The organism is Novosphingobium sp. 11B (assembly GCF_054589055.1).
This window is the reverse complement of the sequence record NZ_BAAILP010000247.1, coordinates 12,176-61,974: the sequence shown is the minus strand read 5'-3', so window position 1 is coordinate 61,974 and position 49,799 is coordinate 12,176. Positions and strand designations below refer to the sequence as shown.

The 49,799-nt window shown below is 66.6% G+C and carries 44 protein-coding genes; 18 read left to right on the top strand and 26 right to left on the bottom strand.

Annotated features, from left to right (window positions below; translation table 11 throughout):
* Positions 1–26: 26 nt before the first annotated feature.
* Positions 27–2,906 (top strand): error-prone DNA polymerase, encoded by a 2,880-nt coding sequence (locus ACYPYD_RS22220; protein WP_459665570.1) that lies wholly within the window; start codon positions 27–29, stop codon positions 2,904–2,906.
* A 3-nt stretch (positions 2,907–2,909) separates the two neighbouring features.
* Here ACYPYD_RS22220 and ACYPYD_RS22215 read toward each other — a convergent pair whose 3' ends face one another.
* From ACYPYD_RS22215 to ACYPYD_RS22160, 12 genes are all read right to left on the bottom strand, one after another.
* The gene (locus ACYPYD_RS22215) at positions 2,910–5,441 is read right to left on the bottom strand and encodes a PepSY domain-containing protein (protein WP_459665567.1); all 2,532 of its coding nucleotides are present in this window, start codon (positions 5,439–5,441) and stop codon (positions 2,910–2,912) included.
* Between the two features lie 142 nt (positions 5,442–5,583).
* A complete protein-coding gene (locus ACYPYD_RS22210; RefSeq protein WP_036525952.1) occupies positions 5,584–6,009 on the bottom strand; it encodes a hypothetical protein in 426 nt (141 codons plus the stop codon).
* 138 nt (positions 6,010–6,147) lie between these two features.
* Complete coding sequence (locus tag ACYPYD_RS22205) at positions 6,148–7,347, bottom strand: nucleotidyltransferase family protein (protein WP_459665565.1); 1,200 nt, start codon at positions 7,345–7,347, stop codon at positions 6,148–6,150.
* Positions 7,302–7,796, bottom strand: a complete 495-nt coding sequence (locus tag ACYPYD_RS22200; RefSeq protein WP_459665563.1) for a lasso peptide biosynthesis B2 protein — start codon at positions 7,794–7,796, stop codon at positions 7,302–7,304. The genes ACYPYD_RS22205 and ACYPYD_RS22200 overlap by 46 nt, the downstream gene beginning before the upstream one ends.
* On the bottom strand, positions 7,793–8,857 hold the full coding sequence (locus tag ACYPYD_RS22195) for a 50S ribosomal protein L11 methyltransferase (RefSeq protein ID WP_459665561.1): 1,065 nt from the start codon (positions 8,855–8,857) through the stop codon (positions 7,793–7,795). Before ACYPYD_RS22195 ends, ACYPYD_RS22200 begins: the two co-directional genes overlap by 4 nt.
* Positions 8,854–10,821 carry an asparagine synthase-related protein gene (locus tag ACYPYD_RS22190; protein WP_459665560.1) on the bottom strand — a complete coding sequence of 656 codons (1,968 nt, stop codon included), beginning with the start codon at positions 10,819–10,821 and terminating at the stop codon, positions 8,854–8,856. The genes ACYPYD_RS22195 and ACYPYD_RS22190 overlap by 4 nt, the downstream gene beginning before the upstream one ends.
* A 37-nt stretch (positions 10,822–10,858) precedes the next feature.
* Positions 10,859–11,137 (bottom strand): PqqD family protein, encoded by a 279-nt coding sequence (locus ACYPYD_RS22185; protein WP_459665558.1) that lies wholly within the window; start codon positions 11,135–11,137, stop codon positions 10,859–10,861.
* Between the two features lie 88 nt (positions 11,138–11,225).
* Positions 11,226–11,450 carry a hypothetical protein gene (locus ACYPYD_RS22180; protein ID WP_459665556.1) on the bottom strand — a complete coding sequence of 75 codons (225 nt, stop codon included), beginning with the start codon at positions 11,448–11,450 and terminating at the stop codon, positions 11,226–11,228.
* A gap of 68 nt (positions 11,451–11,518) precedes the next feature.
* Positions 11,519–12,439 carry a hypothetical protein gene (locus ACYPYD_RS22175; protein ID WP_459665554.1) on the bottom strand — a complete coding sequence of 307 codons (921 nt, stop codon included), beginning with the start codon at positions 12,437–12,439 and terminating at the stop codon, positions 11,519–11,521.
* A 17-nt stretch (positions 12,440–12,456) separates the two neighbouring features.
* Positions 12,457–13,296, bottom strand: a complete 840-nt coding sequence (locus ACYPYD_RS22170; RefSeq protein WP_459665553.1) for a hypothetical protein — start codon at positions 13,294–13,296, stop codon at positions 12,457–12,459.
* A 78-nt stretch (positions 13,297–13,374) separates the two neighbouring features.
* Positions 13,375–14,811 (bottom strand): glycosyltransferase family 4 protein, encoded by a 1,437-nt coding sequence (locus tag ACYPYD_RS22165; protein WP_459665551.1) that lies wholly within the window; start codon positions 14,809–14,811, stop codon positions 13,375–13,377.
* A complete protein-coding gene (locus ACYPYD_RS22160; RefSeq protein ID WP_459665550.1) occupies positions 14,808–16,082 on the bottom strand; it encodes a polysaccharide pyruvyl transferase family protein in 1,275 nt (424 codons plus the stop codon). Before ACYPYD_RS22160 ends, ACYPYD_RS22165 begins: the two co-directional genes overlap by 4 nt.
* Before the next feature lie 227 nt (positions 16,083–16,309).
* On the opposite strand from ACYPYD_RS22160, the gene ACYPYD_RS22155 reads away from it, so the two are divergent.
* From ACYPYD_RS22155 to ACYPYD_RS22140, 4 genes are all read left to right on the top strand, one after another.
* On the top strand, positions 16,310–17,176 hold the full coding sequence (locus tag ACYPYD_RS22155) for a glycosyltransferase family 2 protein (protein ID WP_069708917.1): 867 nt from the start codon (positions 16,310–16,312) through the stop codon (positions 17,174–17,176).
* Complete coding sequence (locus tag ACYPYD_RS22150) at positions 17,068–18,264, top strand: polysaccharide pyruvyl transferase family protein (RefSeq protein ID WP_459665548.1); 1,197 nt, start codon at positions 17,068–17,070, stop codon at positions 18,262–18,264. The genes ACYPYD_RS22155 and ACYPYD_RS22150 overlap by 109 nt, the downstream gene beginning before the upstream one ends.
* A 111-nt stretch (positions 18,265–18,375) precedes the next feature.
* Positions 18,376–18,642, top strand: coding sequence for a spike base protein, RCAP_Rcc01079 family (locus tag ACYPYD_RS22145; protein ID WP_459665546.1), 267 nt, complete (start codon positions 18,376–18,378; stop codon positions 18,640–18,642).
* A 2-nt stretch (positions 18,643–18,644) separates the two neighbouring features.
* Positions 18,645–21,266 carry a putative Ig domain-containing protein gene (locus ACYPYD_RS22140; RefSeq protein ID WP_459665544.1) on the top strand — a complete coding sequence of 874 codons (2,622 nt, stop codon included), beginning with the start codon at positions 18,645–18,647 and terminating at the stop codon, positions 21,264–21,266.
* A gap of 16 nt (positions 21,267–21,282) precedes the next feature.
* Here ACYPYD_RS22140 and ACYPYD_RS22135 read toward each other — a convergent pair whose 3' ends face one another.
* Positions 21,283–22,209 carry a glycosyltransferase family 2 protein gene (locus ACYPYD_RS22135; RefSeq protein ID WP_459665542.1) on the bottom strand — a complete coding sequence of 309 codons (927 nt, stop codon included), beginning with the start codon at positions 22,207–22,209 and terminating at the stop codon, positions 21,283–21,285.
* Positions 22,206–23,306, bottom strand: coding sequence for a glycosyltransferase family 4 protein (locus ACYPYD_RS22130; protein ID WP_459665540.1), 1,101 nt, complete (start codon positions 23,304–23,306; stop codon positions 22,206–22,208). The genes ACYPYD_RS22135 and ACYPYD_RS22130 overlap by 4 nt, the downstream gene beginning before the upstream one ends.
* A gap of 157 nt (positions 23,307–23,463) precedes the next feature.
* On the opposite strand from ACYPYD_RS22130, the gene ACYPYD_RS22125 reads away from it, so the two are divergent.
* Positions 23,464–24,555 (top strand): glycosyltransferase family 4 protein, encoded by a 1,092-nt coding sequence (locus ACYPYD_RS22125; RefSeq protein WP_289357517.1) that lies wholly within the window; start codon positions 23,464–23,466, stop codon positions 24,553–24,555.
* A 36-nt stretch (positions 24,556–24,591) separates the two neighbouring features.
* Positions 24,592–25,731 carry an acyltransferase family protein gene (locus tag ACYPYD_RS22120; RefSeq protein ID WP_459665538.1) on the top strand — a complete coding sequence of 380 codons (1,140 nt, stop codon included), beginning with the start codon at positions 24,592–24,594 and terminating at the stop codon, positions 25,729–25,731.
* Between the two features lie 8 nt (positions 25,732–25,739).
* On the opposite strand, the gene ACYPYD_RS22115 is transcribed toward ACYPYD_RS22120, so the two are convergent.
* On the bottom strand, positions 25,740–26,738 hold the full coding sequence (locus tag ACYPYD_RS22115; protein ID WP_459665602.1) for a polysaccharide pyruvyl transferase family protein: 999 nt from the start codon (positions 26,736–26,738) through the stop codon (positions 25,740–25,742).
* 105 nt (positions 26,739–26,843) lie between these two features.
* On the opposite strand from ACYPYD_RS22115, the gene ACYPYD_RS22110 reads away from it, so the two are divergent.
* Entirely contained in the window at positions 26,844–28,313 is a 1,470-nt protein-coding gene (locus ACYPYD_RS22110; protein WP_459665536.1) for a lipopolysaccharide biosynthesis protein, read from the top strand.
* A gap of 5 nt (positions 28,314–28,318) precedes the next feature.
* Here the strand turns inward: ACYPYD_RS22110 and ACYPYD_RS22105 are convergent, their stop codons facing one another.
* From ACYPYD_RS22105 to ACYPYD_RS22095, 3 genes are read right to left on the bottom strand one after another with little or no spacing between them, the layout of a single operon-like run.
* On the bottom strand, positions 28,319–29,773 hold the full coding sequence (locus tag ACYPYD_RS22105) for a hypothetical protein (RefSeq protein WP_459665534.1): 1,455 nt from the start codon (positions 29,771–29,773) through the stop codon (positions 28,319–28,321).
* A 13-nt stretch (positions 29,774–29,786) separates the two neighbouring features.
* On the bottom strand, positions 29,787–30,929 hold the full coding sequence (locus ACYPYD_RS22100) for a glycosyltransferase (protein WP_459665532.1): 1,143 nt from the start codon (positions 30,927–30,929) through the stop codon (positions 29,787–29,789).
* Positions 30,922–32,934, bottom strand: coding sequence for a GumC family protein (locus ACYPYD_RS22095; protein ID WP_459665530.1), 2,013 nt, complete (start codon positions 32,932–32,934; stop codon positions 30,922–30,924). Before ACYPYD_RS22095 ends, ACYPYD_RS22100 begins: the two co-directional genes overlap by 8 nt.
* Before the next feature lie 401 nt (positions 32,935–33,335).
* On the opposite strand from ACYPYD_RS22095, the gene ACYPYD_RS22090 reads away from it, so the two are divergent.
* A complete protein-coding gene (locus tag ACYPYD_RS22090) occupies positions 33,336–33,929 on the top strand; it encodes a polysaccharide biosynthesis/export family protein (protein WP_248005737.1) in 594 nt (197 codons plus the stop codon).
* 103 nt (positions 33,930–34,032) lie between these two features.
* Here the strand turns inward: ACYPYD_RS22090 and ACYPYD_RS22085 are convergent, their stop codons facing one another.
* The 4 genes from ACYPYD_RS22085 to ACYPYD_RS22070 all read right to left on the bottom strand — a co-directional run bounded on the left by ACYPYD_RS22085 (position 34,033) and on the right by ACYPYD_RS22070 (position 39,129).
* Positions 34,033–35,715, bottom strand: coding sequence for an ABC transporter ATP-binding protein (locus tag ACYPYD_RS22085; protein WP_459665529.1), 1,683 nt, complete (start codon positions 35,713–35,715; stop codon positions 34,033–34,035).
* 5 nt (positions 35,716–35,720) lie between these two features.
* On the bottom strand, positions 35,721–36,830 hold the full coding sequence (locus ACYPYD_RS22080; protein WP_459665527.1) for a cell wall hydrolase: 1,110 nt from the start codon (positions 36,828–36,830) through the stop codon (positions 35,721–35,723).
* The gene (locus ACYPYD_RS22075; protein WP_459665526.1) at positions 36,827–38,092 is read right to left on the bottom strand and encodes an outer membrane beta-barrel protein; all 1,266 of its coding nucleotides are present in this window, start codon (positions 38,090–38,092) and stop codon (positions 36,827–36,829) included. The genes ACYPYD_RS22080 and ACYPYD_RS22075 overlap by 4 nt, the downstream gene beginning before the upstream one ends.
* 164 nt (positions 38,093–38,256) lie before the next feature.
* On the bottom strand, positions 38,257–39,129 hold the full coding sequence (locus ACYPYD_RS22070; RefSeq protein WP_459665525.1) for a zinc-ribbon domain-containing protein: 873 nt from the start codon (positions 39,127–39,129) through the stop codon (positions 38,257–38,259).
* A gap of 150 nt (positions 39,130–39,279) precedes the next feature.
* Here ACYPYD_RS22070 and ftsE point away from each other — a divergent pair, with 150 nt between their 5' ends.
* From ftsE to ACYPYD_RS22050, 4 genes are read left to right on the top strand one after another with little or no spacing between them, the layout of a single operon-like run.
* Positions 39,280–39,993, top strand: coding sequence for a cell division ATP-binding protein FtsE (gene ftsE / locus ACYPYD_RS22065; RefSeq protein ID WP_211149623.1), 714 nt, complete (start codon positions 39,280–39,282; stop codon positions 39,991–39,993).
* On the top strand, positions 39,990–40,910 hold the full coding sequence (locus ACYPYD_RS22060; RefSeq protein WP_036525963.1) for a cell division protein FtsX: 921 nt from the start codon (positions 39,990–39,992) through the stop codon (positions 40,908–40,910). Before ftsE ends, ACYPYD_RS22060 begins: the two co-directional genes overlap by 4 nt.
* Positions 40,911–40,941: 31 nt before the next feature.
* Positions 40,942–41,481 (top strand): YdcF family protein, encoded by a 540-nt coding sequence (locus tag ACYPYD_RS22055; RefSeq protein ID WP_008829997.1) that lies wholly within the window; start codon positions 40,942–40,944, stop codon positions 41,479–41,481.
* Positions 41,478–42,182: a lysophospholipid acyltransferase family protein gene (locus ACYPYD_RS22050; protein ID WP_008829996.1), complete on the top strand. Its 705-nt coding sequence runs from the start codon at positions 41,478–41,480 to the stop codon at positions 42,180–42,182. The genes ACYPYD_RS22055 and ACYPYD_RS22050 overlap by 4 nt, the downstream gene beginning before the upstream one ends.
* Here the strand turns inward: ACYPYD_RS22050 and ACYPYD_RS22045 are convergent.
* The 3 genes from ACYPYD_RS22045 to ACYPYD_RS22035 form a co-directional block, all read right to left on the bottom strand.
* A complete protein-coding gene (locus ACYPYD_RS22045) occupies positions 42,179–42,958 on the bottom strand; it encodes a transglutaminase-like domain-containing protein (protein ID WP_459665523.1) in 780 nt (259 codons plus the stop codon). The genes ACYPYD_RS22050 and ACYPYD_RS22045 overlap by 4 nt on opposite strands.
* Positions 42,959–43,072: 114 nt before the next feature.
* The gene (locus tag ACYPYD_RS22040) at positions 43,073–43,987 is read right to left on the bottom strand and encodes a prephenate/arogenate dehydrogenase family protein (RefSeq protein ID WP_459665521.1); all 915 of its coding nucleotides are present in this window, start codon (positions 43,985–43,987) and stop codon (positions 43,073–43,075) included.
* Positions 43,984–45,111: a pyridoxal phosphate-dependent aminotransferase gene (locus ACYPYD_RS22035; RefSeq protein WP_459665519.1), complete on the bottom strand. Its 1,128-nt coding sequence runs from the start codon at positions 45,109–45,111 to the stop codon at positions 43,984–43,986. Before ACYPYD_RS22035 ends, ACYPYD_RS22040 begins: the two co-directional genes overlap by 4 nt.
* Positions 45,112–45,168: 57 nt before the next feature.
* Here ACYPYD_RS22035 and metX point away from each other — a divergent pair, with 57 nt between their 5' ends.
* From metX to ACYPYD_RS22015, 4 genes are all read left to right on the top strand, one after another.
* The gene (gene metX / locus ACYPYD_RS22030; RefSeq protein WP_459665517.1) at positions 45,169–46,278 is read left to right on the top strand and encodes a homoserine O-acetyltransferase MetX; all 1,110 of its coding nucleotides are present in this window, start codon (positions 45,169–45,171) and stop codon (positions 46,276–46,278) included.
* Positions 46,275–46,709, top strand: a complete 435-nt coding sequence (locus ACYPYD_RS22025) for a GNAT family N-acetyltransferase (protein ID WP_459665515.1) — start codon at positions 46,275–46,277, stop codon at positions 46,707–46,709. Before metX ends, ACYPYD_RS22025 begins: the two co-directional genes overlap by 4 nt.
* Complete coding sequence (gene metW, locus ACYPYD_RS22020) at positions 46,706–47,317, top strand: methionine biosynthesis protein MetW (protein ID WP_008829326.1); 612 nt, start codon at positions 46,706–46,708, stop codon at positions 47,315–47,317. Before ACYPYD_RS22025 ends, metW begins: the two co-directional genes overlap by 4 nt.
* Before the next feature lie 87 nt (positions 47,318–47,404).
* Complete coding sequence (locus ACYPYD_RS22015) at positions 47,405–48,094, top strand: hypothetical protein (protein WP_459665513.1); 690 nt, start codon at positions 47,405–47,407, stop codon at positions 48,092–48,094.
* 3 nt (positions 48,095–48,097) lie between these two features.
* Here ACYPYD_RS22015 and ACYPYD_RS22010 read toward each other — a convergent pair whose 3' ends face one another.
* Entirely contained in the window at positions 48,098–48,727 is a 630-nt protein-coding gene (locus tag ACYPYD_RS22010; RefSeq protein ID WP_008829328.1) for a LysE family translocator, read from the bottom strand.
* Between the two features lie 132 nt (positions 48,728–48,859).
* Between ACYPYD_RS22010 and ACYPYD_RS22005 the strand changes: the two genes are divergently transcribed.
* On the top strand, positions 48,860–49,799 hold a 940-nt coding region (locus ACYPYD_RS22005; RefSeq protein ID WP_459665510.1), incomplete at its 3' end, for an acyl-CoA thioesterase.

The window sequence follows — 49,799 nt, the reverse complement described above, 5'->3', positions numbered from 1 at the left end:
TCCAGGGCGGTTTAAGCGGCCCTGGATTGCTTCGCTGCGCTCGCAATGACGAAGGAGGGGGGCAGGACGAGGGCCTGAATGCAGGCGATCATGAGGTAAAGCGCGGCGGTAAGGTCAAGCTCTGGCTCGCCGCCACGATGCCGCGCGCGGGCCGCGATGCGCGTCGGCTGGCGCAGCGCATGGCGCTGGCCGCCCGCGCGGGCGTGCCGCTGATCGCCACCAACGACGTGCTTTACGCTAGCCCGGAGGACCGCCCGATGCAGGACGTGCTCACCTGTATCCGCGAGGGGCTCACCGTCCAGACCGCCGGCCGTCGCCTCGCCGCCAATGCCGAGCGCCACCTCAAGTTTCCCGCCGAGATGGCCCGCCTGTTCCGCGCCTGCCCCGATGCCTTGACGGCGACGCAGGACCTGATGGCCTGCGTGCAATTCACCCTCGACGATCTGCGGTATGAATACCCGCACGAACCGGTGCCCGAAGGCTGGGAGCCACAGCCGTGGCTAGAACACCTTACTGTGGAAGGAGCGAAAAAACGCTTTCCTGCTGGATTGCCGCCTGAATATCGCGAGAAGCTGGACGAGGAATTCGGCCTGATCCGAGACCAGAAGATCGCCTATTACTTCCTCACCGTCCACGACATCGTGCATTACGCGCGCGGTCTGAAAAAGCCTATCCTGTGTCAGGGACGCGGCAGCGCGGCGAATTCGCTGGTGTGCTACTTCCTCGGCGTGACCCCGATCGACCCGGTGCAGGAGAAGCTGCTGTTCACGCGCTTCCTTTCCACCGAGCGCGACGAGCCGCCCGACATCGACGTCGATTTCGAGCATTCCCGCCGCGAGGAAGTGATGCAGTACATCTACCGTCGCTACGGCCGCGAGCGCGCCGGGATCGCCGCGACCACGATCTGCTACCGCCAGCGCAGCGCCATCCGCGAAGTCGGCAAGGTGCTGGGCATGAGCGAGGACGTCACCGCGCGGCTTTCGGGCACCGTCTGGGGCAGCTGGGGCGGCGACGAACTTCCCGAAACGCGGCTGGCCGAGGCGGGCTTCGACCCCGGTAATCCGCAGGTCGAGCGTCTGCGCGACATGGTCGGGCGGCTGCTCAACTATCCGCGCCACCTGTCGCAGCACGTCGGCGGTTTCGTGCTGAGCGAAGGACGGCTCGACGAACTGGTGCCGATCCACAATGCGGCGATGGAGGACCGCACGTTCATCGAGTGGGACAAGAACGATCTGGAATCGCTCGGCCTGATGAAAGTCGACATTCTGGCGCTCGGCATGCTGACGGCGATCCGCAAGAGCTTCGACCTCCTGCGCGATCACGGTTTGCGCGATCTGGAACTGGCCACCGTCCCGCAGGGCGACAAGCCGACCTACGACATGCTCTGCACCGGCGACAGCATCGGCACCTTTCAGGTCGAGAGCCGCGCCCAGATCGCGATGTTGCCGCGCATGAAGCCGCGCATCCTCTACGATCTCGTCATTCAGGTCGCCATCGTGCGGCCGGGGCCGATTCAGGGCGGCATGGTCCATCCCTATCTGCGGCGGCGCACGGGGGAGGAGGAGGTGGTCTTTCCGGGGCCACCGGGAGAGATGGAGGATCTGCTCCACAAGACCATGGGCGTACCGCTGTTTCAGGAACAGGCGATGCGCCTTGCGATCGTCGCGGCGAAGTTCACGCCTGCAGAGGCCGACCGCCTGCGCCGCTCGATGGCCACGTTCCGACGCAACGGTACGATCCACCAGCATCAGGAGAAGTTCGTCAACGGTATGGTTCGGCGCGGCTACCCGCAGGATTTCGCGGAAGGCTGCTTCAAGCAGATCGAGGGTTTCGGCGAATACGGCTTTCCCGAAAGCCATGCGCAGGCGTTCGGGCTGCTGGCCTATGTCTCGTCATGGCTGAAGTGCCACTATCCGGCGGTGTTCACCTGCGCGTTGCTCAACAGCCAGCCGATGGGTTTCTATGCGCCCGCGCAGCTGGTCGCCGATGCGCGCCAGCACGGGGTGGAGGTGCGGCCCATCGACATCGCCGCAAGCTGCTGGGACAACACGCTGGAAGGCGAACGTATCCTGCGCCTTGGCCTCAGGCAGATCGGCGGGTTCAAGGAGAACTGGGCCGAGGCGCTGGAGAAGGCCCGCAAGGTTGCCCCCATCGCCAGCCTCGAAGATGCCGCGCGCCGGGCGAACCTGCCTTCGCGCGCCTTGCGGCTGCTGGCGGATGCCGATGCGCTTGGCTCGCTGGGGCAGAGTCGGCGGCAGGCAGGGTGGGAGGCGCGGCGGGTTCCGGCGGTGCAGCTGCCGCTGTTCGCCGCGCTCGATGCACCCGAACTGGCGAAGGAACCCGACGCCGCGCTCCCGGCGATGGCGCCGTCCGAGGAAGTCGTGGCCGATTACCAGACGCAGCGGCTATCGCTGAAGGGCCACCCGATGCAGTTCCTGCGCGCGCATTTCGAAGGGCAGGGCGCGCTGACCTGCGCCGGGGTCAATGCCGCGAAGGACGGCCGGAAGGTGCGCGTCGCGGGGGTGGTGCTCATCCGCCAGCGGCCGGGCAAGGGCAACGCGATCTTCATCACCATCGAGGACGAGACCGGCGTGGTCAATGCGCTGCTCTGGGCGCGCGAGTTCGAGAAGCAGCGCCGCGCGGTGATGGCCGCGCGGCTGATGGTGATCGACGGTGAAGTGCAGCACAGCAAGGAAGGCGTCGTCCACCTGATGGTCGACCGCGTGACCGACGCCAGCGAGGCGCTGTCCCGCCTCTCGGCTCCGCCCGCGCTCAAGCCCGAGCCGATGCCGGGCGACGCGGTGCGCCATCCGGTCTACGATCCGAACCGCCCGACTTCGGGGCATGCGACACGCGGCCACCCGCGCAACGTGCGCATCCTGCCGCGCTCGCGCGACTTCCACTGACGCTCAGTAGATGTCCCGCAGATAGCGGCCGCCCTCGGCCATCTCCTCCAGCAGCGCATCGCCGAGCACGGCCCGCAACGCCGCATCGACGGCGGGCGCCATGCCCAGCAGGCTGCCGCAGACGAGGATCGTGGCCCCGTGCTCGACCGCCTCGCACAAGGCATCGGCAACTTGCGGGATCACCTCCTGCACGTAGCGGCCGCAATCGGGATCGCGCGACCAGGTGCGCTCCAGCCGCGCCAGCGTGCCGTCCGTCAGCCAGCCTCGCAGTTCGGCGTCGAGGAAGGCATCGTGCTCCCGCGAACGCTCGCCCAGCAACAGCCAGTGACCGGCGCTTCCGGCCGCCGCCGCCTGCCGCAGGTGGCCGCGCAGGCCCGCGAGGCCAGTGCCGTTGCCGATGAGGATCAGCTGGCGCTGCTCTTCGGACACGCGGAAGCCGGGGTTGGCATGGAGCCGCAGCGCGATCTCCGTCCCCAGCAGCGCATGCGCGGTCAGCCAGCCCGAACCGAGGCCGAGGTTGCCGTCCTCGCGCCGGACCTGCCGGACGATCAGTTCGATGCATCCGTCGGTCGGGGTCGAGGCGATCGAGTATTCGCGGTGAGGAAGCGGGCGCAGTCCAGCGACTATCTCTTCGGGCGTGCCTGCGAGGGTTTCGGGCAATACGGATTCGGCGATGTGTGCGGTAAGGCTGCGGTTATGTACCTCGTAGGTGCCGTTGAGTGCCGTTCTGTCCAGCAGGGCGCAAACCGCCGCCGGGTCGTTGGCGGGGCGTATTTCGGCGATGTCTCCGGCCTGCCAGTCGAGCGTTTCCCCGTCGAGCGGTTCGAGCGCGATCAGGAACGCCGGACCGCCCGGACTGCCCGGATTGAGCAGTTCTCGCCCGGCCAGACGCCAGCGCCCGTAGCGCGCGGGAGCGAATTCCGCCGCCATCGGATCGGCGCCCAGCGCGGTCAGTTGCTGCTGCCACTGGCGCTCGGCATCGATGTCCTCGCCATCGACCTCGATGGTATCGAACAGTCGCCGCCCGCCGCCTGTGTGGAGCCAGCGATCGACCTCGTGCCCGAAGGCGCAGAACTGCGGATATTCGCGGTCTCCCAAAGCGAGAACGGCGTAGTCGAGGTCCTTCGCCGCAGGCGGCAAGGCCATCGTTTCGCGTGCGAAACGGCGGACGCGGTCAGGCGGTTCGCCTTCGCCATAGGTGCTGACGACGAAGAGCGCGCGCCGCGTTTCCGCCAGCACCGTGCCGTCCACCGAAGACAGCGGCAGGACCTTGGCGCCGCCGAGGACCGCTGCCGTCTGCCGCGCCAGTCGCTCGGCGCCGCCGGTCTGGCTGGCGAAGGCGATCAGCATGTCCGTGTTGGCTGCGCCGCCGGCGGGCAGTCCCTGGACTTGCGCGAGAGCGCGCTTGCGGCGGCGCCGCGCGATGTAGAGCAGCAGCCCGGTGACCGCGAAAAGCGGCATGGCAAGGCTGGTCACGAAGATCACGATGCGGCCGGGGAGCCCGAAGATGGCGCCGCGATGGATTTCGAACATGCTCGTCGCGACGACTTTGCCGAGTACCCTGTCGGCATAGCGATCCGCCTTGAGCAGACGGCCGCTGGCGAGGTCGATGGTGAGGTTGTCGGTCATGCGGTCATGCCGCGCGCCGGCCAGCAGCACGCGGAAAGTAGCCTTCTTGCCCGCTTCGGGCAGCGTCACGGAGACCGAATCGAAGCGGCCGGCGGTCTCGCGCTCCACCGTCTTCCAGGCCGGGGCGAGGAGGACGGGAGGCCGCGGCGCGCCCTTGTCCTTCTTCGGCCCGCCCTCGGCCTCGCCCTTCGCCGAGCCGGTGAGCACGACCATCGCGCCTTGGCGATACCACTCGTAGGACCACCATAGCCCGGTGAACGCGCTGAGCAGGTAGACGAGCGCGACCCAGCTGCCGATCACCACATGCAGTTCGCGGTAGAGGTTGCGCCCGCTCTTGCGCCAGTCGAGCACCAGCCACGCGCGCCAGTCGAGCGCGCGGCGGGGCCAGCGCAAGTAGAGGCCGGACAAGGCGAAGAAGATCAGTCCGATCGTGGAAAAGCCGGTGATCTGGCGGCCCCAGCCCTTCGGTCCGCCGGGAAGTGCCAGCCAGCGGTGGAGGTCCTGCACGGTCTGGAAGAACCCGGCGCCGACCGGTTCGCCGAGCAGGCGGCCGTCGCGCGGATCGACGTAGCTGCGCTCGCCGCGCCGCTTGTCCGCACCGGCTTCGAACTGCACCTGCCATGCGCGCGTCGGATCGGCTTCGACGGTGAGCCGCTCCACCCTCAGGCCCTCGTGCAGGGCGGAGGCGCGCGCAATTACCGCATCTGGCGAGAGCGGCGGTGCGTTGCCGGGTTTTAGCGTGACGATGCCGGGGCTCAGCACGCGCATGATCTCGTTTTCGAAGCTCATCGCGGCCCCGGTCAGGCCCATCGCGGCCAGCACGAGGCCTGCGGTTATGCCCAGCAGCCAATGGATCTGGAACAGAATTCTGCGCGTCACTTCGGCCTTGTCCCCTATGCGGGGCACGCGAAACGGCGCTCCCCCCTGGAGAAAGCACGTGCCGGTTGGCATTGCGGGCTTTCGCTTCCCTCTCGCGAAATTGCGCTAATGCTAGCAAGTTGCAATATCAAGCGATTTTCGGCCGGTTCTCCGGCTTTGCCAGTGTAATTCAGGCTGCGCGGCGACCGGGCGCGGTACGTCCGAACAGGGCATTCCGGCGCTCCAGATGGCGCAGAGGAACATAAGCATCCTGCCGGGCAAGCCCGCGCAAATGCTGGATTTTGAGCAAGAGAACCGTGGTGCCAGCCGCCGCCACGCAGGCCTGCCAACGCGCGCCGTCGAGGGTTCCCGAAGCTCCTGCATGGATGCATTCCAGCACGGTCATGAACACCAGGAGTGCACCGACCAGGTCCCCGGCTCGGATCCGCGGCGCTCCCATGAGCAGGACCGACGCGCCCAGAAGGAACCCCGCAGCGGCGACGGTCGGCGTGCAGGCCATCCATAACACCGCCCAGGCAAGGCCTCCGAGGCACAGGGGCGCGGCGGCCCTTGCCGCGATTACCAGATGCTGCGGTGTCACTGCGGGAAAGCTCATGACTTTTCCCTAGCGCCCAATCCTGAAAATCGCGTTTAGAGCATTTTCCAATCAGATGGAAACATCTGATGACCCGGAAAATGCTGTAAACGAATGACTTAGAGCGGTTTCTCCGACGCAGTCGGATCGGAAACCGCTTTAACGGGGGGAGACTTTCGCAGCAGCGGGCAGCCGCAGGACATTGAGCATCCGCTGTGCGATGTGCCGCAAACCGCGTCCGGCAGCATCATGGAAAAGATCGTAGGCAAGTTCGTGCCACCAGAAGCGCGGATCAAGGCTGAACAGGTAGTGGCTGAGGTTCTTCCTCGTCGTTGCCGTTGCGCAATCCTCCAGTTCAGCGCCATCCTGTGCACCGAGCAGGCTGGCGCGCGCGACGGCGTGAAGTGCACGTGCCCGCCATCCCGGCATCGCCGTTTCCTCCGGCATGGGCGTCCCGTACAGTTCACGAGACAACAGCAGCGCCGCCATCGCCGGTTGCGCGAGGCCCTGTGCGGCTGCGGCCGCCGCGATGCGGCCGGGCATGTGCGTGTCCTGTCGCGGCAGCGCGGCAAGGTCGGCCAGCCACTTCAGCCGCGACCAGGCGTGCTCGGCACCGTGCAGGACAAGGTAGAGTGCGGTGACGTGCGGCGGCAGGACCGGGAGGCTCAACCCGGGGGCCACCGTGCGCGCCTGCGCATCCCCGGCATCCACGCAGCCGAGCAGGCGCGGGTTCTGGAACAGCCGCCAGTGCAGTTCGATGCCGGTGTCGCTGTGGAAGTGATCGAAGCCCCAGTCCTTGCCGTAGCGCCTGCTGCCGTGCAGTTCGTGCGCGGTGGCACCAGGCGGCGGAGCGCTGCGAGCGTAGCCGATCCGCTCCAGCACGCCGCGCGCCCGATCGACATGATCGCGTCCGACGAGAAGATCGATGTCCACGCTGCGCCTTACGCCTACCTCGCCGTAGACGGCCAGCGCGGCGGGGACGCCCTTGAGCACGGCTACGGAAATGCCCTGATCACGCAAGGCAGCGACGGCATGATGCGTCTGCATGAGTTGCCGGAACTGCTCCTCCGCCAGCGCCATCGCTTCTGCCTGCAAGTCCCGGCGCAGGCGCGAACCGGCGAAGCGGTCGCAGTGACCGACTGCCCGCGCGACGAGGCCGGTCACATGATGGCGGCGGCTCAGCGCCATCAGCAGGTCCGGATCCGTGACGTCCTTCGCCGCCGCGCGAATGGCTGCGATCGCTGCCGCATCGTGCGGCCAGGTGGTGGCACGCAGCAGGAATGTGAATTCTGCCCGCAAGAGTGACCGCACGGTCACGCCGCGCAGTCCGCCCAGATCGCGCGCCGTCCCCGGGGCCATGTCGCGAGGAGGGCGAAGACGCCGGGTTCCGGTGCGCCAATGACCGGGAACTGCGCGGTCTCGATCCAGACGTGGGCACGGATGGAGCGCGATGATCCGGGCATGGCAGCGATACCGTACAGCAGCGTGGAATCGATCCCGCGCCGGCGCAGCATGATCTGTGCGGCCATCCCTTGTTCGAAGCACAATGCCCTCAGCGGGCTGCGCTTGGCGGCACGGTCGATGGCCCAGCCGACCATCCACGTCAGCACTTCGCTGCGCTCGGGCGTTGGCGGTGATGCGCCGAAAGGTCCTGCCGCCGCGATTCGCCCCAAGAGCCTCAGCGGCAGGATGCGCAACGCCACCGCCGCCAGTACAAGGAGCAGCATCGCCTCGGCCAGGCAGCGGCGCTCTTCCCAGTCGAACCGGCCGAACTTGATGCGCAGCGCGGAGAGGTCTTCCCGGTTCACCGCTCCAGCCAGAACCAGGTGTCGAGGGTATCGTGGGCGCCATGGAGGTGCACGCTCATGCCCTCGTCCGCCTCGAAGCATTCGGTGACGTGGAACTGGGCGCCGAAGGCGCGCACGTCTTCGTCCAGCGTATCGTAGACCAGTCCCTCGCCGAGGTGGAAGCGCAGCCATTGGGCGATCCCGTCGACCCGGCCCCGCTTTAGCGAGACTTCTGCGCTGGCGCGGCCAGGGTGGATGCGCCCGCCCGCTGCATCGAAGTCGAACAGCGTGACAGGAGCGCCGCGCAGTTCGAACTTGCCGCGCGCAATGGTGAAATCACTGCAGCGCAAGATGTTGAAGGCGCTCATGTCGATACCCTCGACCACGCCCATCCGGTGCTCGGCCGCTTCCAGGTCGGTGACCGGGGCGGCGAAGAGTTCGGCCCGTTCCGGCAACACCGGAGCCCCCGGCCTGACCAGCCGCGCCTTTGCATCCGCCAGGGTTGCCGCGCATCCGGCCCCCAAGAAATTGTTGGCCAGATTGTCCCACAGCAGCACGTCGGCCGGTTCGGGCAGGTCGCGTCCGAGCCGAAGTTCGCGCGAATCGATCGGGAGGACGGTGATGCGATCCGCAAAGCCATTGCGCGCAATGGCTTGCTCCGCGGCCCGCGCGACTTGCGGATCGCGCTCGCAGGCGATCACCCGGGTTGCGCCTGCCCGGACGGCCAGCATCGCGAAAAGCCCCGTTCCCGCGCCGATGTCGAGCACCACGCCGCCGCTGCGAAGGACCTGGCCGAGCGCCTTGGCATAGAGGGCATGGCGACGGGCATCGAGGACCATCGTGAAATACCAGGCGCCGATCCCGTCCGACAGGATCGGGCGGGCCAGGGCGAGCGCCTCTGGGTGGCCGGGGGCAATCGCGAGCGCTTCATGGCAGACCGCGCGGGCACGCGTAACGTCGCCGCTCGCCATCAATAGCGTGCGCGCGCAATTGATCATGGCGACGGGATTGCCGTGGACCGAAGCCAGCAGGGTATCGATCGGGACGGTGCTTGCGGGGACTTGTCGGGCGTCCGGCGTCACAGGTTGCTCCTTGCGATGTGCCGCATGTGGCTTGCCGCCGAAATCGTGCGCAGGCAGGCCAGGCGATAGCTGTTCTCGGCCTCATCGCTGTCCCATTCGGGGGAGTCTGCGGCGGGCAGGGTGTCGACGAGACGGCGGATGCGGGCGGTGTCGAGGAAGTCCGCGGTCGGCTCATAGAGTTCCAGCCGCTCCATCTCCTCGATGAAGGCTTGCCGGTCCTCGCAGATCGATTGCGCCCAGTCGGCGCTCTGGTAGCCGCGCTGCCGGTTATCCAGCACTTCCGGCGGAGCGCGGTCGGCCAGGATGCGGCGCAGGATCGCGCGCGGTTCGCCGTTCCAGATCAGTCGCTCGACCGGGATGCGCAGCGAGAGTTCGACGAGGCGCCGGTCCGCCGTCGGATCGCGCAGGTCGAGCCCCCATTGCGCGAGCATCGCCTTGTACATGTCGCCATCCCCGTTCGTCCGCAGGGCGCCGAGCCGGAAGTCGAGCGAGGTGACCCCGCGTTCCCGGCCGTGCTCGTCGAGGTCGGGCTCGCGTTCTCCGGCAGCGATGGCGGCCCGGCGGTGGGCATCGGCAGCCTGCGTGTATGCCCCGGGCGAAAGCAGCGACATCGCGCGTTCATCCTCCACGGTCTGGCCGGACGCGCCCATGGCCCAGCGCCAGAGCCGATCGGGAAGGCGATCCTCGATGGTGTTGAACAGCACCCCGCGCCAGCGCATCCAGCCGCCGCGTACGAGGCCTCGTGCGATCTTCAGCCAGGTGCCGAACCGCCGCTGCCGGGCGAGTTCGCGCAAGGCCCAGACGCCGGATTCGCTGATCGACGTATTGCCCTGAAGTCCGTGCAGCAGGACGCCTACCCCGTGATCGCGGGCAAGGTCGTTGATCTCCTCGAACCAGGGCAGATTGCACAAGTTCGCGATGGGCGTGGGATAGAGGCCGCGCGTCCGATGCAGCGCTGCCAGCGGCCCGCCGCGTGGCACGTGCCGGACCAGGTCCATGTTCGAGTGCATCGCGGCGGTTCGAGCCGCCAGCAGCGATTCGTCGGCGATGTGGCGCGGTGCCATCGTGCGCCCCGGGCCGGAACGGGGCGCGGCGACAAACGCGGTGATGCTGTCGCCCCGTGCGGCAAGCAACCGGGCCGCCGTCGTCGCTATGGCGGTGCTGTCGAACCCGGAACTGAGGTGCGTCCCCAACTTCCCCGCCGTGCGGTGCAGGCAGGCCGCCACTGCCGCTTCCAGCGCCGAGCCGAGCGCGGCTTCATAGTCGGCCTGCTCCGGCAATTGCAGCGGCGTGAGGTCGGGTTTCCACCAGAGTTTTTCCTCGACGCCTGCGGTGCCGACCGTGACGATGTGACCGGGCCTGACGACACGGATGCCCTGGAGTGCCGAGCATCCCGGGCCGAATGTGTTCATTCTCAGGAACTGGCGGTACTGGCCGGGATCGGGTGCCCGGGGCACCTGCGGGTCGGCCAGCAGGATGTCGGGCATCGATGCGGCGGAGCAGAGCACGCCTTCCACATGGTAGAACAACGGCCGCTCGCCCAACGCATCGCGTGCCATGATCAGGCGCCTGCCGTGCCGGTCCCATGCGATGACTGCGAAGACGCCGTAAATGCGCTCGAACGCCGCCTCGTCCCACCGTTCCAGCGCAGCGGCGACCAGCGCGCTGTCGGACAGGCCGCCGGCATTGAGCGAAAGCTGCCGGGCAAGGTCTTCGCGTTCCGTCAGTCGGACGTCGGCGGCAATGATCCAGCGAGATGAACCTGCAGGCTTAGTGTCCTCCAGCGGGTCCGCCAGACGGTCTTGCGGCATCAGCGGATAGAGGCATTTGCCGAGGAAAGCCGCGCCGTCGCTCCATTCATGCCACCGCGCGCGCCCGTATCGCCGCGCGGCCGGTGCGAAAATCCGGCTAGTCTCGGAAGCGTCCGCGCCGTCGCGGTTCCAGCGGGCGCAGATCGCCGTCATGCGGGTATCTCGGGTAGGGCGACCGTCATTGCCGTGATCAGGCCCGGCTGATCAGGCCGATGTCGGCAAGTTCGTGGAGAAGTGAAAGGGTCTGCTTTTCACATGTGGCGGGATCGACATCGTAGAGTTCCAGCAGCGCCGCGCAAAGGCGGTCAGCGGTCGGATACGCATCGAGCAGTTTCCAGATGTGGGTTGCGACAGGATCGAGTCCGAAGCAGATTCCCGCCAGGATATCGAGCGCCACGAGTTGGCCGTCGATCTCGGCCGTTGCGGTCGTGGGAACCTTCGTGAAGGTTTCGAGGTACGTCGTGGCCATGATCGGTCCGGTCCTTTGATGGGGCGCAAATGCGGGGAAGAAGCCGGCCCCGGTCCCCGAAATGGGCATCGGCACCGGCCTCCCCTGTTCAGGAACCCATCATGCGACGCGGACGAAGCGTGTCCGTGACCATCGACATCATCGTGTTTCCTTCCGCATCGGCCGCGCCCATGCGGACGACGGAGGGGCGCTGCCACGACAGACGGCCGGATACGCCGGCGGAATTTTCCGAATTGGCCATATCTAACCAACCTTTCATTTGAGTATGAGTGCGGAAAATGAATTCGTGTCCCATAAGAATCACAGTAATCATTATCCGAATGCATGTATCTCTCGGATTGTATAAATAATCATCTCTATAAGTCAGCGATTAACACAATTTCATGGTGACGAAATTTCATTCAAAATCGACTTAAAATGTGTCTCTATTTGGCGGGACTGTTCTGAAAATTGCTCGAAGCCCCAGGTTCGCGAAATACGGAAGACGGGTGTGGAGGAGGCCAGTTCCACCGCTTCCCGCAGATATCGCGTCGCCCCTCCGGCAAGGTCTGCGATTCTACGCCGATAGATGGACGCGGTGATGGCATCGACTGCACCCAGGCCATGCAATCCGGCGATGCCGAAGTGATCGTCAGGTTCCACCGGAAGGAGGTGATAGATCGCGGCGATCGGCAACTCGGCCCTGACGCGATCTGCGTGCATCTCGATCTCGAACTTGCCTTCGGCCCACGGGATGGAAGAGACCGGCGCCTTGCTTCGGCCCATCGCATGGCGCGCGTCGTCCCAAAGCCGCAACCGCGGCATTCCGGGGTGACCTACCGCGCGCCCCTCCCGCGTGAAAGTGACGGCGCAGACATCGTCGGTCAGCAGCGGGTAGCCACGGCTCTCGAACCAGGCGGCGAGCGTTGACTTGCCTGCTCCGGAATCGCCGCAAAGCAGGATCGCCCGACCGTCGCATGCAAAGGCATTGCAGTGCAGAGGCAGCATTCCGCGCTGGTGGAGTACCGCGCCCATGACCGATCCTGCCAGGTATAAGTCGATTTCTGCCGGTGTGGCGTCGGGCCAGGGATCGACTATCACCGTGTCGCCATTGCTCACGCGAAAGCGGCCGACTTCTTCGACGGAGATGGTCAGACCCTCTGTGCTCCATGCGACGTCGAGGTCATCGTTGACCGTTTCCATGCATGGCTGCGGCGGCACGGCAGCGAAAGCTATGCGGACGTCGGCTGGGCGCTGCGACGTAACCTGCGCGCTGCGCAAGGTCATGACTTCACGAGGGAATTCTACCTCGAGGCCGAACACGCCATATGTCCAACCACTCATTGACGACGATCCGGGCGCAATGTTTCAAACACCGCGTCGAGAAGCGCCAGCTCCGGCATATCGAAATGTGCCGCCCATCGCGCAGGTCGAACGAGATCGGCACAACCTGCAGGATGGTAGTGCAGAAATGCAAGGTGACAGAAACCCGCGTCAGGAATCGCGTCCCGGTAGTGCCACTGCGATGAACCCGAAAACAGAAGCGCTTCATTGGGGCGCAGCGAATGGGACCGGAAAGCCGTGGTGGCCGGCACGTTTCCGTCGGCATCAGAGGTAGGCCAGGGGACCACGGAACTGAAATGGATCGGCCATTCATCGCTTTGGGCGAGGCACAGATCGAGCGTCCACTTCGCCGACGGTGCATCGAGATGCGGCGCGCAGGTTCCTGCGCCGTCGTAGAGGCTGAGGAACGTGTAGCAGGGCTCCACCGCTTCGCCTGCCAGTTCGGCGACCAGCGGCATCAATTCCAACTGCAATTCCGCGAGAATCGGCAGATCGCGGGCAATGCGGCGGCCGAAATCGCCGCGTTCGTGGCCATGCAGGCTGGACGCGGGAACGGCGCGCAACTGAGCGAGAAAATCCGCAAAGCGAGCCGGCGGCAGGACGTTGTGCACCCGCCGCACTTCGAAATCCGCCCTCGTCCGCAAGGTATCGAATGCTGCGGCGAAGCGCCGGCTTTCACCAGGTCTGACGATAGCCAGCATCCTGCGCGCGGCCTCGAACTTGGCGAGAAAGCAGCCGTCGTACCAGTCGAAGCCCGGCAATCCGTGCAGGACGTGCATTGCCGCCATGTAGTGCCGTGCGACGAGTGGATCGGACAAGTCTAGCGACTGCAGCACGTTTCGGTCCTCGGCGGCTCGACCGTCCGGTAGCGCCATGCTAGAAACCCGGCAGAATTCCTATCGTTAGGGCTGGTATTACGACGTTGCATGGCAAGAACTGCTGATCATGGCGGGTGACGACCCGAGGGACGAACGCGCTGTCGCAAGGCCGCCGTCCGCTTCATCGAATGCCCGGTCGCGTCCTGCGCCCGCCGGCGGCAGGCCCATCGTCTGGAAATGGTGGCTGCTGGCGGGGGCGCTCAGTCTTGCGCTATGGGCGGGGATAGTGGCGCTGATTACCTGATCCTCGATGGGCGATGGGGCGATCCTCTGGTGCAGTATACCCTCGATCCGGTCGATCCAGGTTTGCGGGGTCAAGGCAAGAGGCCGCGTTGCGGCATAGGCGGCCTCGCTCATGGCGCGAATTGCGGTGTCGTCTTCGGAAAGTCGCAGGATTGCGGCTGCGAAGCGCGGCGTGTCGCGCGGGTCAATCGCGAGCCCGGCACCGCAGCCGATGATGTCCGGCGCCAGTAGCGCGGTATCTGCAAGGATTACCGGCAGCCCGCTCCACGCCGCTTCGATCGCGACCAGGCCGAATGGCTCCGGATAGCGACTTGGCATGACAAGCATTCTCGCCCGGGCTGCGATCTCCCGGATTTCCGGCGGAGAACGCCGGCCCAGCATGCGCGCCGCCGGGTACAGGTCCGTGACGCGATCGGCGAATGGGCCTTCTCCCACCACGCTCAACGGTGCTCCGGCCATCGCGGCCGCTCTTGCGGCAAGGTCCACGCCTTTGGAGTCTTCCAGGCGGCCTACGAAAAGGACCTCCCGGTTGCGCTCGGCCGGGATGCGGCTTTGCGAGAAAGGGACGGCCGGATTGGGCAGAGTGACGATGGCGTGGTCCGGAATTCCGCCTCGGGAAAGAAATTCGCGCATGCTTTCGTGAATGGCGAGGACCGGCGGAGAGGATCGAGGGTGAAATGCCTTGCGGTGGATTGCCTGACGCACGCTGCGCCATGCTTTGTGCGCCGCGCCGTCACGATCGCAAGGTGTGATGAGGCACGCCTGGGACAGCGGCGTATGCGGGCACACATTGCCTGACTTGAGCCATGCAAACGCGCCGTTCGGACAGGCGAGGAAGAAATCGTGAGCGGAAATCACCAGTCTGTCGCGCACGGGGGTGAGAGCGCCGAACACTGCGGGCGACAGGATTTGTGCCCAGCCATGGAGATGGTACGCGGTTTGCGGGGTATCGTGGGCGGCGATCCATGCGCTGACCATGGCATGGGCGGCCCGGTTCCACAGGCCGTTCGCCAATGCGCTGAAGCGCCCGCTTGCCTTGAGCCGCTGTTGCCCCAGCGCGACGATGTCCACTCCCGCGGCGGTCAATGCAGGGCTGTGTCCTTCATCACCCGTGATGAAAGTTACCGGGTGGCCACGCGCCGCAAGTCCGCAGGCCGCGTCGACCGCGAGTTTGCTTGCTCCGCCCTTTGGGTCGCTGAGATCGTTGATCTGGACGATGCGATCGATCATCGGACGCGCCTCGGGCGCGCCAGCGCGGCCGTTCGAAGGGTGGCTGCGAGGGCTTCGACTTCCGAGCGGGCGCGGGCGGCAAGGGGGGCGGGATCGAAGTGGTCGGCGATAGCGGCGGCGGTCCGGGTGCCCATTTCCTCGGCTGCGATGGCGGACGGATCCAGCATATGCTCGGCGCGACCGGCCAGTCGGAAGAAACTGTCGAGCTTTTCGTCCCAGCGCAGCCCGATCGCCGGAATGCCGAAGGAATAGGCGGCGATGCATGCGTGCATTCTGTGGCCGACGATGGCGTCGCACCCTGACACCAGCGCGGCCAGATCGGCGGGCGTGTCGAACGATCGCCCGAGCATGACCGGGCCTTTGGCTTGGCGAACCCAGGCATGGAGCCGGTGGTGCAGGTATTCCCTGTCTTCCGGGCTGCCGTTGGTGAACAGGACGACTTCGAAGCCGTGCTCCACCAGCGATCGCAGCGCCGCAGGATACCACGCTTCGAGGTTCGCCGCGCAGGCCGCATCGCTGTGATAGCGTACTGCCAGCGGATCGGTGATGCATACGCCGATCTTGCGCGTGCCGGGACGGCGCAGGCTCTGCGGGTAATGGCTGCTGGCGAGCACGCCGGGATCGACCGTCAGCTGCGCCGGTGGGACTACGTATCCCGCGAAATGCCGCTGCCAGGCTCTCTGCGATCCTTCGTCGCGTACCGAGGCCCAGGCCAGCCGTGACCGCTCTAGAGCCTGTGCGAAAATCCGCGAACCCCACCGCGACCACCGCGAGGAGACGCCGACGGCATAGATCACGACAGGCAGGTCACGGCGGGCAGCCTGAGCCAGCGCGCCGGAGATTTTCATCGGGAAATTGAGATCGGCATCGGTGAGCAGGTTTCCTCCGCCCACGATCACCGCTTCGGCGCCCTCGAGCCCGGCGCTGTAATGCCGCCGCAGGCGTACCGCGATGACAAGGCGCAGCATCGTCCACGCGGCGCAGCGGCGCAGCCTGCCGGGCAGTCGCTCGAGCAGGGCAAGTGTGATCCCGCGTGTTCGGCCGTAGCCTGACGGATAACCGGTGCGCCCCGCCAGATCGATGGAAGTGACCTCGCAATCCGGCAGTGCGCGCGCCAGTTCCCGTTCCAGGCATTCGCTGAGCAAGCCGTCGCCCAGGTTGGGGCTGTACTTCACGTTGAGCAGGACAATCCGTGAAAGCAAACGCGCTTCGTCTTGCGCACTTCCGTCCGGCGCCATGGCCGGGCGTATGGCGTTGGACGAGGCGTTCATTCGTAAGCAACTCCATGGCGCAGACCGGCAGGTCATGTCTTCGGAGCATGGCGTAACAGAACTGATCGGCTCTTCGCAGATGGTGAATGTATTTTAACGATGATGATCGCCGTCATGGCCGTACCTTTATGGCGAATGAAAGTATTCGGTTGGCGATGGATGTATTCGTCGACCATTTTTCTACGCCCATTTGATCTTGATGATGTCGAAACACGAGGAACAGTCGCTTGCCCAGTATCCATGTCGTGATCGCGACCGTCGGCCGCGCGCAGGTGGTGCGACAGACGGTGGACCTTCTTGCGGATCAGACACGCCGCGCTGACGGCGTGCTTGTCGCCGCAGTCGATCCCGAAGACGTGGCCGGCATCGATTCCGCACGTGGCCGGACGCAAGTGCTGTTCTCGGAAAAAGGGCTCTGCCGTCAGCGCAACCGCGCGCTGGATGCGCTGGAGAACGTGGCGGACATCATCGTCTTTTTCGATGACGATTTCGTTCCTGCGCCCAATTATCTCGCCAGTGTCGAGGCGCTTTTCGTTGCTCATCCGGAACTTGTCGGCATTACCGGCGAACTGCGCGCGGACGGGGTGCGGCGCGGCGGTTTCAGCGTCGCAGAGGCGAAGGCGATCCTTGCCAGTCCTGCCGCCCCACCGGCCGCGATGCGCCACAGGCATGAACTCTACGGGTGCAACATGTCGATCCGCATGAGCGCCGCCAGGGGCATGCGTTTCGACGAGAATCTGCCTCTGTACGGCTGGCAGGAAGACATCGACTTCACCAGCCGACTGGGGCGCAAGGGGCGCCAGGTTTCTACGGGAGCCGTCACGGGTGTTCATCTCGGCGTCAGCGGCGGGCGGACATCCGGAAAGCGTCTGGGTTACTCGCAGGTCGCCAATGTGGTCTACCTGCAGCGCAAGGGCACGATGCGGCGCGATTTCGGCTACCGGCTGATGATGCAGAACCTTGTGTCGAACGCGTGCCGCAGCCTGTGGCCGGAGCCGCTGATCGACCGGCGCGGACGCCTGCTGGGGAACATCATCGCGCTGCTCGATTGCCTGCGCGGACGAGTGGACCCCCGCCGAATTCTCGAGATGTGAGCATGCCGGCGTCACCCCTCGATGCGGTCGGTAGCCCCGCGCGCGGGCGCGTGCGGCGACAAGTGTTCGTCTGCGGCGATCTCCACAATCTGGGCGATCTGAAGCTGTTGCTGCAGAACCTCGCCTTGACGGGGGGGCGCGGCGGGATCGTGCGGCGCTGGGCGCCTCTTCCCGCAGAAATCGAGCGTCAAGTGATCACTGCTGGCGGCGAACTCGTGTCCGGACGGGCGGTGCTCGGTTTCGCGCGCCGGGCTTTCGGAGCGCAGATCGTGCTGGGAGGCGGGCAACTCGTTCGGGACAACGTCTCGATCGCGGCGCTTGTCGGGCTGTTGCTTGCGATCGTCAGCGCTAGGCTTGGCGGGGGAGCGCTCGTCACGCGCGGACTTGGCGTGAGCGTGATCAGGTCGCCGTTGCGGCGGGCTTTGTGGCAGGCGATTCTCGCGCAGTGCGGCGTGGTGAATCTGCGAGACGAGGGCTCGAGCAAAAATCTGGAACGGCTGTTTCCGGGCAAAGCGCGGGCCGTTCATGCCGATATGGTATTCCTGCCGACCGGCGGAGCGCATGCGATCATACCGGGAGGCGGGCCACGGCGATGGATAATCGTGGCGCCTTGTGCCGATCCCAGCGAGGGGCGCTCGATCGAGGGCGACGCGCTCGACGCGGTAGTGGCCCGGGCTCTGGACCGCTTGCCGGAAGCGGGGCTGGCCATTGCCTGTCACGACCCGCGCGCCTGCATGGACAAGGCCGTCGCCGCGCGTCTGGTCGCACGCTGGCCGGACCGGGAGATCACGGTCTTTGACGGCTACGACCTTGCCAGACTGGTGACGCTCTATCGCGAAGCCGCGCTGGTGGTGACCAATCGCCTTCATGCGCTGATCTTCGCGATCCTCGCCGATGCTCCTGCGCTAGCGGTGGAGGACGGCACTGCCAAAGTTCGCGTGGTGGCCGACCGCTTCGACGTGCCCGTGCTGCCCCGAGAGGAACGAACGGCCGCAGGCGCATGCCTGGATGCAGCTTTGTCGTTCGATCGCCTGTCGCGCCGCCGGATGCGACAGAATCTGGCGTTGAGCGCAGCGCGAAACCTGTGACGCGGATTCGCGCACAAACAACTTTCCTACATCGAATCGGATGGAACATAAGTCGAACATCGATGCGATACGAGTCGCGTCGAACTCTTCGCCATCCAGCCGGAGCATGCCATGTCCGATCCTTTCGAGACTCAATCCGATGCCGCTTTCGCCCCTTCGCGCGCACCTTATCCCATCGTGCCGGGCGATACCGAGCAACTGGCGCTGGTGCCCAAAGGTATCTACGTCGGAACCGGAGGCGACATCGTGTTGCGCGGCATCGACGGCACGACCGACGTGACTTACCGCAATCTTCCCGATGCGAGCTTCGTCGCCGTACGCGCGCTTTATGTGCGGGCAACCGGGACCACTGCCGCCGATCTCGTCGGGGAGGCGTGAGCATGGTGCGCCTTGTTTCCGGCGGTCGTTCCGGCGGCGTCGCCAACCGCGCCCGAACCGTATCCGGCAATGGCGACCTGCTGGCCCTGGCGCGCTCGCTCGGCGCCGGCTCGACCTTCAGCCTGCGGCCGGGTAGCCATGCGAACCTTTCGATCTCCGGCAAACTTGTGTCTGCCGCCTCGGCCCTTGCGGCGGGGGAAAGCCAGGTCGCGCTGATCCGGGAGAGCGCGGGAGCCGGTCTGTCGTTGCGCGCGGTGGAATATGCCGTGACGCTGACCGGCGCGACGGCGGCTCCGGAGCAGGGCACCTGGCTGCCTGCAAGCGCCGCGCTCGCGGGAGCCTATGGACTGGGCAAGCTCGTAGCCGGGTATGACGGGCCGGCCCTGCGGGTCCGCCGCGCCTCCGACGGTGCCGAGCAGGACATCGGGTTCGCCGGGCAAGCGCTTGATATCGCGGTGGCCGCTGCGTTCATGGGCACCTCCACGCTCGGTGTCGCGCTAGTCTACGATCAGACCGGAAACGGCCGCCATCTCACGCAGCCGAGCGCATCTGCGCAACCGTCGCTATGGCTGGGCGAGGGCGGGCCGACCGTGACCAACTACGACACCGACAGCCCTATGCTGATCCCGGCGACACTGGCCATTCCGCGCGCGGACTGCGCGGTCTTCATGGTCGCACGAACGCCGGGGCAGGCCGCGACCTGCGCGTATTGGGCTTTCGGCGCTGGCACGACCGACTATGGCCTCACCAGTCCGCGCACGGCAGGCAATCTTGCAATGCAGCCGATGGTCGCGAGCGCGTCGATTCCGGCGACCGCCACCAATGCGCAGGCACTGAGTGTCAGCAACTTGGCGGTCATCGGCCTCGTCTCGAATGCGTCGAAACAAGTCGTGCACCGCGACGAGCAGACCGCCACATACCCTGCCGCTGCCCCCGCAACCCTCAACGCCGGCGGCGAAGTCGGCGAGGCGATCGAATATGGCGGCCGGACCGACTGGCGCGCGTTCGTGGTCTATGGCAGTGCCCCGTCCGATGCCGAAGTGACCGGGATCAAGGCGACGCTCAAGACGGTATTCGGGACCTGCGAACCGGCTACGCTGTCTTTCCTCGGCGGCGGTGACAGCATCGTCTTCGGGACCGGCGGCGCGAACAACCGCACGATCACTGCGGCCATGCACCACCGCTCGGCAGCGTCGGTGTTGCTGCGCAACATCGGGATTGCCGGGCACAGGCTCGATCAGCACTACAACGATTTCGACACCGTCTCGGCCGGCTACATCACGCCGGGCGTGCCGAACGTCTACTTCGCGGACTATGGCCACAACGACATCAAGTCGTACGTGACCGACAGTGCGACCGCGCTCTCTGCGGTGGAGGCGATGAAGGTGCAGGCACGGCGAATGGCGGCGCGTTTGCGGGCTTACGGGTTCTCCACGGTAGTTTGGCAGGAGGCCTATGCCGACACCAGCTTCACCGCGGCGCAGGAAAGTGCGCGCGATGCCTGGAATGCCTGGCTGCGCTCCAACCCGATAGCCGAGGATGGATTGCCTTGCTTCGATGCGATCGACCTTGTGGCTAGCGACGCCGGGTTCGTTCTTTCCGATGCGGAAACCGATGCCGGGCGAGGCATGGCGATGACCGCAAATTCGTCGGACGGGGTTCACCCCAACGAGGTGCATGCCGGCGCGCGCGCCGCGCACTTGCTGGCAGCCTATGCCGCGATCCCGTTCACGCTCAAGTACGTCGCCCAGCCTGCACAGCAGGGCCTGACGTACACGGGTTACCTGCCTCGGCTGGTCAAGGGCACGGGACCGTTCACCTTTGCGCTGGCAACCGGCTCCGCTCCGCTGCCTGCGGGCCTCTCGCTCGATACCGGGACGGGCGTGATCTCGGGAACGCCGACGGTATCCGGCACGACTTCCGGCGTGATTCTGCGCGCTACGGACAGCCTCGGCGCGGCGGCGCACGTGGGCTTTGACCTGACCGTGGCCGTATCGGCGACGATCGCGGTGGCCGATCAGACCGAAAGCTGGAATGCTGCGGATGCGACCGCGGTGACGGTCACCATGCCGGCCACGGTCAATGCCGGAGACGTTCTCGTCGCCGTGATGAGCGTGGATGGCACCGTCACGGTCGGGTGGGACAACGCCACCGCCGGAGCATGGACCCAGCGCGCCGCCTACTCGGCGAATTCCAACCAGCATCTGCTGGCGATATTCACCAGGACTGCGGACGGGACCGAGGGGGGCAAGGTGCTCAATGTGGGGCTTTCTGGTGCGCAGCAGGCCGTGACCCGTGTGTTGCGGGTGACCGGAGCACGCGGTGCGGCGGAAGTTTCGACTTACGCGCGGGGCAATGCCGTCGCGGCCGATCCGCCGGCGCTGGCGCCAAGCTGGAGCGGCGCAAGTCTCTATATAGCCGCGCTCGCGCTGGACGGTACCGCGACCATCTCCTCGGGGCCGACGGGGTATTCGGGCATCACGTCGCGCGTGTCGAGCGCGAGCGGCCAGTCGACCAACGCCACCGCCTGGAAACTGGGATCGGGCGCCGAGGATCCGGCGGCCTACACGATCTCCGCCACGTCGAACTGGGTCGCGGCAACACTCGCTCTGCAGGCGAGTTGAGAGTCTGGGGCCGCGCTCATGCCGTGCGCAACGAGCGCACGAGGGCGGCCCCGATCAACAAGGGCAGACGCCGGAAACGGCTCGATGCGAGCGCCGCGGGCACGACACCGCACAGGCTCGCCAGCATGGCGGGGCGCATTGCCCGCGTTTTTTCGCGCGAGATCGCACGGTAGCGGCGAAATACGCGCAGCCGGACATAGGCCTTCACAACCAGTTGCGGAGGCAGGGCGGAGCCGGCGCGAACCAGGGCGTCGAGTTCGGCTCGGACGGCCGAGCGCTCCTGTTCTTCGACGTTTCCGACCGAAATCGCGCCGTCGTGGCGGCGATAGAAGAGTACATCGACCGGCGGGTTGTCGATCCGGCCGAAGGCGGCGGCGCGGATGAAAAGGTCATAGTCCTCGGCATGGCGGTAGTCGTTGCGATAGCCGCCCATGGCCTTGAGCGCCGTCGCCCGGATCATGATCAGCGGGTGCATCGACACCGCGACGCGAGGCGGAAATACGGAAAGGTCGGTGGCTGTATGCCGCCCGCCGCAAGTACGGATGCTGGCTGCGGTAGGATGGCGGTCCGAGACCGCTTGGCCGCCGACGATGACGGTGTGCGGGTTGTCGTCCAGCCAGGCGACCTGGAAAGCGAGGCGCCGGGAAAATGACACGTCGTCCGCGTCCATGCGGGCGATGTATTCTCCCCGCGAATGATCGATTGCGGTGTTGAGGGCGGCGACGATACCGCCGTTGGGCTGCGTCACCACACGGATGCGCTCGTCTCCCTGCGCCATGCGGGCCAGCAGCACGGGCGAAGCGTCGGTGCTGCCGTCATCGACGATGACGAGTTCGAAGTCTGCGAAACTCTGCTCGAGGATGGACTGCACGGCTTCGCGCAGGAAGGCCTCGCCGTTGTAGCACGGCAGGATCACGGAGACGCGTGGCGGAAGAGTTCTCATGCGGGGGCTCGCAACGGGCGATCGCTGAGCGCGAGGATGGCGTCGAGAAGTTCGGCTCCGGCACGCCCCCAAGTGAACTGCCTTGCCCGTGCGAGACCGGCTTCCACTTTATGTGCGAACAAGGATCCCACGGGATCGAGCGCGGCGATCGCCTGTGCCCAGGATGCGGGATCATCGACGTCGGCATAGAGAACGGCGTCGCGGCACACTTCGGGCATTGCGCCCGCCGGTGCCACTACGGCGGGCGTGCCGCAGAGCATCGCTTCGAGCGGAGGCAGGCCGAAACCTTCGGTACGGGAGGGGCAAAGCAGGCATCGCGCACCGGCATAGAGCGCGCGCAGCGTGGCATCGCCGCAAGGGCCGACGAATATCGCGTCCTCCGGGACTGCCAACCCGGCTGCGGCCAGGGCATCTCGCGAAGCACCGACGACGACCAGCGGCACACCCGCCGGTGCCTTTCGCGCATAGGCTGCGAAAACCACGGCATTGTTCTTGTACGCCTTTGAGCTGCCGAACATCAGTGCGTAGCCGCGCAGCGCAAGGCCGTGCGCGGCGAGCACCGAGCAGTCCGCATCGTCCTCCAGGATATGGTCGGCGCCGTTGTAGAGCACGTGCGTGCGCCGCGCCGCAGAGACACCCATCACATCAAGCACGCGCCGGGAATAGTCACTGACGGTGAGCACGGCTGCGCTCGAACGGGCCATGCGCGGGGCCAGGAACCGGTAGCCCACGCGCTGGCGCAGCGGATATGAACTGTCAGGGAACAGGAACTGCGCGTCATGGATGAGCGTCACCTTGCGGCGGTGGCGCAGCGGCGCGAGGTTCGCGAGGTTGACCAGCACGCCGTCGGAGGAGAGCGCGGGAAGCCTGCGTTGCTCCCAATATTGCGAGGCGACCTCGTCCAGTTGCCGCACCGCGATGTTGCGCAGCACCGGCTTCCAGTCGCCGCCATCGCGAGTGGGCAGGAGCAAGGTAACCCGCGGGGCGCCGGGAACGCCCAGACGCGCATCGATTTCCCGAACAAGGCGGTCGGCAACGCGGTGAACGCCGTTGAGGCCGCCCGAGTAGAACTTTCCATTGATATATACAGGCAGCATCGAAATTCCCGGAGAATCGAGCCGCAACATAATATTGCGCCGCAGCGAACTCGACGGGCGATACCGGGCCTTGCCAAGTTTTAATCATCGGCGGCGCGGGCCCGTCTTCCCTGCAATGTCCGGGCACGTCATTGAACGCAGGGGAAAGGGGGCGTGGATGTCGCAGCGCGGCGATGCGATACTGATCAATGGGCGGTTCCTCATGCAACCGGTGACCGGGGTGCAGCGGGTCGCGCGCGAACTGGTCGCCGAAATGGACCGGCTGCGCGGTGCCGGAGAGACGCCCCTGCATCTTGCGCTTGCCTGCGAACCGAATGCGGACATCTCCGGGCTGGGCTTGCGTCATATTCCGGTGGAACGGCGCGGCGGCGCCAGCGGGCATGCCTGGGAGCAGTTCGTGCTGCCGCGCATGGCCGCTGGCCGGCGCCTGCTGTGCCTCGGCAATACCGTTCCGCTCGCCTCGGCACTCGGAAGGCAGCGCCTTTCGGTGATGATCCACGATGTGTCGTACCTTTCGTTGCCCCAGGCCTACTCGCTGCGCTACCGCGCCGCGCACGGGGCGCTGTTGCCGGTGATGCTGCGCGGTGCGGACACGGTGTTCACGGTCTGCGATACGGAGGCGGAGCGTTTACGTCGCCTGCATCGCGGCGCTCGCGTGGTCGCCTTGCAGAACGGCGCCTGGATTCGCGACAGGGTGGAGCGCGTGGATCATGGCGAGCGGGAGCGCATGGTTCTCTATGTCGGATCGTTATCGCGCAGGAAGAACGTCGAGCGCGTGATCGAGGTCGCGCAATATCTGGCACGCGAAGACGGTGTGCGCACCGTGCTGGTGGGCGGCGGGAATGAAATCCTCGCGCCGATCCGCGCCCGCGTCGCCTCCGACGTCGAATCCATGATCGATTTCATCGGGCAGGTTCCCGATCTCGAAACCCTTGCGGGATACTATCGACGCGCGGGTTGTCTGCTGTTCCCATCGCTCTACGAGGCGTCGCCGCTGCCCCCGGTTGAGGCGATGAGTCTCGGCTGCCCGGTGGTCGCCTCGGCGATCCCCTCGATAACCGAGCGATGCGGCTCTGCCGCGCTCTATTGCGATCCGCACGACAGCACGGACATCCTTGCCGCAGTGCGGCGAGTCCTTTACAATCGCGAGCAGGCCGATGCCCTGCGCCACGCCGGTTTCGAGCGTGCCGCGCGCTATTCCTGGCGCGATCAGGCTCGGGGACTTCTGGCAGCCATGACCAGGAGTTAATTTGTCCCTGCAAGGGAGCCCGGCGATGATCGTGTCATGAGTGCAGTGCGTGCCCAAAACGCCGGTCGCAGGCAGCCCGTCTACGGGCTCGACCTCGTACGCTTTGCCGCCGCGAGCCTGGTCGTGCTCTATCATCTCGGCTTCAAGGCCTGGGCGCTGGACGGCAGCAGCCTGCATGGCGCACTTGGCCGTTCCGATGCCTTTCCAGCGGGATATGCCTTGACCTGGTGCGGCTGGGTGGGCGTGCAGGTCTTCTTCGTGGTCTCCGGATCGGTCATCGCCTATTCCGCTCGGGGCGTGAGCGCGAGGCGCTTCGCCCGCCGCCGCGCCGCCCGGCTGCTGCCGGCGGTGCTGATCGCCGTGGCCATAGCGCTGCCCACTGCGGTGTTCGTGTTCGGCACCGCAACCGCCCAGGCGGTAGTGCTGAGCCTGAAGACGATCGCATTCGTCCCATGGGGGCCATGGATCGTCGGCCAGTTCTGGACCATTCCGATAGAGCTGGCCTTCTACGCCATTGTCGGGGTGGTCCTCTTTTCGGGGGCGCCGGAGCGCGCGATGCACGCGCTGGTGTGGGCGCTGGGCATAGCCAGCGCCGCCTATTGGCTCGTCGCCGCATCGGATGCGATCGAACCCGGCGGGCGGCTGGCTGAACTGCTCCTGCTGCAGCACGGCGTCTATTTCGCGCTCGGGATGCTCTGCGCCCGTATGGGTGAGGGAGATTTGGGGCGGCGTCATCTCGGCCTTGCGGCGACGTGCATCGTTGCCGCTTCGGTGCAGGTGCGCACCGCCGCCGAATGGGAGATGGGAGCACGCACCGATTTGTCGGCGCAATGGCCATGGGCCTATGCACTCTGGCTTTGCCTGGCCGCGCTGATCGCGGCTTCGTTCCTCTGGCGAGCGCAAGTGGCGGCGCGGATCGGTCGGTTCGGCGGCGTGCTGCGCCTTGCCGGGCTCGCCACTTACCCGCTCTATCTCATCCACATCCATGTCGGCGGCACAATCCTGCTGGCGGCGGCAAGGCTGGGCGTGGTTCCGGCGGTCATCCTCGCTTTCGCAGGGACGGCGGCCGTTGCCGTCGCCATCGCCTTATGGTTCGAGCCGCCTCTTCATGCCGCGATCGACGCGGCACTGCGCCGTATCGGACAACGGGTGCCGCGTTACCGGCCAGCGGGGTAGGCGCCGCCTCAGGCAGCCACGCGCCGGTCGCCGGTCGTCCTTGCCCAGTCCACTGCATCGGTGATCCCCTCTGCGCGATGGACCAGCGGGGAACCTTGCGTGAAGGCTTCCAGAAAGCGCGCGATCTTGCCGTAATGGTTGTCCAGAACCGCATGGGGGCGCCCCAGCAACAGCGACAGAATGTGGACGTGGAGCCGATCGGTGACGATTGCCCGTCCTCGGGCGAGTTGCCGGAATCCGCGCTCGACCCGGTGCCGCGCCGCTGCCTCGTAAGCCGACGCGCGTGCGCTGGCAGGCGAAAGCGACGTCCACGCGCGCATGATCCCGGCTGCCTTGGCACGTCGCACGGCGGCGGTATCGTCGATCAGCCAATCCTCGACAGTGATGTCGGCAGGCAGGCCGATTGTATCCGATCGTTCCTTGTCCGTGCGCAGCATGGCCAGCACGTCGATGGAAGCAGGCGCGCCCTCCCGCTCCCCCATGGCGAAGGCGCTGTCCGGGCAGAGCTTGACCGCGCAGTCGAAATGGCGGCGGGCGAGGTCGAGCGAGGGAAGGTCGCGGACCAGCAGGGTGAAGTCGGGGTGCGCCGCTATCACGCGTGCGGTGCGGGCGATCCGCTCCGGGTCGCCGTAGTGAATCGACTGTGGCAGTTGCACGATACGGCGGTCGCCAAGGCGGGCGATCACATCCTCGCGAAACGTCTGGTGATGGTTCCAGATATCGCCGAAATTGCCGCCCCCATGCAGGAACACGGTGCCTTCGGGAACTGCGGCGCGCATCGCCTCCTCATCGAAATTGTCGAATGCACAGACATAACCGGGCGCTGCGCCGGCAAGTTTTCCCAGCAGTCGCAGTTCTCCCAGCCAGATCGCGGAATCGCCGACGTTGGCATGGTTCGGAAAGTCAAGGAGTGCAAAATCCGGAGAAGAATAAAGTGATATTGTTTCCGAAAGTTGATTTTCGAGTTCGACGATCAGGGGGTTAAAAGAATTTAATCGAGTATTCACGTAATTCAATTCCCGATTAAGCAGAGTCAGTATTGTCTCGCATCTGCGGCAATTCTATGCAAGTCCGGTATGGCAAGAAATCCGGAAATAGCCGGCGAAAGCAGGTTGAGCCGCCGCGCTGCCGGCGCTGTGGGGTGGAGCATCGTCCGCTTCGGTGGCGATCAGGTGTTCGCTTTCGTCATTTTCGCGGCGCTGGCGCATCGATTGGATCCGGCGACCTTTGGTGTATTCATCGTCGGTCTTGCCGTGGCGGAAGTGGGCAAGATCATCGCGCAAGGCGGGTTGGTGAGCAGTCTCTACCGTGCTCCGGAGATTACCGCGCGTCTCGCCGACACGGTGTTCTGGGGCAACCTGGGCATGGCGCTGCTGGTCGCGATCACCTGTGTGGTGCTGCGCCATCCGTTGGCCGAGGCGATGGGCAGTCCCTCGGCGGCGCCGGTCGTGGCGGCGCTTGGATGCGTGGTGCCGGTTTCTGCAGCAGGGGCCTCGCACATGAGCCGCACGCTTCGCGCCTTCGGCCATCGCGCGCTGGCGATCCGTTCGCTTGGCGCGGGTGTGATCGGGGGCACGCTCGCCCTGCTGGCAGCAAAGGCGGGTTGGGGAGTCTGGGCGCTGGTGGCGCAGCGTTTTGCAAGCGAGACGATAGGCACCCTCGTCGCCTGGCACGCATTTCGCTGGAAGCCGGGTCTGCAGTTTTCCTGGACGACGCTGCGGGCGCAATGGCGACTGGGAGCGGGCGTCGCCGGCTCGCAATTGCTGCTGGTGGCGCTCAACCGCACGCAGGACATGATCCTGGGCCACAGTATCGGGCCGGCGGCCGTAGGCGTCTACCGTACGGCATGGAAGTCGATCGAGGTCGTCGCGCAAGGGGTGATCAGCCCGTTCGCCAGCGTAGCCGTGCCGACGCTGGCGAAGTTGCAGCATGACTTGCCCGTGTTTCGGCGCGGCTACGTACGAATGGTCTCGGCGACCGCGACAATCGCCTTTCCCGCGATAGCCGGGATCGGTGTGCTGGCCGATGCGCTGATACCTTTGCTGTTCGGTCCGCAATGGGTGCAAAGCGTGCCGGTTGCGAGGGTTCTGTGCCTGCTGGCCCCGCCGTTTGCGCTCAATTTCTTCGCCGATCCGGCACTGACGGTCCTCGGCAAGGCGGGCGTCATGGCCAGGTTGGCGGGAATCCAGCTTGTCCTGACCGTGTTGTTCTGCCTCGCTGCCGCCCCATACGGGCTGGTCTGGTTCGCGGCGGCATATGTCTTGCGGGCCTATGTCACGCTGGCGCTGCAACTCGGGCTGCTGCAGCGGGCGACCGGAGTGCGCGCGATCGAGGTGCTTGCTGGCATAGCCCCGCCCTTGGGTGCGGCGGTGGTCATGGCGATCGTCGTGTGGGGTACTGGCGATACCATGCCGGTCGATGGCGGACCCAGGAGTCTCCCGGCCCTTGCTCGCATGGTGTTTCTGGTGACGCAGGGAGTGCTCGTCTATGTAGGCGTGCTGCTGGCCCTGATGGGCCGTTCACGCCGGATGGAACTGGCGACCTTCCTGCGCGGCCTCAGGCCTGCGAGGCGAACGTCCTGATTGATTCAGGCCGCACCGACACGGGAAAGCGGCTGATCCGCGCGCGCTGCAACCCTCGACCTGTCGCCGCGACCGGCGCGCAGCGCGATGGCGCTCCCGGAAAGGACGGCGAAAGTAAGCCCGGGATCGCAGCTTGGAGAAGACACCGAAGCCACGCCCACCCCCACGAGCACCGACCACGCGGCAGCCGCGCCGACATCGCGGTCTCGGTCGCAACTGCGGCTCCAGGTCGATGCGGCGAGCGGGGCAAAGGCGCGGACCACATGCAGCACGAATGTACAGGCGCCGATGATGCCGGTCGAGCCGAGGATCGCGGTGATGAGGCTCGACGAGCGGAACGAACCCGGTCCGATGCCCACCCCGTGCGAGCCGACGAACGCGGTCAGGCCCTGTCCCGCCCAGAACAACCGCTGCCGACCGGAAAAGGAATCGGCCTTGTCCAGCGTCATGTGCTCCAGAAGTCGTTGCATCGATGCGGCGAGCGCGGGTTCCAGCACCAGCAAGGCGCTGACCGCGATGATCGCCGCAAGGCCCGCGAGAGACAGCCATGCAAGCCGGTCAGGAGGCAGTAGGTGCGGCGTTGTCGCGATGCGCAGCACCATGACGGCAGCGAATAGCGCCAATCCGACGTAGGCCGTCGATGACGTGCTGGTGATCAGCGCGATGCCGAGCAGCAGCGCGGCCGGGCCGTTCCATCGGGGATCGACGTGGCGCAGCCAGCATTCGAAGGTGAACACGAACCAGACGACGGCAAAGCTCGCGAAGGAGGATGCCTCGGGCCACAGACCGTTCATGCGCACGAAGCCGCCCCATTCATGATCGAGCTGGGCGTAGTTGCCGTTGCGGAAGAAGTGGAAGAGGGCCTCTGCCGGGGTTCCGCGCAGCGCCACCCCGGCGAAACCCGAAAGGGCGTGCGCGATACCGATCAGCGCACCAATCCGGGCCAGCGTTCGCCCGCCGTTCGGTCGGTGCCGCAATACCGCACAAGCCGCCAATGCCATCATCATCGTGCCCGTCATGTATGCGGCGGTCGTCAGGTTCTGGGTCGTGAAACGCAGGGGTTCTGCGGCAAGAATCCGGGCGAGCTGGGTGCCGTAGCGGGCGCGGATCTGGCCTCGCAGCGGGGTTACGTCGATCTCTCCGGCGAAGATGCGCGGCAGCACCAGGGCGGCGAGGACCCCGTAGGCGACGAAGACGATCAGCCAGGTGTTGCCGCGCACCGCGGCGGCCAGATTGGCACCGCTCACGCCTCCCGGGGCCAGGCAGCGCAGCAACAGGAATCCCAGCGCGAAGTGTGCCGGCGAGATCGACGAGCCCCCCAGCGCCGTAAGGTTGAGGGCCGCCGAGCCGCCGAGCAATGTCGCCCCCATCACCAGCGCGAACAGCGCGCGCACGGTTCCGAAGGCGAACAGCGCCAGCGCGACGAACAGTTCGATCGTTCCGATGACGGTCAGTTCCATGCCCGTGTTTCCGTCAGATCAACGATCGCAGGATGCCGGCGTCGAATGCGGCGGGCGCGAACCGGCGTGCCTGGATCATGGCGAGTTCCGGGTCGAAGGACGGCAACCAGTCCTCGAACCGGGATACCGCTTCGCTCAAGGAATCGACGGTCTGTCGGTCGAAAAACAGGCCGGTCTGGCGATCGACGACGGTGTCGAGCGCGCCGCCCTTGCCGAAGGCCAGCACCGGCCGGCCCGAAGCCATCACTTCGACCGGGACGATCCCGAAATCCTCCTCGGCCGTGAAGACGAAGCCGCGGCAGCGGGCGTAGTGTCGGCGCAGGCTGGCGAAGTCGAGGCGGGGGATTATCGTCACGGCAGGGCCTGCCATTCGCCGCAGGCTTGCCGCCATCGGCCCGTCACCCACCACGGTCAATGGCAGGCCCAGGCGGTTGAAAGCCTCGACCGCAAGGTCCGGGCGCTTGTAGGGCACCAGTTGCCCGACCCACAGGTAGCTATCGTCGATCTCGTGGGAGGCGGCGAAAAGGTCTACGTCGACCGGCGGATGGACGACCGTGGAAGGCATCCGCCAGGCGCGTTCGATACGGCGCTGGATGAAATGCGAATTGGCGACGTAGCGATCGACGCGCGATGCCGATGCCACGTCCCAGGTACGCAGGCGATGGAACAGGAACGGCATCACCGCGCGGTTCAGCGGCCCCGTCCCTTCGCGGTACTGGTGGTAGTGGTCCCACAAGTAGCGCATCGGCGAATGGACATAGCACAAATGCATGGCGTCGGGATCGGTGATCACGCCTTTCGCCGGGCCGCTCTCGCTGCTGATGACCAGATCGTAGCCCCGCAGGTCCAGTTCCTCGAGCGCCATGGGCATGAGCGGCAGGTATTTCTGGTAGTGCCTGCGTGCTCCGGGCAGCTTCTGGATGAAGCTGGTGGTCACTTTGCGCCCGGCGATGGTGCGGGAGACGCGCGCCGGATCGTAGACGTGGGTAAAAATGTCGGCTTCGGGGAAAAGCCGCAGCAATCGCTCGATCACCCGCTCGCCGCCGCGCATCGTGACCAGCCAGTAATGCACGATCGCCACCTTGCGGAAGCGCTGGCGAACGTGGTCGAGAAGGCCGTCGTCGCCGTCTTCCGGGACCGGTCGCAGGTTAAGCATAGTAGTCCTTGTACGCCTTGTAGAACGCGTTCTCATCGAGGCCGAAGGCGGCCTGCTTGCGTACGTCCACGCGGGTGAGGATGGCGCCGGCGAGGCCGACCGCGCCTTCCGGGAGCAGCCTCAGCAGCGACCGGATCGCGGCTTCCGGGGTACGGCGCCAGCGCGCGGCGATGACTGCCGCGTCGGCCTTGCCCAGCAGCAGTCGGGCATCGGCCATCGGCAGCACCGGCGCGGTGTCCATGATGACGGCGTCGAATCCCTGTCCCGCAGCGGCCAGCAGCGCATCCATGGCAGGACCCGTGAGCAGCGCGTGGTCTTCCTCGCGTGCGGCGCTGAGAGGCAGGATCGAAAGCCCGGTGCGCGGGTCGATGACGATCGCGTCCTCCAGCCTGGCATTGCCGCGCAGCACCTCCAGAAGGCCGATTTCGCGGGTGCCGCCGATCCATCGGCTGACCCCGCGGCGCCGCACGTCGCAGTCGATCAGGAGTATCGCATCGGAGGCCCCGGCCATCGACCGGGCTAGACACAGGGCCACGGTGGTCTTGCCCTCTGCGGGAAGGGCCGACGTCACTGCAATGATCCTGGGACTTTCGACAGCGAAGGCGATCGAGGCGCGCAGGTTGCGAAACGCCTCCGCAAAAGCGGAGCGCGGCTGTTCGACCACCGCATCGACCGGATCACCGCGCGCCTTGCGGCTGGCGACGGAACCAAGTTCGGGGATCGAGCACAAGTAGCGCAAGCCGAGGCGTCGTTCGATCTCCTCGCCGGTCGTGAATCCGCTGAACATCAGTTCCGCTGCGATGGCGCAGGCAAGGCCCAGACCCAGACCGACGGCACCGGCCAGTACCATGTTGAGCAGGATATCGGGGCGGGCCGGCCTGTCGCTTGGCTGAGCGGGATGGAGCACCCGGGCTTGCGGCTGGCGAATGCCTATGCGGGCGGCGAGTTCCTTGTATCGCCCCAGATAGCTTTCGTAGAGCTGGCGCGACGCCTGCGCGCGTTGCTCAAGGTCCTGCAGATCGACCATCGCCACGTTGTCGCGGCGAAGCGCACCTTCCGATGCACGCAGCGAGCCGGACAGCGAACCAAGGCGCCGCTGTGATACTGCCGCCTTGGCGGAAAGGTTCGAAACCACCCGGCCGATTTCCTCGGCGATTTGGGCATCCACCGAAGCGAGTTGGCTTCGCGCGCGCCGGAGGTCCGGGTGGCGCGGTCCGTACTTGCTGGAAAGAGATGCTATTTCGGCAGCATAGGCGGACTGCTGCTGTCGCAACGAGGCGATCACCGGAGAGCCGAGCGATTCGCCCACATCCTCCCCGCTCGATCCCGAGCCGAGTTGCTGGCGGGCGGTCGCCAGGCGAGCAGCGTCTTCGGCTGCCTGCGCCCGTGCCGAGGTGACCTCCTGGTTGTAGGCCGAGATTTCCTGCTCGGTCAGCGAGCGGTCGCTGGTGCTTGGCAGGTCGTGCGCGAGGCGATAGTGCGAGAGGACGGCGGCGTCGGCGGAGGCCTGCGTGCTTGCCTTGGCCATGCGCGCGCCGATCTCGCGTAAGGCGCGGGTGTCTGCGGCTTCCTTCTCGGTCACGCCGCCTTCGGTGTACTGGGCGGCGAAGGCGTTGGCGATCCGCGCGGCTTCCTGCGCATCTTCGCTCTCGAAGCTGACGGAAAGCGTGTAGGTTGCACCCGAGCGGAAGGCGGATACGCCGCCCGCGACATAGTCGATCGCTGCCTGCCGCGCTTGCGCAGCAGTGCGGTCGTCCCTGGCGAAGCGGCGGGGAAGGGCAAGTCGATCGACGACCGCGGCGACGTTGTCGCTTGATGTGATCACTTCGACTTGCGTGTCTATCCAGGTCTCGCCCATGCCTCCCTGGGCCGCGAGGCGATCCTCGTCGGTCAGCGGGGCGATGGGCTCCACTTTGGGGTCCAGCGTAATCTCGGCGGTCGCGAGGTAAGTGGGGGTCCGCGTCGCGGTAAGGGCGAAACCGGAGGCCAGGGATGCGAGAAGCATTCCGAGCATGATGGGCCAGCGGCGGCGAAGGAATGCGATCAGGATGCCGGGATCGATCCGGTCCGGGGTTTCGGCGGCGCCCGGCCGAACCGGCGGAACGATGACCCCCGGCGGGGGCGCAAGAACGATAGGTTGATTCACTCTGATGCCACCCCTGTTTTCCGTGCCACATCATCGGCCCGTCGGAATCGGGTGCAGTTTCGGCTTTTTTGTTTGAGTGGCGCAAGTATATGTCGGAAGTTTACAAAAATGTAACGATTTCAGTTTTGAAATATTCAACAATTATTCTACAAAATTGCCGAATATTTTGAATTTCATTTTTGTAATTGGAGTATTCCATCGCGCGGGGGTCTGATCGCCACACGATGTGCGACGCACGGGGAAGGAGATTCGGGCACGTGATGAGGATCTGTAATCCGTACCGCCGCATGATCGATATAGCGGCAATCTGCGGCGCGGCGCTGTCGATACAGGGTTGCGCCGCAACGGGCACAGCGCCGCTGAGCGCCGCCGAAGCGCGCTTGGGGCTCGATACCTATCGTCTCGGCGCGGGCGACAAGCTGCGCGTGACGGTCTACAACGAACCCAATCTTTCGGGTGAATATGCCGTGTCCAGCGCGGGCAAGATCGCGTTTCCGCTGGTCGGCATGGTCGATGCGGCCGGGCAGACAGTGGAAGACCTGTCGCACGCCCTTACCCTCCGCATTGCGGACGGCTACATGACAGATCCGAAAGTCAGCGTCGAAGTTCTCAACTATCGACCGTATTATATTCTGGGAGAAGTCCAGAAGCCGGGGCAATATCCTTACGTTGCCGGCATGTCGATCGAACAGGCGGTGGCGGCTGCGGGCGGGTTCAGCTACCGCGCCAATGCGGGGCGGGTGAACCTTCGCCGAATGCCCGGCGCGGCGGAGAAGTCGGTCCAAATCAATGCCGGACAGATCGTCGTGGTCATGCCGGGCGATACGATACGCGTTCTTGAGCGTTACTTCTGACCATTTCGACGGGTCCTTCGGGTAAGCAAAGACAAAAACAAGTGTTCAATTGTTGCGGGCTCGGCCGGAATGGCCGGGCTCGCACGATTTTGGGTTGTTTAGTTCAGAGGCGGATCACCCTGTCTGCCAGCGCCACGCTGGCCGGCCGGTGCGTGATGAGCAGTACCGTGCGTCCATGGAGAATCCGGGCGCATGTTTCAACGAAGCGCTCTTCGCCTTCCGGATCGTACATCGACGTCGCTTCGTCGAGGATCACGATCGGGGCGTCCTTCAACAGCGCGCGGGCAAGCGCAATGCGCTGGCCCTGGCCGCCGGACAGGCGCACTCCGTGATCGCCGATCCCGGTATCGAAGCCTTGCGGCAGCGCCTGGATGAAGTCGTAGGCATCGGCGCGGCGTGCAGCCGCCTCGATTTCGGCCGCACTCGCTCCGTGGCGGCCGAAGGCGATGTTCTCGCGCACGGTGCCGCTGACAAGTTCGGGGCGCTGCGGTACGAGGGCGATCTGGCGGCGCAGGGTTTCCACTGCAACGCCGGTGATGTCGTGGCCGTCGAGCATGATGCGGCCGGAGCGGCAATCGTACAGCCGCAGCAACAGGGCGACGAGCGTAGTTTTGCCGATGCCGTTCCCGCCGAGGATGGCCACTTTCTCGCCCGGTGCGATGGTGAGGTCGAAGCCGCTCAACACCGGCGGTCGGCCGGGATAGGCGAAATCGACTCCTTCGAAGCGGATTTCTCCATTCAGGCGGGGGAGGCGCGCGGCCGGGGCATAGCCGGGTTCGGCGCCGGCCGCGAGTACCTGGGCCATGCGCGCGAGGATGCCGCGTGTCACCTGCACCTGGCTCCAGCTTTCGGCCAGAGCGGCCACGGGCCGGGTAAGCAGGGCGGCGTAAAACAGGAAGGAGAACAGTTCCTGCGTGGCAAGGCGGCCTCGATGAACGTGATCGCCGACCATCAGCAACAGCGCCAGCGCGGCCAGCGCGGCCACGAGCGTGCCCACCGGCTCCACCAGCGCTTCCATCCGGTTGAGGCGTACCGACACGCGGCGGGCGGCATCTACCCGCCGGCGATACCGGGCATGTTCCGGTTCTTCGCGCGTGAACGTCTTGATGGCGGCGATCACGCCGAGATTGTCCTCGGCGAGAGCGAGGACACGGGCTTCCGCTTCCTGTTCGCGTGCCCCCAGATCCCGAAGACGGCGGCCGACCAGCTTGAGGAGGATGACGTAAGTGGGCACCAGCACCGGCACCAGCAGGGCAAGGGCAGGGTCGATCCGCAGCATCAGCAATGCGGCGCCTGCGGCAGTCACCAGCAGGGGCGGTATCGCGACCAGCGTACCGGTAAGAAAATGGCCGAGATGGGCGACCTCGCTGGTGATCAGAGCAAGCACGTCGCCGTGCCGGTGCGCGACGTGCCAGCTCATCGGCAACCTTTGGAGATGCGCATAGAGACTTGAGCGCAAGTCGGCGAGAATGCGCGCAGCCGTTTCGCCCGATACGATCTGCACTACCGCCCCCAGCGCGGCGGATGCCACGATCGCTCCGACCAGCAGGGCGACGAGCCGCACGGTCCCGGTCGAGCCGGCTTCCACGAGATGTCCAGCAAGGGTTCCCGCGAGCCAGGGGATGGTAAGGGTCGTTCCCGAGCCCGCCAGGGTCAGTGCCGCGACAAGCGCCAGAGCGCGGGCATGCGGCCGCGCGAGGGCAAGGATCAGGCGAATCTGCGTCGGGCCATCGGCATCCGGCGCGGGTTGGGGGGCTTCTTCGATGGAACGGTGGGCCGTGTACATGCGCTTCAACTGGCGGCGAGCAGGCGTTGGAGCGCCGGGCCTTCCGGCAGGCACTGCGCTTGGTCCGCCCGGTGGAAGCGCGCGCAGTCCCAGTAGGCACCTTCGCTGCCGCCGCGGCGCACGTAGAGGAAGCCGACGTCCTGCGCTATCCGCCCGGCGACGCGGCAATCTGCGGAACGCCCGCAAAGCGAGAGCGCCTTGAGCGCGAACGTTCCGGTGGCAGCCTGGGGGTCGAGGACAAAGTCCAGCGCAGCCGGGATTGCAAGCGGCAGCGGCCGCGCAAGGGCCGGCAGGAGGCCGATATCGGCCGGACGTTCCGCGGCAGGTGCGGGTGACCCCGAAGCCGCGGCCATGGCAGGGATGCGCGGCTCGATTGTTGCTGGAGGCGTACGGCGCATGGCGGCGGGAGAGCCCCAGTAGCCCGGCCACCGATAGAACAGATGGACGCCTTGGCGGGCCAGCTTGACCATTCCGTCGCGCCAACGGGGCACCACGTAGTCCGCGTGGTAGTGCGTCGCGAGGCCGACGTGCGGCTCGACGGCACCCGTCAGGGCTGCCTGTGCGATGGCGCGCGCGCGAACGAGGGCGGCGGGCGGCGAAACGCGGCCAAGCGCGCCGTCGCAGGTGAAGGTGAACTGGCAACCCGTCTTCCGCTCCGATCCCTGGAAGACGACCGCACAGACACTGTCCGGAAACGCGGGATGGCGCACGCGGTTGAGCACGACCTGGACGACGGCGCGTTCGCCGGCGGGATCGTCGCCCGCTTCGTGGAACGCTGCCACAGCGAGGCAATCGCGAGCGCGGAGGCGGGATTCGTCGTCACCGGCAAAAGTGAAGGGCCGCGCTGCCAGCGGGGACGGGTCCGCTATCGGCACGCGGTCGTTGGATGTCCGCGCGTCCTCGGCGGAAAGTGCGGGCTGCGGCCTTGCATCCGGCGGCAGAGGCCGGGGCGCGCTGACGGCGGCATTCGTGATTGCCGGGCGGGGCATCGGTTCGGGCGAGAAGGGCGATCGAGCGATAGCGAGGATCGCGATGGCCAGCGCCGCCGCGATCGCCATCCTCCACGCCAGCGACCCGTTCTGCGTCGCCTTGCCGGGGATTGCCGAGGAGGTCACAGCGTGTACCTGACGGACACCGACATGCGCCTGCGATCGAATTCGCGGCCTCCGGTGCCGTCGCTGCGGGTGCGCTGGAGCCCTGCCTGCGCCGCGAGCCGCAACTTGCGGCCAAGCAGCCAGTCGGCGCCCAGGCTACCGGAAAGGTCGGTCTGGTTGCGCGGGGTGCCCGCATACTCGCTGACCGTGCGGTCGAGGCGCCCCCACAGGATCAGGTTGCGGCGGGTTTCATAGTCGAGACGAATGCCGTAGCGGCTTTGCCGAATGCCGGCGACGCCGACGAGTGGCGAGCGCTGGATCGACCGGCGTGCTTCCAGCGCCCAGGTCATCAGACGGGTGGGGCTCCATTCCACGCCGGCGCTGAAGTCCAGTCCCTTGATACGCGGGAAGGCCGGGTCGTCGTAGCGTTGATCCTGGTAGCCGATCGCGGCGCGGCCGCGGACCAGACGCGTGACCCCGAAACCAAGCCCGCCGCGCAGCGACCAGCCGCTGGAACTGCGGTCGAATGCGCCGGTATCGCCGGGGTAGCGGGCCTGATTGTAGCTGCCCTCGATGAAAGTAGCCACGCCGGGTGCGATGGCATAGCCCGCGCTGGCCCCGGCATTCCAGGTGCGATAGTCGCGGTCGCCAGGAGCGATCTGGGCGCCGCCCGCGCGATAGGCTGCGTAATGGTAGCCGTCGAGCCCGGCCCGAGCGCCCAGGATCAGGCGTCCTGCCGTGTGCTCGACATCAAGGCCGAGTTCCAGCGCGTTGTAGGCGATGCGCGGGCCGCGCAAGGTGGTGTCGCCGATCGAGCCGCGCGGTTCGAAGGCGCGGGAATATCCCGCCCTCGCCGCAAGCCGTGTCAGGGTGCCGAGATCGAGGCGCCCGCCAAATCGTGCATCGTAGGTTTCGGCATCTTCGTTGGGCTGCGAAAACCCGCGGACCAGCGCCGCATCGCCATCCAGGGAGACGGCGTGGCGGCTCCAGGTGGAATGGGCCGAGAGGCGGGTGCTCAGGGTCGCGAGGGCATCCCCGGTCTTGTCGTTGCGGGCCGCATAGATGTTGTCGTCATAGGCGATGCGAGCTTCGGTCGAGACCAGTGCTTCGAAGCTGCCGAAGCGGACGGGCACCGGATCGAGTTCGGGGCGCGCTCGCTTCTGGACGGAGATCGCCGCGTCGCTTGCCGAGGCGTCCTGCGCGTGCGCACCCTGCGCGGCGCAAGCGCCGATCAGGCCCAGAAGGCATGGCACCAGCGCCGGTTCCGATCCGGACCGACGCATTTCCTTTGCCGCTCTTCGCCTCAAGGTCGCCCGCGCTTCAAGATTCGTGCCCCCGTGAGGGTTAATGCCCTCTTGACGGTGTTTGCGGGCACGGCGCGCGCGCGGCAAATGAACGATTTGTCACGGCATTCGCGCGTCCTCCCCGGCGGGGAGGGGCGCGGGGGTCAGTCGGGCTTCCAGCCGATCTCGACGGCAGCGGCGGACTTGGGGATGTCGGTCAGGGCTTCGTTGACGGTGATCGTCTCGCCCGGGGCGAGACGGTTCTTCGCGGGTACGACTTCCTTGGCATAGACCACGGTTTCACGCCGGTCGCGCAGCACCACCAGCAGCGAGGGCACCTTGCGGGTTTCCGCGCCGATGTTAGTGATCGTGCCGCTCACGCTGAAGAACTCGGTGCCGTCGGGCAGCGGCTTGCGATCCTGGCGGCCGCGCGGAAAGTCCAGCTTGAGGTCGGGCTGGGCCTGGCTGAACGTCGCGCGCGGGATCGGCAGCCAGTCGGGCAGCCCGCCCACGGCGACGGCGACGGCAAGGCCCAGCGTCGCGACGGCGAAGGCGATCGCGGCGAACGTGCCGATCCGCGACCAGTTGCGGCGCGGACGGAACGGGGGCGAAAAGTCGAAGCTCGATGGGCCTTCGTCGGAATAAGGCTTGATCGAGGTGTCGTCGTAGTAGACCGGACCGGGGCGCCGCGAGGGTGCCGGCGGCGGCATCGGTTCGGAGCGCGGGGCCTCGGCAGCCGGTTCCGGGGCGCGGGGAACCACGACGGCGGGGCGCGGCGCCGGTCGTGCTGCAGCCTGAGGGATCGGCTGGGAAACCGGCTCCGGAGCTGGCTGCACGGGCGCGGCATGTACCGGCGACGGGCTGACGGCCGCTTCGGCCTCGACCGGCGCGGCGAAAGCGCCTTCGGTTTCCAGTTCAGCTGGTTCCTGGAACCAGCTGTGCCGGCACTTGGCGCAGCGCACGGTCCGACCTTCCACGCCGATGGCGCTGTCGGGGACAGCGTAGCGCGTGGAACAGGCAGGGCAGGCGATGATCATGATCGCATTCATAAGCACGGCTTGCTCGCGCGCGACAAGCGCCTCGCCTGTGGGTTCGCGCCATGACGCTCTTTTTTCCACATGCATGGATGGCTATAGGCATGAAGGTCGCCCGTTCGGTCCGACTGTGCAACACGATCCTTGACGAGCATGACCAGCGACGGGGAAATCATCCACTTCGACAATGTCGGCCTTCGCTACGGCACCGATCGCGAGGTGCTGAGCGACCTGACGTTCACGCTCTATGCGGGGCGGTTCTATTTCCTCACCGGCGCGAGCGGCGCGGGCAAGACTTCGCTGCTGCGGCTGCTCTACCTTGCGCAGCGGCCCTCGCGCGGAGCGATCCGCATGTTCGGGACCGACGCCATCACTCTTCCGCGTGCCCGGCTCCCTGTGATGCGGCGGCGGATCGGCGTGGTGTTCCAGGACTTTCGCCTGATCGAGCACTTGTCCGCCTTCGACAACGTGGCGCTGCCGCTGCGCGTGGCGGGCCATGCCGAGAAGGACATCGCCGGGCCGGTGCGCGACATCCTCGAATGGGTGGGTCTGACCGACCGTATCGACGCCAGCCCCGCCACGCTTTCGGGCGGCGAGCAGCAGCGCGTTGCCATCGCCCGCGCCGTCATCGCCCGCCCCGCCATGCTGGTGGCGGACGAGCCTACCGGTAACGTCGATCCGGACATGGCTGCCAAGCTGATCCGCCTGTTCGAGATGCTCAACCGGCAGGGCACGACGGTGGTGGTCGCCACCCACGACCTCGACCTGCTGCGCAAGGTGCCCGACAGCCTCATCATGCGGCTGGACAAGGGGCGGCTTTCCGATCCCACCGGCGCGCTGCGCTATCCGCCAAGGAAGCTGACGTGAGGCGCTCGTCGGTTCTGGGTCGATGGTTCACCGCCGGAAGCCGGGTCGAGCTGATCCCGCAGGGACGCATGTCCGGGCCGATGCCCTGGGTCATCGCGATCATGGTGGCGATGACCGCTATCGCCCTCGCGGCCGGGCTGGCGCTTGGCAATGCGGTCTCGGCGGCAAAGGCCGAGATCGACGGCGGCGTCACCGTGCAGATCATCGAGCCGCGGGCTGACGTGCGTGAAGCGCAAGCCGCGCGCGCGGTCGAGGCGATCAAGACGATGCCCGGCGTCGCGGGGCTGCGGCAGGTTCCGCAGGCGGAATTGGACGCGCTGATCGAACCCTGGCTGGGCACCGGCATCGCGGCGGCGACCGGCTCGGCGATCCCAGTTCCGGCGCTTATCGACGTGCGCCTGAACGGCCCTGCGAGCGCGGCGCAACTGGCCGCGATCGCGAAGCGGGTGACGCCGGTGGCGCCGTCTGCCCGGATCGATGCGCAGTCGAACTGGCTGAGGCCGGTGTTCGACGCGATGGTGTCGCTGCAGGTCTTGGCGATGGTGATCGTCGCGCTGCTGGCGGGCGCGCTGGCGGCGGCGGTGCTGCTGGCGGCACGTTCGGCACTGGGCGCGAACCGCGACACGATCGAGATCGTCCACCTGCTCGGCGGCACCGACGCGCAAGTGGCGCGGGTGTTCCAGCGCTCGATCGGCTATGACGCAGCCGGCGGCGGCGCGGTAGGACTCGCGCTGGCGATGGTGGTGATCCTCACCCTTGGGCGACGCTTCGAGGGGCTGGGTGCGGGGCTGGTTGACAGCGGCGCGCTGGTGTGGAGCGACTGGCTGATCCTTGCGGTGGTGCCGGTGCTGGCGACGCTGCTCGCCATGCTGACGGCGCGGCTCACCGTGCTGCACGCCCTGCGAAAGATGCTGTAACCGGCGCAAACCCCTATATAGCTATTCATCTATGTTTCGTCGCTTCACCGCCTCTGTCGTGCTGCTCTGGGCCTTCGGGTTCCTGTGGTTCGCCGTTTCCCTGCCCGGGCCTTTGCCCGCGAGCGTGAAGACCGACGCGATCATCGTCCTCACCGGCAGCCAGGGCCGCATCGAGCATGCGGTCAAGGTGCTGGAGGCGGGCAAAGCGCCGGACATGCTCGTCTCCGGCGTCGATCGGGAGGTGCGTCCCCGCGAATTCGCGCACCAGTTCCGCGTACCCGCGCGCTTGATGCGCTGCTGCGTGACGCTGGGCTACCGGGCCTACGACACCCGCTCCAACGCGGTCGAGGCGGTGCAGTGGGTGACCGAACACAATGCCAAGTCCGTGCGCCTCGTCACGGCAGACTGGCATATGCGCCGCGCCGCGCTGGAAATCGCCCGCGAATTTCCCGACGACGTGCGGCTGGAACTGGACGGCGTGCCTTCGCATCCCAGCCTGAGCACGCTGTTCCTCGAATATCACAAGCTGCTGGCCCGTGCCGCGCTCAACCTCTGGGAAGCCCTGCGATGAATTCCGAAAGGGCGAACCCGCTCGACGTTGTGCGTTCGCTGCTGTTCTATGTCGTGTTCTATCCGGGCACGATCGTGATGGTCACCGCCTGTTTCGTGGGGTCGCTGTTCGGCGAGGAGCCGCTGCGCCGCGCCGTGCGCGGCTGGGGCCTGTTCCATCGCTGGTGCGCCCGCTGGCTGCTCGGAATCCGCCTTGTCATCGAAGGGGAACTGCCGAACGAGGGCGTGCTCGTCGCGATCAAGCACGAGAGCTTCTACGAGGCGATCGACCTGCCCGCGCAGATGCAGCGTCCGGCCCCTTTCCCCAAGGCGGAACTGGCCGAAATCCCCGGCTGGGGATGGGCCTTGCGCCGCTATGGCGCGGTCGTGGTGGAGCGTGGCGAAGGCGCCAAGGCTCTCCGCACCATGGTGTCGAGCGCGCGTGGTCTCGCCGCACAGGGGCGCCCGCTGGCGATCTTCCCCGAAGGTACGCGGGTGAAGACGGGAGAACGGCCGCCGCTGCAGTCTGGCTTCGCCGGGCTCTACAAGCTGTTGGGGCTGCCGGTGGTGCCGGTGGCGGTCGACAGCGGGCGGCTTTACCATCGCCGCTGGAAGAAGCCGGGGACCATCACCCTGCGCGTCGGCGAACGCATCGCTCCCGGCCTCCCGCGAGACGAGGTCGAGGCGCGCGTCCACGCCGCGATCAACGCGCTGAATATCTAGAGTGCCGCGCTGACCCGAACGGTCTGCGAGAGCATTTCCACCTCGCCGAAGCTGGAGAGGAACGAGACGTCCGCCGCGTCGCGCCCGACGCCGATCTTGGCGACGCGGTCGGGCGTCGTCATGCCGGTGGCATCGACGAGGTGCCAGGCGCCGTCGAGGAAGACTTCCGCGATGGCGTGGAAATCCTGCGGCTCGACGCCGATGCCGTAGGCACTTGCGAAGCGGGCCGGGATGGCACTGGCGCGGACCAACGCGATCATCATGTGCGCGTAGTCGCGGCAGACGCCCTTGCGGCTCTGGAACGTGTCGGCGGCAGTGGTGAAGGCGTCGCTGGAGCCCGGTTCGTAAGTCAGCGTGCCAGCGATCCAGTCGCGGATCGCGCCGACGCGCGCGCCGCCCTGCAATCCGGCGAACTCGCTCTCCACGAAGTCGTGGAACGTGTCGGAGGTGCAGTAGCGCGAGGGCATCAGGTAATCGACCGTCTCGCCCGGCAGCCTGTGCGGGGGCACGGCCGGGAGCCCGTCCACGGGGGCGAGAAAGCGATCGACCTCTACCGTGGCCTCGTAGCGGACCGTCAGCGGCGCGGAGGTGCGCAGCCAGATGCGTTCGCCGATGCAGGCCTGCGCGGGAACGCGGGCGAAATGTTCGAGCGGCGGCAGCTCGATGTGAGCGTGCAGAACGCGCTGCTCGGGGATGATCGCCGCCTCGATCTGGAGCAGGACGTCGACGGGGCCGGGCACGGCGTATTCAAGCATGGTTTGGATGGATAGCTGCATGGCGTCGGGCTCTCGAGCAGGAGGTTCGCCCGCTCAAAGCACGAGATGCCCGGTAGCTCCAAGCCCCGATAAACAAAGTGGCCGTCATCCCCGCCTTCGCTGGGATGACGTGCTTTACCGGCCTTCGTGATCCCCGCGGCCGAAGTCCGGCCGCGCGTCGTCCTGGCCTTCCTCGATGATCGAGCGGCGGATCGCGCGCGTGCGAGCGAAGGTATCGAACAACTGCTCGCCGTCGCCGACGCGGATCGCGCGCTGGAGGGCGGTCAGGTCCTCGGTGAAGCGCTGGAGCATCGTCAGCACCGCGTCCTTGTTGGACAGGAATACGTCGCGCCACATCGTCGGGTCGGAAGCGGCGATGCGGGTGAAGTCGCGGAAGCCGCCGGCCGAATACTTGATGACCTCGCTCTGCGTCACGTCTTCCAGATCGGAGGCCGTGCCGACGATGGTGTAGGCGATGAGGTGCGGCAAGTGGCTGGTGACTGCGAGCACGAGATCGTGGTGCTCGGGCGTCATGATCTCGACGTTGGCGCCCAGCGCTTCCCAGAAGCCGACGAGCTGCGAGAGCTTGACCATGTCCACCTTGGCGGGCGGGGTGACGATGCACCAGCGGTTGCGGAACAAGTGCGCGAAGCCTGCGTCCGGCCCCGAGTTCTCGGTGCCGGCGACGGGGTGGGCAGGGATGACGACGTGGTCGGGCAGCGCTTCGCCCAATGCCTTGGCGATGGCCTGCTTGGACGAGCCGACGTCGCTGACCAGTGCGGTCGCGGGCAGGGCGCCGCGCACCTGCTCGGCGGCGATGCCCATCGCGCCCGGCGGCACGCAGAAGATCACGAGATCAGCCTCGCGCACCGCTTCGCTGACGGTGGCGCAGACCTTGTCGACGAGGCCGCGCTCGGCGGCGCGGGCGCGGTGCTCGGGGTTGAGATCGAAGCCGGTGGTGCGTGCCTCGGGCAGGAATTCGCGTACGGCGAGGCCGATCGAGCCGCCCTGCAGGCCCAAGCCGATGATGGCGATGCTGGCAAAGGTCACTTCGCGGCTTCCGCCATTTCGCGCAGGGCATCGGCGATCGCGTCCATGTCCGCGCTCTTGCCGATGGTGATGCGCAGCGCCTGCGGCAGACCTTGCCCCGGCAGCCAGCGTACGATGTAGCCGCGATCCGCGAGGCCATCGAACGCCGCTTCGGCGGTGAGGGCGCCTTCGAACAGGGTCAGCACAAAGTTCGCCTGGCTGGGCAGCGGGCGCAACCCGTGGTTGCCGAGCGCCTCCAGCTTCGCGACGAAACGGGCGCGCTCGTCGCGGTTGTGGACGCGGCTGGCTTCGACGAACGCGGTGTCGGCCAGTGCGGCCTCCGCCATCGCCTGCCCGGTGGAGGAGACGTTGAACGGGCCGCGAATGCGGTTGAGCGTGGCGACGATCCCGGGCGCGCCGGTGCTCCAGCCGATCCGCTCTCCGGCAAGGCCGAAGATCTTGGAGAACGTGCGCGTCACCAGCACGTTGTCATGCACGGCGGCCAGCGCCAGCGCGCCGTCCTCGTCCTCGGGCGCGACATATTCGCCGTAAGCCTGGTCGAGCACCAGCAGCACGTCGGAGGGAAGGGCAGCGTGCAGGCGCGCGATCTCGCCCTTGGGCAGGTAGGAGCCGGTGGGGTTGTTGGGGTTGGCGACGAAGACCACGCGGGTCTTGTCGGTGACCAGTGCCAGCAGCGAATCGACGTCGGTGCCGTAGTCGAGATCGGGCGCGACCACGGGCGTCGCGCCGCAGCGGCGCGCGGCGATGTCGTAGACCGAGAAGCCGTAGCGCACGTAGATCACCTCGTCGCCGAGGCCCGCATAGCCCTGCGCCGCAAGGTTGAGCAGTTCGTCCGAGCCGGTGCCCATCACCACGCGCGCCGGATCGATGCCGTGGCGCGCGCCGATCGCGGTGCGCAAGGCGGTGCTGTCGGGGTCCGGATAGAGCGCGGGCGCGGCGGCCTTCGCGGCCAGCGCGGCCTCGCTGGTGCCCAGCGGGTTCTCGTTGGCGGAGAGCTTGATGAGCGGGCGGCCGTCCTTGCCTTTCGACTTGCCGGGCACATAGGCGTGGATCGCCTCGATCCAGGGCTTGGGAGTCGGGGCTTTCGGAGTGGTGATCGTTTCGCTCATGACGGCCGGCCCCATAACGCACCATGGCGGCTAATGACAGAGCCCGATTGAGCCTCTATTGGGGCTCGGATCATGGCAACCGTGCTCAATCCCCCCATCGAGAACCGCCACCTCGACCTCGACATGCCGCTGCTGCTCGATGGCGGGCAGATGCTGCCCTGCGCGCGCATCGCCTACGAGACCTGCGGCACGCTGAATGCGGCCAAGGACAATGCGATCCTGATCTGCCACGCGCTGACCGGCGACCAGCATGTCGTGTCGAACCACCCCAAGACCGGCAAGCCCGGCTGGTGGGTGCGCATGGTCGGCCCTGGCAAGCCGATCGACACCGACCGTTTCTTCGTGATCTGCGCCAATGTGATCGGCTCGTGCATGGGTTCGACCGGCCCGGCCAGTGACGGCCCGGACGGTACGCCCTGGGGCATGCGCTTCCCGGTCATCACCATCCGCGACATGGTACGGGGGCACATCGCTGTGCTCGATTCTCTGGGGATCGACAGCCTTCACGCGCTTGTCGGCGGATCGATGGGCGGGATGCAGGTGCTCAGCCTTGCCGCCAACTTCCCGGAGCGTACGCGCGCGGTGCTGGTGCTGGCTTCGACTGCGCGGCATTCGGCCCAGAACATCGCATTCCACGAAGTCGGGCGTCAGGCGATCATGGCCGACCCCGAATGGCGCGAGGGCAATTACTATGCCTTCGGCAAGGGGCCGGAAAAGGGCCTCTCCGTCGCCCGCATGGCCGCGCACATCACCTATCTGTCGGAAGCGGGCCTGACCGAGAAGTTCGGCCGCCGCCTGCAGAACCGCGAGGAGAAGACCTTCGGTTTCGACGCGGATTTCCAGATCGAATCGTACCTGCGCTATCAGGGGCTGTCGTTCACCGACCGCTTCGATGCGAACTCGTACCTCTACATTACCCGCGCGATGGACTACTTCGACCTCGCCGAAGAGCACGGCGGCATGCTCGCCAATGCCTTCGCGAAGTCGAAGGCGCGGTATTGCCTCGTCAGCTTCGATACCGACTGGCTTTATCCCACGGCGGAATCGCGCAATGTCGTCCACGCGCTCAACGCGGCGGGCCTGCCGGTGAGCTTCGTTGAGCTTTCCGCACCGTTCGGGCACGACTCGTTCCTGCTCGACGTGCCCGCGCTCGACCGTGTGGTGCAGGGGTTCATCGGATGATCCAGCTTTCCGACGACAAGACCCGCCTCGACGTGGCGCGCGTGCATGGCTGGCTCGCTTCCAGCTACTGGACGCCCGACATCGCGATCGAACAGGTCGAGCGCCAGATCGCGGGCTCGCACTGTCTCGGGGCCTATCACCCCGAACATGGGCAGGTCGGTTTCGCCCGCATGATCACGGATTACGCCAGCTTCGCCTGGCTCGCCGACGTCTGGGTGGATGAGCCTGCACGCGGGGCGGGCCTCGGCCGACGCATGGTGCAGTGGTTCCTCGACCATCCGGACTATCAGACGGTGCGCCGTTTCGCGCTGACCACCGCCGACGCGCACGGTGTCTACGCCGCGCTCGGCTTCAATCCGCTGATGCGGCCCGAGAGGCTGATGGAGCGTCTCTCGCCCGCCTTCGCCGCGCAGTTGCAGGTGGCGTCATGACCCCCGCGATGAAGACCGGCCTGCGCCCGGACCTTGCGATCATCGCCGAGAACGTCGCGCTGGATTCCAGCGTACTCGACGTCGGCTGCGGCGACGGCACCTTGATGCAGGCCCTGCGCGACGGTTCAGGCTGCGCCACGCGCGGCATGGAGATCGACGCGCTGAACGTGGGGGCCTGCGTGGCCAAGGGCCTCTCGGTGATTCAGGGCGATGCCGACAAGGACCTTGCGTTCTATCCCGACAAGTCGGTGGACTACGCGATCCTGTCGCAGACGCTGCAGACGACGATGCGGCCCGACATGGTGCTGGAAGAACTGCTGCGCATCGGCCGCAAGGCCTTCGTCAGCTTCCCGAACTTCGCGCACTGGCGAGTCCGTACCTCGCTGCTGTGGAACGGCCGCATGCCGGTGACGCGCCTGCTGCCGATCGCCTGGTACGAGACGCCCAACATCCATCACCTGACGGTGAACGATTTCCGCGCGCTGCTGCAGGAACGCGGGATCACGGTGGAGGGGCGCTGGTTCCTCTCAGGCGATACCCAGTGCAGCGCGGCGGCGGCGAACTTCCGCGCCGAGCACGCGGTGTTCCTGCTCTCGCGCGGGGGCTGAGCCGCGAGGGTTGCCTTGCTGGGCGAGGCATGATTCTCTCTCGGAACCGGCGGGCCGGGTTGCCCGCGCTCTTCCGGGAGACGACCCTTGCGAATTGACGCCTCGAAAGCCGTCGGAGCCTATGCTGCAGTGATGACGATGGCGACGGTGTGGCTCGGCCTCACCGCCGTTTCGGCGCCTGCCACCAAATTCGACACCATCGACGTCCAGCGCATCAACGTGCGCGAACCCGACGGCACCTTGCGCATGACGATCTCCGGCAAGGCCCGCATTCCCGGCCTGATCCTTGGCGGGGTCGAGCATCCGCACCCGAACCGGCAGGAAGCGGGGATGATCTTCTTCAACGATCAGGGCGACGAGAATGGCGGCCTCGTTTTCGACGGCGGGATGAAGAACGGCGTGCCGACCAACGGCGGCAGCCTGACCTTCGATCGCTACCACCAGGACCAGACGCTGCAGATGGTGAGCACTGAGGAGGGCAAGGCGCGCCGTGTCGGCGTCATCGTCACCGATCGCCCGGACAGGCTGATGGACGTGGCGGCGGGGCGCCGCCTGCGCGACATGGCGCCGGGGCCGGAGCGGGCCCGGCTGCTGGCCGAGGCAGGCTTCGAATCGGCCCGTCGCGTCTGGCTCGGCCGCGATGCGAAGGGTGAGGCATCGCTGGTGCTGAGCGATGCCGAAGGCCGCCCGCGCTTGACGCTGGGCGTGGGCGCGGACGGGACGCCGGGGGTGAGGCTGCTCGATCCCGCAGGCAAGGTCACCCGCGAGATCAGGTGAGCGTCAGTGCGGCCGCGCTTTCAGCAGCGCCAGCCCAAATCCGATGAAGAACACGCCGGTCACCCGGTTGAACGCCTGCTTGATCGCGGGGCGCGTGAGGTAGCCCGCCAGCGAACGGCCGCCCAGCGCATAGGCGCAGTACCATCCGGTTTCGATGACGGCGAAAGTGCTGAGCAGGATTGCGAACTGCGGCACTTTGGGCAGCGCGGGGTCGATGAACTGCGGGAAGAAGGCTGCCGCAAAGAGGATCGCCTTGGGATTGCTGATGGCAATCGTGAAGCCGCCCCGGAACACCGCGAGGCTCGAAGGAGCGGGCGGCAGTTCGCCCTCGGTGGGGTCGAGCGGTGCCACGGGCGAGCGCCAGGACTTCACCCCAAGGTACACCAGATAGGCCACACCGGCATAGCGCAGCACTTCGAACGAACCCGGGAGCGCCAGCAGCAGCGTCGTCAGTCCGGCGGCGGAGGAACCCATCAGCAGGAAGATCGCGCAGAGGCACCCCGCCATCGCGATCGTGCTGCGCCGCGCGCCCATCTCGACGCTGCGCGACAGGACGTGGAGCATGTTCGGCCCCGGCGTACCGGAAACCACGAAGACGGCGGCGACGAAAAGCCACCAGGTATGAAGCGTCACGGTGCGCAGGTCCTTGCACGGGATTGAAGAAGGCGCGGCTTATGCCCGAGGTGCGGACAAGGCAACACCAGTGGCACAAGCTGCAAGATAATCGCCGCCCTTTCGCTTGACCGGAGCCTGCCCGGCTGCGAGGTGCGCCGCCTTCTGCCGGGCGCCTCGCCGCGCCCGCAGCTGACAGACCGGCCAAGGGCGCAGCATCGCCCCCTCCATGCCGAGCCGGTCGTCCATCCCGTGGAGACGATTCCCGACCAGGCCGACGGCCGCGTATCCCATTCGTATTCGGGAGGGCGTCCGGCGACCGTGACCCGAATCGACGAGTATGACATGACCCTGAAGACCACTCCCGCCGCGCACGCGGTGCAGCTTATCGACGCCGTGTTTCCCGGCGACACCAACCACCATGGCACCCTGTTCGGCGGCGTCGCGCTGGCGCACATGGACAAGATCGCCTTCCTCGTCGCCGCCCGCCATGCCCGCGCGCCTTTCGTCACCGCGCGGACCGAGCGCATCGACTTCGAGAACCCCGGCCGCATCGGTGACCTGATCGAGGCGACCGGCCTGATCACTCGCGTCGGCACCCGATCGGTCGATGTCGAAGTGGAACTGGTCGCCGAAAACCCGCTCACCGGCGAGCGCCGCCTTTGCACGCGCGGCCTTTTCGTCCTCGTCGCGCCCAAGGGACCGGATACGAAGCTCCCGTTCCCGCCGCTGCCCGAGCCCGCGCCTTCGGTCGAGACCGGGCGGCTGCACATGGTCGACATGGTGTTCCCGGCGCAGACCAACCACTACGGCTCGCTGTTCGGAGGAGACGCGCTCAAGATGATGGGACGCGCCGCCTTCATCGCGTCGAGCCGCCACATGCGCCGCCCGATGATCATGGGTACGTCCGACCGCATCGACTTCAAATCCCCCATCCGCGAGGGCGAGATGATCGAGCTGATCTCCGAGGTCGTCATGGCAGGCCCCGATTCGGTGCTCATCCGCGTCGAACTCTGGGCCGAGAACCTGATGAACGGCGAACGCCGCCACTCGGCAACCTCGACCTTCACGATGGTCGTGGTGGACCGGGCGG

What these genes read in the sequence shown, in the direction of transcription:
- ACYPYD_RS22210 (WP_036525952.1), bottom strand. Translation starts at nt 6,009, where the DNA reads ATGAGCTTTCCCGCAGTGACACCGCAGCATCTGGTAATCGCGGCAAGG.
- ACYPYD_RS22205 (WP_459665565.1), bottom strand. Translation starts at nt 7,347, where the DNA reads ATGGCCCCGGGGACGGCGCGCGATCTGGGCGGACTGCGCGGCGTGACC.
- ACYPYD_RS22190 (WP_459665560.1), bottom strand. Translation starts at nt 10,821, where the DNA reads ATGACGGCGATCTGCGCCCGCTGGAACCGCGACGGCGCGGACGCTTCC.
- ACYPYD_RS22185 (WP_459665558.1), bottom strand. Translation starts at nt 11,137, where the DNA reads ATGGCCACGACGTACCTCGAAACCTTCACGAAGGTTCCCACGACCGCA.
- ACYPYD_RS22180 (WP_459665556.1), bottom strand. Translation starts at nt 11,450, where the DNA reads ATGATTACTGTGATTCTTATGGGACACGAATTCATTTTCCGCACTCAT.
- ACYPYD_RS22165 (WP_459665551.1), bottom strand. Translation starts at nt 14,811, where the DNA reads ATGATCGATCGCATCGTCCAGATCAACGATCTCAGCGACCCAAAGGGC.
- ACYPYD_RS22160 (WP_459665550.1), bottom strand. Translation starts at nt 16,082, where the DNA reads ATGAACGCCTCGTCCAACGCCATACGCCCGGCCATGGCGCCGGACGGA.
- ACYPYD_RS22145 (WP_459665546.1), top strand. Translation starts at nt 18,376, where the DNA reads ATGTCCGATCCTTTCGAGACTCAATCCGATGCCGCTTTCGCCCCTTCG.
- ACYPYD_RS22140 (WP_459665544.1), top strand. Translation starts at nt 18,645, where the DNA reads ATGGTGCGCCTTGTTTCCGGCGGTCGTTCCGGCGGCGTCGCCAACCGC.
- ACYPYD_RS22135 (WP_459665542.1), bottom strand. Translation starts at nt 22,209, where the DNA reads ATGAGAACTCTTCCGCCACGCGTCTCCGTGATCCTGCCGTGCTACAAC.
- ACYPYD_RS22130 (WP_459665540.1), bottom strand. Translation starts at nt 23,306, where the DNA reads ATGCTGCCTGTATATATCAATGGAAAGTTCTACTCGGGCGGCCTCAAC.
- ACYPYD_RS22125 (WP_289357517.1), top strand. Translation starts at nt 23,464, where the DNA reads ATGTCGCAGCGCGGCGATGCGATACTGATCAATGGGCGGTTCCTCATG.
- ACYPYD_RS22120 (WP_459665538.1), top strand. Translation starts at nt 24,592, where the DNA reads ATGAGTGCAGTGCGTGCCCAAAACGCCGGTCGCAGGCAGCCCGTCTAC.
- ACYPYD_RS22105 (WP_459665534.1), bottom strand. Translation starts at nt 29,773, where the DNA reads ATGGAACTGACCGTCATCGGAACGATCGAACTGTTCGTCGCGCTGGCG.
- ACYPYD_RS22100 (WP_459665532.1), bottom strand. Translation starts at nt 30,929, where the DNA reads ATGCTTAACCTGCGACCGGTCCCGGAAGACGGCGACGACGGCCTTCTC.
- ACYPYD_RS22095 (WP_459665530.1), bottom strand. Translation starts at nt 32,934, where the DNA reads ATGCTTCTCGCATCCCTGGCCTCCGGTTTCGCCCTTACCGCGACGCGG.
- ACYPYD_RS22090 (WP_248005737.1), top strand. Translation starts at nt 33,336, where the DNA reads ATGAGGATCTGTAATCCGTACCGCCGCATGATCGATATAGCGGCAATC.
- ACYPYD_RS22085 (WP_459665529.1), bottom strand. Translation starts at nt 35,715, where the DNA reads ATGTACACGGCCCACCGTTCCATCGAAGAAGCCCCCCAACCCGCGCCG.
- ACYPYD_RS22075 (WP_459665526.1), bottom strand. Translation starts at nt 38,092, where the DNA reads ATGCGTCGGTCCGGATCGGAACCGGCGCTGGTGCCATGCCTTCTGGGC.
- ACYPYD_RS22070 (WP_459665525.1), bottom strand. Translation starts at nt 39,129, where the DNA reads ATGATCATCGCCTGCCCTGCCTGTTCCACGCGCTACGCTGTCCCCGAC.
- ftsE (WP_211149623.1), top strand. Translation starts at nt 39,280, where the DNA reads ATGACCAGCGACGGGGAAATCATCCACTTCGACAATGTCGGCCTTCGC.
- ACYPYD_RS22055 (WP_008829997.1), top strand. Translation starts at nt 40,942, where the DNA reads ATGTTTCGTCGCTTCACCGCCTCTGTCGTGCTGCTCTGGGCCTTCGGG.
- ACYPYD_RS22050 (WP_008829996.1), top strand. Translation starts at nt 41,478, where the DNA reads ATGAATTCCGAAAGGGCGAACCCGCTCGACGTTGTGCGTTCGCTGCTG.
- ACYPYD_RS22045 (WP_459665523.1), bottom strand. Translation starts at nt 42,958, where the DNA reads ATGCAGCTATCCATCCAAACCATGCTTGAATACGCCGTGCCCGGCCCC.
- ACYPYD_RS22035 (WP_459665519.1), bottom strand. Translation starts at nt 45,111, where the DNA reads ATGGGGCCGGCCGTCATGAGCGAAACGATCACCACTCCGAAAGCCCCG.
- metX (WP_459665517.1), top strand. Translation starts at nt 45,169, where the DNA reads ATGGCAACCGTGCTCAATCCCCCCATCGAGAACCGCCACCTCGACCTC.
- ACYPYD_RS22025 (WP_459665515.1), top strand. Translation starts at nt 46,275, where the DNA reads ATGATCCAGCTTTCCGACGACAAGACCCGCCTCGACGTGGCGCGCGTG.
- metW (WP_008829326.1), top strand. Translation starts at nt 46,706, where the DNA reads ATGACCCCCGCGATGAAGACCGGCCTGCGCCCGGACCTTGCGATCATC.